The organism is Nodosilinea sp. E11 (assembly GCF_032813545.1).
GTDB lineage: Bacteria > Cyanobacteriota > Cyanobacteriia > Phormidesmidales > Phormidesmidaceae > Nodosilinea.
This window is the reverse complement of the sequence record NZ_CP136514.1, coordinates 230,686-288,356: the sequence shown is the minus strand read 5'-3', so window position 1 is coordinate 288,356 and position 57,671 is coordinate 230,686. Positions and strand designations below refer to the sequence as shown.

Below are 57,671 nucleotides of genomic sequence, written 5' to 3'. Positions count from 1 at the left end.
CAGCCCAGGTGACGAGCGACCTCGGCTAGGGTCGCGGCTTGCTGACCCATGAGCCAGGCCATCAGCTGCCGTTGTTCGGTCGGCAGGACGAGCATATCGGCCATGCTGAGGCTGTCTGCTGCTGATTCGCTGCTAAACCCTGAACTTGTCATCACACCCTTTCCATGGTGAGGGGCATTATAGTCTGAACATTAGGCCTTTAGGGCTGACAGGAGAGGGGCTTAGCTACGGTATAGAGCCTCACTCGGTGGTCGTTACCGCCGCTGACCACCGCCAGGCGATCGCCCCGCCGGGTCACATCCACCGCTGTAATCGCCTGGCGCGATCGCCCCAGTTTTTGCCCCTGCACCATCTCCCCATCGGCCCGCAGCTCCCAAAGCATCGTCTGACCATCGTCGCCGCCGCTGACCAGATAACAGCCATCGTCGCTGAGGGCGATCGCCTTCACTGGCTGCCCACCGTGGCCATCGAGCCAGTCGTCCAGAGGGCGACAAACACCTCCCGTCAGGCAGGGGCGCAGATCCCATAGGCTAATGCGGCCTTGGTTATCCGCTACCGCCAGCCGTTCAGGCAGCCGATCGGTGGTGGCCAGGCTGGTGATATAGTCCTGGTCTCCGCCTTTAGAGGAGTAGGGGATCTGGGTCAGCGTTTGCTGCTGCCAATTCCACAGGGTGAGACGGTTAAAGCGCCCGCCTACGGCCACCTGAGCCATCGGAGTGCCGACTAGGGCCAGGGCCTGTACCGCAAACCCAACGGTTTCGGTCTGAACGGGTTGCAGTACGCCGCTGGGTAGGCCAGACAAATCCCAGCGCCGCACCTCGCCACTGCCATAGGCCGTGAATAGCGATTGGGCATCGGGGGCGAACTGCAGGTCAAACACCCGGTCGTCGAGGGGGTGTTGCAAGACCAGCGGCGGCTGCCGCACCCGTAAACTAATAATTTCAACGGCACCATTTTCGTAGCCTACGGCAACGGCATCGTTGCCCACCGGTCGATAGCGGGCCACTCGTACCGCTTTATCAGCTTGCACAGACCGTTGCAGCAGGCGCAGCCGCCGACCACTGATTGACCAGCGGCGCACGGTCTGGTCTTCCGAGGCGCTCAGCACTTCCGAGGCTCGCCCATCGAAGCGTACGGTATTGACCGTGCTGCGATGCCCGGCAGACTTCAGCACTCCCAGCAGCGCCATTCCGGTCAGCAAGGCCACTGCTGCTAGCTGTAGCCAGATGCTCACCCGGGGCCGCACCCGAACCATCACCGTGTGCCGCTCAGGCTGAAGCGGAATTTGCTCATCGGCGCGCAGGGCTGTGATTTGAAAGCGTTGGGTGCGTACCCAGCCCAGCCAGGCCCGCTGTACTGCAATGGGCAGCACTATCGGCAAGTCTGCGCCGATGGGTAAGTCTAAGGGCCGCTCGGGCAGGGTAATGCGATCGCGCGATCGCATCGGCACAACTTCCTCAATGCCGTCGCCCATAAACTCGACACTGACCCGCTGAACTACCGGCGTAATGACCTGGGGTAGATTGCTCTGGTTGCGCCACTGGAGGGTGATATGAGCGGTGGTCGGCAGAGGAATTGTGGGCTCTGGCACAGTGAGCGCTGGTGACTGGGGCGCTGGTAACGGGTCTGGTAACTGGGTAACTGGCGACGGCGGATACATGACCACCGGAGTGACCAAATCAAAACCCAAATGCCCGGTTGGTAGCACCGTGAGCTGGCTTCGCAGCTGAGTGCCAACCCCGTGACCGCTCTGCGCCACCAGGGTAAAGGGATAAATCTGGCTGGGCGTGGCGATCGGGGCCCCCAGCTGGCCTAGAAAGACAGCCTCTGTCTCGCCCAGTGGAGGTACCTCCAAACGGCGCTCATAGCCATCGCTCAGCCACTCAACGGGCAGCCCTTGAAGGCTCAGGCTAACGCGTAGGGGGCTCCGGTTGGGGTTGTAGAGCCGCACCGGAATTTCTAGTGCCTGCAGAGGTTGCGCCGTCAGGGTAAGCAGCAGCAACTCCAGACGCGGGGGCATAATGCCACTGCCCTCGATTACCAGATTGAGCACCTGCCGGTCTTCCTGCCGCAGCTCTACAGAAAACACCCGCACCGTCAGGGTCATTGCTCCCACAAAACCGCCTGGGACTGGGGGCACATCCAAAATCGCAATGGAAAACTGCGTGCGATCGCCCGGCGGAATTTTGGCGGACAGGTCGGGAGCCTGGCGGTACCAGTGGGTATCGGCCCCGGCGGCGACCCCAGCCGCCAGCACCTCCAGCTGAAAGGTGGCAAAGTCATCGCTGTGGTTGCTCACCTTGACATCAAAGGTCGGCGGCACTTGCCCCGGTTTGAAATGCACAACTGAGGTGGAGAGATGGGTGGCGAGCAATTTGGACATTAATTCAAAGAAGAGGGGTGGAGGAAGGATCGCAGCCTAAATCGGTCGCGATAGATCCAGTCGGTTTTAGATAGACTCCAGGATGGGCGGCGGTGCCAACGGGAGCCGCTGGTCGGTAGCCCATAGGCGGCGTTGCCAGGCGAAGTGCAGCAGGTTAATACCCAGTTCCTGTGCACTACGAATGGTTTCGCGGGGCAGAAAATAGGCCTGCTCGCCGCCCCAGGCACTTATCAGGTCGCCGACCACCACTACGACACCACCCCAGTTAAACAGGGCCAGGGGGCGATCGTAGATCAAAGGCAGCATGCCAAACCGGAAGGGGTGCACCTGGAGAGGATGCTGGGCTGATAGCGTTCCCAACTGTGCCCAGGTGGCTCCGGTGGTGGTGTCGACATCGACTAGACTGGCCAAAGATGGAATCATCTGGGTCAGTTCTAGGGCCATACAGCGTTCTAGCTCGGCTCGTTCTGTGTGCAGCTGAGCGTACTTCGCCTGGTTGGCGACGGTTGGGGTAGAGGCGGCCAGCACCTTCACCACATCGCTCCAGATCTGGAGCAGGTCATCGAGGGGGGTGCCGGTAGCGGGCACTTCCAGCAGCAGCACGCCCCCCTGAGCCAAGTGAGTTTGCAGCGGCGCAAGGCTGGTTTGGGGCAACCGCTGGCTGTCGCCGTAGGCCACATACAACAAGTCGTAGGCAGCTGGGTCGGTCGCTGGGGCCATGGGCCGATCGAGGGGCAGGGGATCGATGGTGGCATGGCCCTGTAGCGCCGGATAGAGGCCGGGCAGTGCATCGACTATGCCCTGGAGAGCCGTGGCGATGGCGGGGCCAGAGACAGGGCCAGAAACAGGGGCCAGATAACCCAGCCGCAGCTGGCCCTGGGGTCGTCGCTGTACCCGAGGGCGCTGGCGTAGATCGAGGTCTTGGGCGACGGGGGCAAAGCTGTTGCGCGGCGATCGCAGTGCCTCATTCCCTGGCCCGAGCAAAATCCGGCACAGCTCAATTTCGCTGGAGTCCGGTGGAGATACCTTTTCCTCAAGCCGAAAGGTTTCCTGCACCACATGGGTACCCGCCTGCCCTTCGAGCTGATCGGGGTCGACAAAGCTCAACACCAGATAGACTTGCAGCGGCTGGGGTCCGGGCTGGGCCGCGATGTGATACTCCACCGGACGCGACACCACAATCGGGTTGCCCTGGCGATCGATGGCCAGCCCCGGCTGCACTTGGATCCAGCGGCCATCTTGGTACTGGTGGCTAACCTGGGGGGGAGCCACCGTGGGCCATACTTCCAGCCCGTGGACAATGCCCGGCTGGTAGAGGGCCTGAAAGTGCAGGTCTTGCCGCTGTCGATGATAGCGGTGAGCCACGCGCCAGCGATCGGCGGTCAGCAGCAGCCCATCAGTAACCTGGAGACGTTCGAGGGGGCGAGTCGGCGGTAGCAGAACCATGGCAGGGAAGGGCAGTGGTAAGGGGAGGCGGGGTCGTGGCGTGATCAGATAGTGGCTGGGGGCTAGCTGGGGGCCAGCTGAGGACGGTGGATTTCCAGCTCGTAGGTGCAAAACGCTGGCTTTTCCTGGTCAACAATGTGGCGCACTAGGGCTTCATCAATGGGATGGTCAGGCCCGGGCCTCAAGCAAATGGTGAAGTGGTAGGGTCGCCCGCCGCCCAGGCGGGCGTCTTCCCCGAGGTGGGTGGCCCCCAGCACCAGACCCTGGCTAAAGGCTTCGTGGATACCAATGGGCTTGGCTGATTCAGCTTCGATATCGTCGCCGAGGGGCAGGCCGGTAGCCAGGTGCAGGTAGAACCGCAGCCCTCGTCGGGTGCCCCGCCAGCGATAGATCTCCAGGGCGTGGCGAATCAAAAACCGCTGGCGCTGGGGATGCAGGGGAGCATTAAAGTCCCACCCGACCCAGTGGGCTAAAAAGGGCAGCAGCGCATTGGGGGCCGTTAGCGGGTCGAGGTAGGCCCAGAGACTATCGAGGGTGTTAACGGCAGGCTCAAAGGTTTGCTCAAACACCTTCAAAAAGCGCCCGATGAAGTCAACCTCGCGGTATAGGTCGGGGAGAAAGTCTAGATAGAGACTGCGGGGTCGCAGATAGATCTGAAAGTCGCGATTTTCGAGGTAGCGGCTGCCGGTGGTGGGGTTGATGCTCAAAACCGTCAGCCGCCCCCGGTAGTCGAGGCGCAGGGGCAAGGCCTCGGCGGGGTAGGTTTGCTCAAGGTAGTCAGGGGCGATCGCAAAGTACAGCACCCCCTCAATTTGCTGCCCCGATCGCAGGTCAGCCCCCTCGGTCCGAAACTGACACCACTCTGGCGGAAAATCACCCTGTACCTGGTACTCAAGCTGTAGCGCAGCGGCCGACTGGTTGCGAATCTGCACCATCAGCTCGCTGGGTTCGCCAGGGTGCAGCACCAGGCTGGGCAGAGTTGGCCCCTTAGCCCCGGTGGTGCGGCTGCCGGTGAGCGCCTGCACCAGCTCAGACTCGCTGGGTACCGCCTCGGGCACCTGCATAGGGGTGAGCACCAAGCTAAAGGCTACGGTAGAGCGGGCCTGGGTCATCGGCCCCTAACCCCCTACCCTGGGTTTCAGCTGATCGGCGCTTAAAGAACCCGTAGTCAAAGTCCTGCTCGCTAATAGAGCGGGATTTGGGGTGGGGGCAGCAGCAACAGGGCTCAACATAAGTTAGACAATACGGGTTTAGAGTGATGAATCAGGAATGGTCAAATCAGACTAATCACGTGGCCGGAGCGCAGAGTCGCGTCTGCCCAAGAGCAAATCAGCCCTAGGGGACCGGGGTAGACGATATTATTGGGGGCCAGCGATCGCATCCAGCCCGCCTCCTGCCGCCGCAGCTCAAACAGCAGCACTGTGCCCAGGTAGCGCACTCCCTCGCTACCCTGCACCAGACTAATAATGTCGGAGGCGTAGAGCGGTGTGTCAAAGGGCCAACCTTGGCCCTCATTGCCACCGGTTAGGGGGTTCAGAAACCGATAGAGCGATCGCCGCAGACGCTGCAGCACGATCTGCTGGGCCTGGGGACTTTGAAACTCTGGGGCTAACCCCACCTCCATTTGCACGGCTACCCCGATATAGTCGGGCTCCCGTAGGGCCACCTGTACGCCCAGCAAACGGCGTTCATCCAAAAAGGCGAGAATTTGCTGCCGCAGGGGTAGTGTAATCGCCACCTCGCTGGGGGCCATGCCCACCTCCCGCTCAATGCCCTGGAGATTAGCCTGGGGCACCACTACGACTTCCACCAGACCAGGAGTGGGGGCCAGGTTGAGCGGGCAGAGGGCACGGGCCACGGCCCCCTGCCCCGCCTGCTGGGTTAGGGCCTCAAAGTCTTCAGGGGTGACAGCGCGATCGCGGGTGCGCAGCAGCCGGGGTACCCGCAGTACCGCGTCATCCAAAGACTCGGCATTGGCCCCGTTGCGCGCTGGCACATGATTGGTTACTTGGGCCACGTAAGGCACCGCCGATTTCACAATCTGCAAGGTGTGGCGCTGCACATTGCCCTGCTGGCCGCCCCCGGTGCGATAGGCCACCATGCGCAGCACCGCTCCCCGAGGGGGCACCGCGCCGTACTGGCGCTCCAGGGCAGTGGCCGTAGTGGTGGGCTCGATGGTCAGAGCAGAGTCGCGGGTTTGGGAGCGCGATCGCCTATAAACCTGCTCCTTCAGCTGGTTAGGTTCACGAATTAACGGCCCCAGCTGAATTCGACCACTGAGGGAATCGAGGGTGTAGTGGTAGTCGGCTGGGCCAGAATCGGCAAAATCGTTGACCTCCTGCCATAGCTGAGGCAAGCCATCGGGGGGCAATACCAGCAGCCGCTCTCCCTCTCGGCGAGGCAGCACCGGCGGGCTATGAACCTGAAAACTCTGCCCCGGTAGGCCGCTGCTTTCCCCCAGCAGCTCTTCGTGAATCACCAGGCACTGGCTGGCATCGATGGTGCCGCCAATGGAGCGTGCCGCCACCCGCACCAGCCGGGGCGAACTACTGTAGCGACTTTGGTAGTGGTGCGGCACGGTGCAGACACAGCGAATCCAGCGGCCCTGGTAGGTGCCAAAGAGGGCCAGCGGAAACTGCTGGGGCAGATGCAAAATTACATCAGCGGTGTGCAGCCTATCGGCCCCACCGCCCAACTCGTGAAAGCTGAACCCCCGAGTCTGGTCGTCCCCTTCTGCCAGCAATACCGGCACCCATTGGTGGCCTGTCCAGGCTTCCCACTGGCGGGGCGGATGATCTGGGTTAATGCCCGTCGAGGTAGCAGCTTCGCCGGAGAGGGAGAGGGCGACGACGTTGCCCTCCAGGGGCTGCTGGCCATCGAACACCAGGTAAAAGCTGTTGCCAGGCTGGGGCTGTTCGTTAAAAATACTCTGCTCTCGCCCTTCCCAGCGACCATCCGAACGCCGTGACCAGAGGTTAGCGAAGGGGTTGGTTAGCACTGTCGGAGTCGACTCGGCCTGATCGGCGGTCAGCAGATGGTTCACCAGGGGCAGCCCAATGGCCAGGGGGCGATCGGTGCTAAAGATCACCGCCTCATCGGTTTCGGTGCGCTCGGTAGCCACCTCGACCCCCGCCGCAATTTGATACACCGTGGGCAGGCTGGCGGCCAGGTAAAAGGTGACCTCGGTGTGGGCCGGGGCGGGGGGCTGTAGGCGAATGCCCAACAATTCTAAAAACGCCACGTAGTTGCGGCGGGGCACCTGGTTAAACCGCATCAGCATTTGGTCGGTGAGCCAGGCAAATAGCTCAACCATGGTTACCCCGGGGTCGCCGGGGTTGTAGTTGGTCCACTCGGGGCAGTAGCGGGGAATGCGCAGCAGACATTCATCGACCAGGTCTTGAAAGGCGCGATCGTCGAGGTCTGAGGTCGGTAGTTTAGACAGAAAGTCAAAGTCCACGGCTACTCCGGCGGCATGAGGTAAAAGGGATAAACCAGGCTGCGGCGCTGGTGGCTGTCTTTAGCCCGGTAGTGGATGATGATATCGACTCGCCCCTGGGCCGGGTCGGGGTCGGTGAGCACCTGCTCTAGCACAATGCGCGGCTCCCAGCGCTCGATCGCCTCCTGCACGTTGAGGCGAATTAGCAGCAGGGTATCGGTGTTCATGGGGGCAAAGGTGAGTTCTGCCAGGCGGCTGCCGTAGTCGGGTCGGTAGACTCGCTCCCCGACTCGGGTGCGCAATAGCACCCGGATCGATTCGGTCAGGTTTTGCCCGGCCGCGCTCAGTTGCAGGCCGCCCTGCACACTGGTGCGGATCGGGAAAGCAAGCCCCTGTCCTAGGTGGGCCTCGGGGTTGAGGTAATTCATCGCCTCTGGCATCGCAGTTTTAGCCTCATGCTGTGGCTACGATACTGGGGCTAGGGCGCGATCGATATTCGCCAAAGGTCGAATTCTGGTTGATCAGAGCGCAATCTATAAATCGATGTAAGCTTTACCGCCATCCGCGACCTGCTCCGCACCACCCCCAGCAACTGGACCATCCCCCAAATCGCTGCCCAATTTACCGGCAAGAATACCAAGAAGAAACTGGATGCGATCGCCGAAAACCTCGAACGCCTGGAATGGTTTGGCCTGGTAATATTCGATCGGCACATCCCCCCCTCCTAGCACTACGCCGAAACCCTCAAAGCCGCCTACCCCCCACCCCCCATGAGCCAGAAGCACCACCTTAGACTCGCCCTGGCGATCGGTAGCGGCCTGATGGCAGGAATGGTTGCGATCGCCCTCGATATTTACCGCTTTGGCCTCACCCGCGACCATGCCCCCGCCGATGCCGCCATCGTCCTAGGTGCCGCAGTCTGGGGCGAAGCCCCCTCCCCCGTGTTTCAAGAACGCATCAACCATGCCATTGATCTCTACCAGACCGGCACAGTTCGCTATCTCATTTTTACCGGCGGGGTAGGTGCCCAAGACCAACTAGCCGAGTCTGTCGTGGCTAGCCGCTATGCGATCGCCCACGGCGTTAGCCCCAACCACACCTGGTGCGAAACCACCTCCCGCATCACCCAGGAAAATTTGCAGGGGGCCAAGCAGATTAGCGATCGCCAGGGGTTCACTCGCGTTTTGATCGTCAGCGATCCCCTCCACATGCGGCGATCGCTGCTGATGGCCCGCGATCTTGGCCTAGTAGCCTACTCCTCGCCCACCCCCACCACCCGATACATCAGCCTAAAAAGCCAAGCCCCCTTTCTGTGGCGAGAACTCTACTTCTACAGCCTGTACCTGCTCCAAAGACCCGTAATGGGCCTCACTCGCCCCGCCCCCGCCATGCAGGTGCAACCCTGCCCAACCCCACAAACCCCCACCAGCGGCCAACCCTAGCCCAGCACAATTTAACCCTCGGAAAGCTAGGTTTGGCCTGACGAGGTGCGATCGGTACACCACCACCACCCTCCTGGCACTACGCCGAAACCCAACCTACAGCGAGGGGCGATCGCACTACCTTTACCTTTACTTAAGGTCCCATCTTTTCAACTTTGCAGCTATTATTTTTTGGATCACGTCGGTCCTGAATGAGTTCAGATGCTCTTTCATCGTCTTCGCATCGTCTTCCCATGCGTCGTCTTTGATTGCTACTCCTTCGCCGTTCGTATCTCCGATGTAGAGATGTTTCTTCGGTGTAGACTCCCGAGTGACATGGACTCGCTTGCTCACAGTTACACTCTCAAAAAGTTTTGAATAGATCAGGTCTGGACTCTTATTAAGGATATTGGCGTCTTCATTTACCAGGGTAGACGGTGCTAACATAGAGTCTCCGCTTACGGTTAAGTGGAGTTTTGTACCTGTGGGACCAGCCTCAACGGTTTTCATTTTCCATTCTAATCCTTGAATTTTCCATCCTAGGAACTCCCAAAATTTTGTCTTTACTGGTATGGAAGACTTATCAATCGGCTTCAATTCTCCTACTTTCTTCCAAGCATGATTTAACCATTCTGTTTGACGCTGTTCGCGTCTTGCTACTATCTCCTCCGTGACACTGGCTTGGTCGATGTGCCATGATGTGCCACACAGAACATCTATCTCTGCTTTGAGGTAATTATCCATCTCCGAATTCCATTTGGTTTTGCCTTGGAGCTGCTTATGGTCGTATAAGCTCTCTGGCATAACTTCGTACAGATACGCCTTCTCTCTGCGTAATGCGTCTTTTGCCACCGCTCTCATTCGGTTCTGCACGATTTGCGCTATGACTTCACGATCCTCCGTGTCCATAATTCGATTTGTATCATTTGATAAGATCGTAAATGCTTCGCTTGCCTTTGTCGCGCCGCTTACATCTGTTTCGAAGTAGCCTGCTATTGTCTGTAGTACTGCCAATACCGTAAGGTGTTCGGCCCCATCAACTTTCTTCTGTGCATCCTCTACGTCTTGTATCAGATCCGCGTCGTTGGTTAGTTTCCGTGCCTGGATTACTTGGTTTAATCCCGGCATCAGCATCATCGGCTGCACTGCTTTCCCGTTCTGCTGCACTACATGCGTCAACTCATGGGCGATCAATTCCTGCCCTCCGCTACTCCCAGGAGTATATTCTCCCTGCCGAAAGAAGATATCTTGCCCGGTGGTGAAAGCCTTTGCTTGAATTGAGCGATTGAGTTGATCCGATCGCCCATCTGTATGAACTTTCACCCCGCTAAAATCAACGCCACCAAACGCCTGTTCCATCGGTTCTCGGATCGAGTCGGCCAGCGGTTGCCCACTACCGCGAGATTGCTGAATGGCGAAGTCAAGGTCGTCACTGGCGGCAACAGCTCCGCTCCCTTGGCGTTGCAATAACGGTTTCATTTGCAACTCGTCTTCTTCATCCGGCTCCACTTCCCGTTGCAGGAAATCGGGTTTCATCTGAAGCTCACCTTCCTCGGTCAGTTCCATGCGCTGAACCTGGTCCGCTTGGGGTTGGTTTGCGGTGGGCGAATTGATATGCTGTACCATCTGAACAGCCACTCGATCGGCCTCTTGCTCATACTTATCGCCCGGTGCGCCGATGGTCAGCTTGGCCTGAATGGGCTGGGGGCAGCTGCCACCCGGCTCCAATACCGAAAACTCTGCCGGTTGACTCTCATGGGCTGGGCTGGCGGGGGTTTGATCCTGGCGCTGTAAGACCGGGGCAAAGGGGCGCGATCGTAGGGCATCCGCATTAGCTTTGGGGGAAGACTTAGGTAACTCTTTCCGATGAGAAGATTGATAGCGCGGCATAGTGTACCTGCGATCGCAGCGGTGGATGCCTTATTTTCCCATAGGATTTTAGAATCCCCTTCAGACTATGGTCGAAATGTGTCTGATCTCCAAATGTCACTAATCTAGGCTCGCTAGTGGCACTGGTAGGTTGAGTTGCGCGCTAGCAAAACCCAACAAAACCATCGGTTAAATTGGCATTACGGTAGAGCCAGAAGGCTTGTGAGTGTTGGGTTTCGTTCCTCAACCCAACCTACTATTTTCCTCATGCTGTGGCTACGATACCGAGGCTGGGGGCCGATCGATATTTGCCAAAGGTCGAGATGTTGGTGGGGTAAATCTACCGTTGAGACCTGCAGGGCCAGAAGGGGGCAGGGGAAAGCTACATTGTGGGCGATCGCTTCGCATGTTTTACAGTGCCGCTACATTCATGGGTAGAGCCGCATTGCGAGTGCGTCCCTGGGCCACGAGGGTTGCCATTTTGTCTTTCATTTGTGGAGATAAGTGATTAGAGGGCACTGCCTGCGGATACATCGGTGCGCCATTTTCATCGGTCATGGGATTACCCAACGGATCGGTCAATTGAGGCATGGTGATGTTGTCAGCTAGGTGCCCTCCCTGCCCGGAATGAGAGCTGACATTAGTAAACGTCCCATGGCCAGTTTGCTCAAGTTGGGTATGGCTCAAGGCCAGCTGATCCCCGGCACCATAGTTTCCCCCCATAAAGTGAATCGGCAAATTGGGATCTCGAGCCGCCAGTTGTTCTAAGTGAGCCTCGGTATCAAAGTTACCGGCACTGCCCTTAGTCCCGAGTCCGGCAATTTGCGCAAGCCCAGGGATACCCGTTTCATCCCTCGCCGCCTTGTAGGCCGATTTGATAGAACTGTGGAGGACTAGACCCCCTAGCTGCACTCCAGGTTGTCCCCCAGGGCCAGGCTTGGCCAGCTTTTTGGCCAAGTGTGACGCCACCGCTCCCCCCAGCGAAAAACCATGGAGCGTAATGTCTGTCGCAGCAAATCCAGCTGTCTGGTTGACGTAGTTGAAAATTTTTCTGGCGTCGTCGTAGAGGCCCTGTTCACTCATAAATGGCGTACTTTCCCCGCCGAATATGCCGACATCGCGGCTGTTGCCATAGCCCCGATAATTGACTCCAAAGGCGACAGCGCCTTGCCGACAATAGAACTCAGCTACGGGTTCCATCATGTCTTCATTAGGGCCACCACTGCCTGAAAAGAGAATCACCGCTTTGCCTGCCGATGGATTGCCGGTATAGGCGGGTTTGGGGTCGTATCGCCGTCCCCTAAGAATATATTTGTTGCCAAAGCCACCCCCAGCGATCGCGATATCTTGAGCGACATAGGATTTGGTGCCCTGATGGTCGAGCTGATTGGTTGGGGTTTGAATCTTTTTGCGATCTTTCTCCCAGCCAAAGGTCATTCTTGCCGCCACCTCTGCGCCGATCGCCCCGACCCCCAACAACGGCAAGAAGGCCAAGTCTGACATGATCCGGCCAACTTTGCCCCTGGCAGGCTGCACGACTGCGTCGGAGGTAGTCTGCGCAATGGCGATCGGCTGACGATTGATCGGAAGATCGCTGCCGATCTGAGTATCCCGATTCTGCTGCACCACATGGGTCAACTCGTGGGCAATCAGCTCTTGGCCGCCCTGGCTTCCCGGCTGGTAAGCCCCCTGGCGGAAAAACACATCCTGTCCGGTGGTAAAGGCTTTGGCCTGAATGGAGCGATTGAGCTGGTCTGCTTGGGTATCGGTATGCACCCGCACGCTGCTAAAGTCGGCCCCCATGGCCTGGCCCATCTGCTGTTGCAGTGAGGGGGCTAGCGGCTGCCCCAGCCCCCTCGCCCGGTGGATAGAGGTCTCCAGGTCTGGGGAAGCTGTTCCTGTAATTGCGTTAGCGTGGCCGGTGGCCCGTTGAATGGGGGGTGGATCAGATTGAGGCGCATGGATGCGCTGCACGACTTGCTTGGCGACGCGATCAGCTTCTTGTTCGTAGGGGTCGTTGGGAGCACCGATAGTGAGCTTGGGTTGCACGGACGGTGGAAACCCGCTATCGGCACTAAAGACAGAAAACTCGACGGTGGGGCTGCCCACCGACTGGGGTTCCGAAACGGCTTCTACGGCGTCTGCTGGCTGTGCAAAAGGGCGAGGTGCCAACGGGTTGGATGATGGTGCGATCGCAGCCTTAGTAGACTCTTGCTTTTGAGGTGAGGTGTGGCGTGTCATAGCATACGTTCCGATCGCAGCGGATGTTCACGATCGTCTCATAGCTGCTCACAATACGCCTTAGACCATGGTCGATGCCTGCAAGTGGGGTGGTGCGATCGCAAAACCCCACAAAACCGTCGGTCAAATTGGCATTACGGTGGGGCTAGAAGGTCTGTGGGTGTTGGGTTTCGTTCCTTAACCTAACCTATGGCGCAGGCGATCGCACTAATGATCTTCTCCTCTTAGAACAATTCCGCTCGCTGCGTCATACCCTGTTTTCCAGTCCCTAGCATAACTGTTAGCTTCTGCAAATGTGGCACAATCTATAAACTTCATGCCGCGCTGCACTTCTTCAAATTTTTCTGTATCAAGGTTTAACCATCGTATTTTTACATTTTGGAAGTTTTTTCGCCACAACTCGTCGTAGGTAACAGTGGGTTCACCCCCTATAAATTGCCCCTGGGTTGGATCAACTACGATCTTTTTCCCATTGACTAGCACAACAATAACAAAATGATTTCGGTTACCATCCCTACGTGTTTTGCCAAAAGCTAAAATTCCACGGTAAAACACAGTAAAATTATTGTTCGCCAGTAATGCGCCTATCTCTTTTGCGGCGGGGGCACAGTCGCCTTCATTTTTAGTATTCCATTTTAAGTATGTTTTGTCCTGTTCTATCCACTTTATAAAATCGCTTGGGTTGTCGTGTTTATCTCGCTGGATTTGATTTTCAGGGCTGATACCTACCACATGCTTCTGAGCACCGTATACCTTCGGTCTGATTTTCTCACTAGCACCTTTCTGCTGCACTACATGGGTCAGTTCATGGGCAATCAATTCCTGCCCACTACGACTCCCCGGCTCATAGGCTCCTTGTCGAAAGTAGATATCCTGCCCGGTTGTAAACGCTTTTGCCTGAATCGAGCGATTGAGTTGATCCGATCGCCCATCCGTATGCACGTTCACCCCACCAAAATCAACGCCACCAAACGCCTGTTCCATCGGTTCTCGGATTGAGTCGGCTAGGGGTTGCCCACTACTGCGAGATTGTTGGATGGCGGCTTCGAGGCCATCACTGGCGGCGACAGCCCCGTTCCCTTGACGTTGCAGTAATGGTTTCATTTGCAACTCGTCCTCTTCGGGCAGATCCATGCGCTGAATCTGCTCGGCCAGGGGTTTCATTTGAAGCTCGTCTTCTTCGTCAGGCAGGGTTTCCCGTTGCAGGGTTCGGTTGGGGTGGGATGGTTGATCGGAATCCTTGCCAGACGATCTACCACCGCTAAAACTCAATCGCTGCACAACTTCTTTGGCGACGCGATCGGCTTCTTGCTCGTATTTGTCGTTGGGTGCGCCGATGGTGAGCTTGGGTTGGATGGGGAGAGTGCGCCCTCCCTCAGCAAAGAGCGTATATCCGGCTTTTGGGGCTGGCTCACTATCGGTTTGAGGGGTGCGCGGTTCTGCCTCGCTTTTTGGTGGGGTAGCAAAGGGACGGGAGGCGAATCCAATCTGGCTGGGCCGTGAGGTGGAGTGGTCGGATTGCTGCAAGCGAGAACGGTGGCGCGGCATGGCAAAGCTCCGATTTTTTCGGCAGGGTATCTTATTTTCGCATTGGAACAGAACAACCACCATTGGCAGATGGTCGAGGATGGGGCGATCGCCCAACCCACAACAGCGAAGGTAATAGTGGGTGTTGGGGATATCGCCGTGGGTTGTGGGTGTTGGGTTACCCTGCGGGAAGCAAGCTACGGTCCTCAACCCAAACTACGGCTACGGCTACAGGAGACGAGATGGCAGAGGCACCGATGAGCAGAACGTAGGTTGGGTTGCGCGTAGCAAAATCCAACAAAGCCATTGGTTAAATTTGCATTGCGGTGAGTAGAAGGATTATGAGCGTTGGGTTTCTAGGGTCAACCCAAGCTATGGTGAGGGGCGATCACACTCACTGCAACTTCTTCTCGTAAGGCAATCTTAGCAGCTTAAACTTGCGATTTTTTCTGCTAAATGCTTGATGCTTATTGGTCTTATGGATGGTGGAGATTAGATCCGTCTTGGTTAACTTACTATTTTTGTCATACCTAGTCTGAATCAGAGCTTTGATAAAAGCTCCTCCTTGATCTGCATTCTTGAAATAGAATTGCCGGACAACAGAGTATGACTTTGAATGTTTTTTGCCAATCCCATCAAGACCTTTTATTAGCGTAGCTGCTTTTGGCTTTCTTTTCTTGAGTCGGCTAGCGATTGATATTGATCCTGATGGACTGGGGGAGCTAGTTGGAGCAGAATAACCAGGTATGATGGCTTGTAGGGTTAGTTGAGGAACGTTATCGTAGATGTCTTCAACCATTTGAGAGAAATCGACGGTGCTAGGGAACGAATCAAAGTTGGGGGTATAAGACGGTAGTGTTGCTGGAGTTTGCCCACCATACGCGCCAGTACTGGGATTATGAACAGGTTGATCCCTTGTATCTTCAGGGATCGGTTGAAACATATAGGCACTAAAGGAAGGCTGATTTCCGACAGTCACCGCATTTAGAATGTTAGTGGGAACTTGGGCCGTTTCGATGAAGCCACCGAGCATCCCTGAGTTTGTGCGTTTCAGCGTTCCCGTGTAAGGTGCTGGCTGGGAATTAAAGACTAAACCTTCTGCTTGCGCTTGACTAGGGACTACAGCATTCCAGTGGGCACCCTTCGTTAAAGTAAGTTGGGGGAGATTATTCATACCGCTAGGATCAGCAACGGTCGCTTTCCATTGGCTGGGAATCCACCGTTCAAAGGTAACCATTTCTGCATCTAAATTGTTTAGTTCAGAGCCTGGTAAAGCTTTATCAATACTTCCGAGTACCCCAGCATCACGAATTTGCTTTCCAGTTCGCTGATAGGTCTGTTGATCATATCCAACCTGAACGGTGTAATTAAACGCAGTATTATAGTTGTGCATATATTTTTCAGGAACATCCTCCCAGCCTCGCATAAGTCCCTGATTAAATTGCTTATTCTGTTGGGGCGCAAGATTCCCCTCTGCATCAGCGTCTTGTCCTTCCATCAGGGTATGTTCAACCAAATGTCCTCCATCGTAAATATTGCCGATGTTCTTGCGATCAAAAATAGCACGCTCCATGACACCAAAGTGTCCATAAGGTTGAATCACGTTATCATTACGATTTTTACTATCTGTTTTACTAGAGGATGCAGGATCAATACTTGCTTCTACTTTTTCTGCTTTTAAGTATTGGTTCTTATAAGCTTTGGAACCATTGTAGGGGGTGGCACCGAGGTAGAACACTTGGAGAGGGTGAAAATTATATGTCTCGTTTACCAAAGCCTTATTAAAGTACTTCCCAAATACATCGTGTAGCGTTTTTAGTGGTGTATCTTTATTGCCCAAATTCGCGTTATTTGTAATTGTAGACTTGCATTGAATGAAGGGGGTATCGACAAGTTGAGCGTTGATAACAGGGGGAGGGGTATAATCCTCTCTATCCTGATGGAATGCCATCGATTGCTGTACGGCATGGGTTAACTCATGAGCAATCAATTCCTGTCCCCCTTGGCTCCCTGGCTGATACTCCCCCCGTCTAAAAAACAAATCCTGCTTTGTTGTAAAGGCCCTAGCTCCCACTGTACGGTTCAACGCGTCTGCTCGCTCATCCGTATGTACCTTCACCCTACTAAAATCAACGCCACCAAACGCCTGTTCCATCGGTTCTCGGATCGAGTCGGCCAGCGGTTGCCCACTCCCGCGAGATTGTTGGATGGCGGATTCGAGGTCATCACTGGCGGCAACAGCCTCGCTCCCTTGTCGTTGCAGTAATGGCTTCATTTGTAACTCGTCTTCTTCGTCAGGCTCCACCTCCCGTTGCAGGGAATCGGGTTTCATCTGAAGTTCGTCTTCTTCGTTCGGCTCCATTTCCCGTTGGAGTAACGGTTTCATTTGGAGTTCGTCTTCTTCGGGCAGTTCCACGCGCTGAATCTGCTCGGTCAGGGGTTTCATCTGAAGCTCGTCTTCTTCGTCGGGCAGGTTTCCCGTTGCAGGGTTTGGTTGGGGTGGGGCGGTTGATCGGGATCCTGGGCTGACGGGCTCCCACCGCTAAAACTCAACCGCTGTACGACCTCTTTGGCAACGCGATCGGCTTCCTGCTCATATTTATCGTTGGGTGCGCCAATGGTGAGCTTGGGTTGAAGGGGGAGCAATCGCCCCCCCTCAGCAAATATGGAAAACGTGGGTAGGCTCCCCTCTAAAGGCTGGGTTTCAGGCGATCGCGCCTCTACCTCTCCCGGTGTTGGGGTAGCGAAGGGTCGAGGGGCTAATGCCTCGGAGCTTGGATGGGTCTTTGCGGAACGGGTTTGCAGCGATCGCTGAGGTTGGCGCGGCATGGCAAAGCTCCGAGTAGTTCGGCGAGATAGCTTATTGTCTCATGCCATAAGAAAAACGGTTTTAGACCTTAGCCGGGGAGAGGCGATCGCTACACCCAGCCCTTCACTTCAGTATCGGTCAGCGGCCGCTCCAGCTTAAGGTATTCGCTGCGGGCCGCTTGCAGCAGGTGGGGCATAGCGATCTCCTGGTCGGCATCCGCCGCCAAAAACGCGGCGTTGAGTGCAATATTGCGAATGTTGCCCCCCGGCACATTCAGTCGGCCCAATTTGCCATAGTCTAGCGTGGCCAGCGGCGTCTGCGCCGGAAACACCTGCCGCCAAATCTCCGCCCGCTGGGCCGCATCGGGAAACGGAAATTGCACCACAAACCGAATCCGGCGCAGAAAGGCCTGGTCGAGCGACGCCTTTAGGTTGGTGGTGAGAATGGCCAATCCCCGGTAGGCCTCCATCCGTTGCAGCAGGTAGCTCACCTCCAGGTTGGCATGGCGATCGTGAGAATCTTTCACCTCAGTGCGTTTGCCAAACAGGGCATCGGCTTCGTCAAACAGCAGCACCACCCCACTGCCCTCAGCCGCATCAAACACCAGGCGTAGGTTTTTCTCCGTTTCGCCAATATACTTGCTCACCACCGCACTTAGGTCAATGCGATAGACATCGAGCTTCAGGGCGTTGCCCAAAATTTCGGCCGCCAGGGTTTTGCCCGTGCCGCTGGCCCCGGCAAACAGGGCGCTAATGCCCAGCCCCCGCTGCCCTTTGCCCGCAAAGCCCCACTGCTCGTAGACCTTGGCCCGCTGGCGCACATGGGCCGCGACCTCCTTCAAAATGCCCATCTCTTTGTCGGGCAAAACCAGATCGTCCCAGGTGGCGGCGGGGGCAATGCGCTGGGCCAGAGCATCGAGCTGGGGCCGGGCCTGGGTGCTACAGGCCTGCCACAGGCTGGGGAAGAGGTCTGCGCCCTGGGCGGTCTGGCCCTGGGCGGTGCAGCAGATGGTCTCGATCGCTGAGCGGCTGAGGTTGAAGTGAGAGACCAAACTGTCGAGGTGGCCATTGAGGGCAGCGACGCTATCGCCCAGGGCGTGGGTCCACACCTGGCGCTGCTCCTGGGGGTTGGGCAGGGGAACCTCATGGGTGATCTGGGGGCGGCGGCTGGGGCGGCGGCGGGTGGCACTCACCAGCAGAGGCGGCGCGGTGAGGGTGTCGCTGAGGTGGGCGATCGCCCAGTCGCGGTCGGGGCTGTGTCCTTCGGCGCGATCGCAGTTCAGCAGCAGCACCCGGCGGTTGAGCTGCCACTCGCGCTCCCACAGGTCGAGCAGGGCCTGTAGCTGAGTCGGGTCGGTAGGTAGGGTTTCGGCGGTCATGGCCCATAGCTCTAGACCTAGCAGATCGCTAGTCGTGGCCGCGATCGCCCGCATGCTCACCTCATCGCGGCCCCAGAGCTGAAGCACGGGCAGCGATCGCTGACTTTGAGACGCCGCTACCCAGGCCTGAGCCATGGCTTCAGCCAGGGTGCAGTGCGACTCGACCAGTGGGCCGCCCGCCGCCCGCTCCGCGCCCAGCCCCAGCAGGCGCTCACTCAGGGGGCAGTGGCCCATCAGGTAATGCATGACCTGTTCATCTAGCCGCAGGGGGCTATCGACCAGGGCGTTGCCAGGGCCAATATCGACTAGCCGCCAGCGCCGCAGGGGGGCATCGGGCTGTAGCGCCGTCCAGTGGGCCTGGGGGCTAATCGCCAGGGCCAGCCCCCAGGTGGGGTAACTGCGCTGGGAGTCGTGCTGGGCGGCGGCGCAGAGCGTTTTCCACTGGGGGTCAAGCTCCATACCTGCGCTCAGCAGCAGCACCTCGCGCTCAAAGGCCGACAAGCCAAACTGTTGACAGAGCTGATCTAGGGCGGGTGGGCGATCGCTAAAGTCCACCGCTAAGTCCTGCTCTTGCTTGGGAGGTGGGTCGGGCGTAGGGGTGGTGGGGTCGGCCTGGTGGCTGAGCCGCTGGTGCAGCTGGGCGATCGCTGCGATCAGGTAGCGATGGTTGGCCTCATACCAGTCCGTAGCAGACGACGATAGGCTCATGGGTTTAGCTAAGGAATTTGCACCGTAAACTGGCCCGGATTGAGAATTGAAATTACCCCCGCCCAGGCACACATGCATTTGCAGCTGTTGTTCAAGGCGGGGAAATTGTTGATTAACACCGCTGGCGAACCGGGGAACCAGGGGGCCATGGTGACGGGAATGCAGGGCATGGGGGTGAGCACACCCAGGGCGGCGGCGGTGGCGGCGGCCACGGTGGGGTTAGCGATCGAGGTACACAGGCCAAAGGGTGGAATATTGGCGATCGGGGCAAAGTCCATAATAGTTGCCGCTAAGGGGCCACCATCCATGACTGGCAGCCCCTTAGGAAGCACGACCAACGTGCTGGGGGCCACCCCAAAGCTGCACTGCAGGGTGGCCCCCAACACCACTTGAATTGCCATCGCTAATGCCTCCGCCCTAATTAATTTTCACCACAGCACCCTGGATCTTGGTGAGGGCACTGCCCTGCACATCGACCGTCATGCCCTGCAATTTGGCCTGAGCTGTGGCCTGGGCTGTGATCTGGATGCCTTTAATTTCAATCCCGGCGTTGCTCAGAGTAATAGAGCTGCTGCCCACTTTCAGAGTGATTTTGGTCGTTCCGGTCAGGGTAATGGTGCCGCCCTTCACGTCAATGGCTCGGCTTGCACCGCTGGTGCCCGATTTCAGGTTGAGGTCGCCTGTGGAGGTCATATCGATCTTGGTGCCGCTGTCGTTGAGGCACACTAGGTGACCGCCTTTACTTTTTAATTCCAGCTTTTTATTTTTGTCGTCGAGCAGGGCCTGGTGGCCGTCTGTGCTTTTAATTTCGATGTGCTTTTCGGTGTCGTTCAAGTCCAGGTGGTGGGAGCCTTTGGTAGTGAGATATACCCCCTGTTTGCTGTCGCCCTTATCTTCTTCGACAAACTGAAGCTGGTGCCCCAGGCGAGTTTTGAAGGTACGCAGCCTTACCTTGCCATCTTGACCAATGCTCTCCTCAACCTTCTCCGGCGGGGCGTCTTTGCCGTTCCACACGCCGCCAAGTACGTAGGGGCGGTGAATATCGCCGTGCTCAAAGGCCACCAGCACCTCATCGTTAATTTCGGGCAAACAGTCGAACCCTCGACTGACCCCGGCCCCAACCGCCACCATCCGCGCCCAGTTGCTCATATGCTCTTCGGTGAGGGTGGGAAATTTGACCCGCACCCGGCCCCAACCCTTGGGGTCTTTGTTATCGGCCACAATGCCGATCAGGCAAGTTTGCCCCGGCATCAGCTGCACGGCGGGCGTCAAAATTTGCAGCAGGTCGCCGCCCCGCAGCCCCCGCACGCTAAATTCGGTGGTATAGACCCGCTCAGAGAACACATGCCGGGTGGCGGTGACGTAGTAGGTGCCGCTGTACTTGTCCATGTTGGTGAGTTCGACCACCTTGCCGGGGCGAATCAACGGGTTGCCGTCGCTGCGGGCATCGGCCTGCACAAACTCGCCCCCCAGTTCGTTGCAGAGGGCGTCGGCCATGGTTTTAGCCTCGGGTGCCTGGGCGGTGACCTGGTCGACGACGATCAGCTTGGGCTGGGAAGGTTTGCCTTGAAAGGTTGTATGCTTGTTGCCTTTGCCCTGGTCGGTAGCGGTCAGGACGGCGCTGGTGCTGGTGCTGGTTTCGACGATCGCCTTTTTTTGGCTGTAGTCCCAGCCGCGCACTTCTACACTGCTGACCTGCTCGGCGCTGGTCACCTGCACCCTAAAGCTTTGGAGTTCTTTTAGCCAGGCTAGCTTGAGGGTGCCATCTTTTTTGGGCTTGCGAAAGTGAAGTGTGCCATCCTGCACAAACAACTCGTAGCCGTGACGGGCAGCGCGCGATCGCAAAAACTCCATATTGGTCTGGTTTTCTTGGAAGATGTAGCCGCTGGCCCCGCCGATATCGCCGTAGCCGTAGGGCCCGCCGGTGGCGTCTACGGCGCCGGTGGGAATGCCCACCTCTGAGGCAATCTGCCTAACGATATCGGCGTCAGTTTTGTTTTGAAACGACCGGCTGTGTCGCCCCCGGTGCAATCGGTGCGACACATCGTAGCCCCGCACCAAAATGGGGGCCTGGGCATCGTGGGTAAAGTGGGTTTCAATCGCCGTGATTTCTCCCTTTAAAAGCAGCCCTTCTGCCGCCTGGTCAAATTCATCGGCCTCAATGGCGCTAGAAATAAACCCCAGTTCTACGGATTTACCAATGGCCAGCAGTGACTGATGCTTCCAAGCTTTATCCTGCGCTGCTCCCGGCAGATAGTCATTGCGCAGCATCAGGGTAAACATCCCCGGCAAATGCAGGCTCTCTTCCACCGAAATCTGCAAAATATCCTCCAGGAAGGCTGCCCCGACGGCTGCTCCATCGATTTTGATAATCGGTTTGGCAATGTAAGAAATGGCGGGCATGGGGTCAGCAGGAGAGGGACTTGGACGCCAAAAAACGCAACCGTACTCAATATCCTCAGTTCAATGGCAAGGAGGTCGGAGCCAATAGCATGGGCCAATCCTAACGACTCCCCCACCCCAGGGATATTCCACTAAAGTCGAGTTTGTCGGGGACGGCTAGCTCTCGGGCGCGTTGTCGAGGTGAATGCGAGGTCGGTTGTACCACTGAAAGGTGGGGCTGTTAGGGTCTTCGTCACTATCTAAGGGGCTTTCGGCCCCATCGACGATCAGGCGCACCAGGTAATCACCGGGTTTGACGGCGGCGATCGCAACGGTCAGGCGATCGCTGTCCTGGGGCCGAGGGGGCACCTCGATCAGGTAGGTGGCGGGCTGCTGGGTCGACCATTCGTAGAGTGACAGCAGCACACCCTGGGTCGCGCCGATGCGAGGGTTGACCTCCATCTCCACCGTGGCAGAGCAGTGATCTTCATCCCCGACGTCTAGATCCCTCACCTGCACCGATTTGAGCACCGGGCACAGGGTAAAGGGCATCGGGTTAGAACTCATCCCCGCCTGCGGTGCGATGGGTCCGTCGTTGGGGTGCACCTGACGGTGCACAATTTGCAGGCTTTGCACCCCAGCCCGCAGCGCCTCGGGGGGCACGGTGGTTAGCGACAGCATGACCTGGGTGGGGCTAGGATCGAGGGAGGCGACATCGCAGTTACCCAGACGAATGTAGGTGTGCTGCCCTTGCAGGTGTTGACCCTGAATTTGCAGACAACTGCTGGGCAGAATGGGCTGAAGAGGACCTTCCAGAGCCAGCACCTGCTCAATCAGGGGGCGAATGGGGAAGGCCGACACCCCCTGGATTGGCCGCTCGCGTACCGGTAAGGCCCGCTCGGCCGAGTCTTCGCCGTCGATCACCACGGCCATGACCTTATAGGCGATGGAGAGCGAGTAAGGGGTTTGAAAGAATACCGACCAGATTTTGCCCAGATCTTCTAGGGTCAGATCTTCGGCCGTAATTTGAAGTTCTTGCACCTGGTTCGCCAGATCGGAGTTGGCCAAAAAGGCAAAGCTGGAGTCGCGCAGGGTGTCTTGAACCAGCTGGCTCGACAGGGTGGTGCGGTCGTTGAAGGTGCGCACCACGCTGCCCAGCAGGCGCTGGGGTTCGAGTTCGACCTCGTTGCCGTAAAAGCTCAGCAGGTAGTGGAGTTCCAGGGCGGTCTGTCGCCAGGGGGTGCGCTTATTGCGCGATCGCTGGGGCAGGGCATCAGAGTTTTTCAGGGCGTTGTTGCGGGTGACCTGGTAGAGAAATAGGTTAATGCCGGTTTCAGGGGTGCCCTGGCCAATGCGATGGGGGGCCACCGTTGAAATTCGCACGGCCTCGATATGGCGCTGGACGCTGGCCTGGAGCGTTCGCTGCAAAACTGCCGTCACGGTAGCGACGGCCAGGTGGTTGCTCATACAGTCACTAGGCCTGCTTTAAGGGCTTTGACAATGGCCTGGGTGCGACTGGTGACGCCGAGTTTTTCAAAAATACCGGTCAGGTGTGCTTTAACCGTGGCTACGGTGACATGCAGGTGCTCAGCAATGGCGTTGTTAGAGGATCCCTGCACCAGCCAGTGCAGTACTTCCTGTTCGCGCTCGGTTAAATGCAGGTCTTGGCTTCCCTGGAGCGACTGTCCACCGTAGAACCGAAACAGGCGAAAAAAGCTGGCTGCGATTTCAGGCGAAAGGTAAACTTCGTCTCGCAATACCGTGGCGATCGCCTCCACCAGCTGATCGGCCACCCGATCTTTGCAGACATAGCCCTGGGCACCGGCCTGCATGGCCCGAAACACCGACTCGTCTTCCCGATGAGCCGACAGCACCAGCACCCGCGGCGGATGTGCCACCCCCCGCAGCTCCTCCATCACCGATAGCCCACTGCCCTGGGCCAGTTCCATATCGAGCAGCATGAGATTGGGGTGCTGGGTTTGGGTGAGCTTCAGGGCCTGATCTTCGGTTACCGCCTCCCCCACAATGGCCAGGGGGGTAGCCCCACTGGCATTATAAAAATTGAGCAGGGTGCGCAGGCCCTGACGAAACAGCTGAGAGTCTTCAACCAGCAAGAGAGAAACCGGAGCAGCATGGTTCATAGGTGTGCTGAGAAAAGTGGGCTGAGTAAGGTGAGCTAAACATTTCTGACCATGGGGGGCATCCGCCGGGATCTAGAGCTAGGCGTCACGCACCCCCAATGGTGGGTGGCGAGGTAACACCAGGGAAAACTGCGCGCCCCCGGTCGGCAAATTGTCGGCCCAAATCTTGCCGCCGTGGTCTTGCACGATTTGCCGGGCGATGGTCAACCCCAACCCGCTGCCCTGGGGCCGATTGGAGTAGTAGGGCCGAAACATATGCTGCATGTCGGCAGGGGTCAGCCCCGGTCCCTGGTCAGCAATAGTAATCAGCACTTCCTGCCGGAATAGCTGCCATTGGACGTTAACGTTCCCCTGGGGAGGGCTAAAACTCAGAGCATTGCTCAACAGGTTTTCAAACCCCTGGAGTAGTTGGGCCCGATCGGCCATAATGTGCAGGGGCTGAGACGGTAGAGTTAGGTGCACCTGTTTAGCCTGGGCGGACAACTGCAACCCCTGCCAAACCTCCGCAAACAAGTCCTGTACGTCACACCGTTCTACGCTCACCTGGATACGTTGGCAACCCGCGATCAGCTCAGTTAGATGATCGCTCAGGTGCTGGACCGCCGTTTGAATGGCGTCAGCCTGAAGGCGATCTTGCTCGCTCTGAAGGCTTTCGTGCAGGTTGGCGGCATAGAGATGAATCACCGCCAGGGGGTTGCGTAGCTGATGCTCGATGCGCCGCAGAATTTGCTGGCACTGCTCGGCTTGCTGACGGTGCCGGGCCTGCTGTTGGTCTAAGACAAGAGACCGTCTGACAATATCTAGTCCCAGCAATAGCGGCTGAGGTTGGACAAGAGGTCGTTCGACCCAGAGCAGTAGATAGGCCCACTCTGGACTAAGCCCATCTTGAAACTTGAGGCCATAAATAGTAGCCGGAACCGTCGGAGATTGATAAGAAAACTCCCAAACGTTGGGCTGCACTTCTCGGGCTTGGTGGGTGAGGCGGTGTAGAAATTCTTCTGATTCAACCTTGACTTGACTGGCAAACTGATGATGCTCGGAGGTCGGCAAAGCTGTGCGGAAATACTGACGCTGCTTAGCTAGGGGATTGTAATAGGTCAACCAACCGGCAATTGCCGAAAACTGACGTACCAACTGCATTAACTGTAGCTGACCAGCTGAAGCACAATCATCTACCTCAGTAGAAAGTAGCCCTGTAAGCGTTGGCGCAGCTTGATTCATTACTCGTAAATCTTAAGGACCTCAAGAGTAAAAATGCCCTGTATGCCTATTTGATTAACCGCTAGATTCTAAAGAAAATCTAAAGCTTTATACCGCAAAGCCATAAATTTCTAGCTCAATAATACCCCAAAATAATCCCGATTCAACTATTGATATTCAAGCATTAAATCCTTCTGTGGCAACTATCTTGGCCTAATGTAAATTAAATTTACGGTGACAAACGGGCCAGCAATTATTTGAAAACCGAATTAAAACCAGCTGCTTAGGTTAATTAATGTTGAGAAAGTTGGAGTAGCTACAGAATTCAAGTAAAGCTCTTGACATGAAATATTTGCTCTTTAACAAGAGTGAAGGTGATAAGGTTCAAGCTTCTCAGTAGAGTGTCACAACTAAATGGGTTTAAAAACGTCTGAAACCCTTGTTCTGCGGTAAAACCTAGCTCAGTTTAATTAAGCCGCTCTACTTAGACCATAGATCTAGCTGTTAGCTGCAAAGTTTCGACCTAAGTCTAATCGTGTCGCAACCTGTCCGCCCTTAAGCTAAATCTGCGAACCTCATCGGTCTAGGTCTATGATCTCTGCGATCGCTCAGGCGGTAGCTAATATTCTCGCTTCAGGCACATGTCTAACGAGTACCGAGCAGATTGACTTTGGTTATCCGGGGCGCTTGGGCCGCGACCATAAGCCCTGCCTGAATCTTTATCACTACGAGATCCAGTCCGCCCAGGGCCACTACTCTGAGACTAGCCATGAGGTTAATGCAGACGGCCGGAGCCAGGCCCGATCACCGCTCTGGTTTGATCTGTTCTTTGCGTTGATGGTGCAGGACCATACTGCACTAGGGGAACAGCACATGCTGTCGGAGAGCCTTACCCTGCTGCTGCAATACCCCTACATTCCGGCTCGATTTCTCTCTCCACCCCTGCAGGCTTACGAAGCACTACCCCTAAGCGTTGTGCCGATGACGCTAATGGCCCAGCCCACCTTTTGGAGCGCGATCGGCATTCCCTTGCGGCCGGCCCTGCAAATTATGGTAACCACACCCTTTGAAATTCCTAGCCTCGAGCGGGGATCGCTGCTCGAAACGCCCCCGCCCCATGCTCCGCCCTATGGCGATAGGCGATCGTTGGTTGATCGGCGATCGCAGGGGTAGCTGGCGATCGCTCCCCATAGCTCAATAACTCAATCTCTATATTCTTACGGTAAGGATGGCGTCCAATGGCCCTTGATTATTTTGCTCCAGGTGTTTACGTCGAAGAAGTGGATCGGGGCAGTCGCCCCATTGAAGGCGTCAGCCTCAGCGTGGGTGGCTTTATCGGCTTCACCGAAGACGTGCGCGGCGATGCCGAACTCTTTAAACCCATGCTGGTGACCACGTGGGATCAGTATTTAGAGGCCTTCGGCAAACCGGGTTCCGACGGCTTTACCGACTTCAATGCCTACCTACCCTTTGCTGTCAACGGCTGGTTTCTCAACGGTGGTGGCCGCTGCTGGGTAACCAGCATTGGTACCCGTCTGCCCGGTTCCCCCATGCCTCCCCCCGAGGATACTGGCCACAAATTGCCCACCTCCAGCGGTAAGCCCTCCCTGCGGTTTAACCTTCAGGCTGCCGACGATACGCCAGCTCTACCGGCAGCGGGTAGCGGGGGCCGAATTCGGGTGGTGATCCGCGATGGTGAACCCAAACCCCTGGCCGATGACGCCCCCGACGACGCCGAACCACCGATGAATACAGGCGAGTTCTTCACTGTTTTTGTCACCCAAGACGGCGAAGAAGTGGAGCGCTATCCCCACCTGACCATGAACCCCGAACCCCAGGCGGCGGTGGCTGACTATGCGATCGCCGCCCTGGCTGAGTCCCAATACGTGTCGCTCGCCGATATTTCTCTTGCTGGGCAGCCTCTCTCCCGTCGTCCAGCCAACGGAGTCTACGAGCTATCGCCACCGCCCTACATTTCTCCTGAAGACCGCTTTTCGCGCGATGTCCAGGGTCAACGGGACGATCGCACCGGCATGCAGGGCATGTTTGAAGTGGACGAAGCCGCCATGATCGCCTTCCCCGACCTGATGCGGGTCTACCAGGAAGGGTTAATGGATATCGATCAGGTGCACGGCGTCATGGAATCGATGCTGAGCATGTGTGAAAACTCCTTCCCCGGGCCAGCCTACCGCATGGCGGTGATCGACACCCCACCGATCAAACCCGGCAAAGGCATGGAAGCCGTAGCACCCGAGCAGCAAAAACCCCAGGACGTGGCTCAGTGGCTGAGCCTATTCAACCGCCGCTCAATGTTTGGCGCACTCTACTATCCCTGGATTAAAGTTGCTAACCCCCGCAATGCCGGTCGACCGATTATGGTGCCCCCCTGTGGCCACATGATGGGCATTTGGTGCCGTACCGACGAATCGCGCGGTGTGTTTAAAGCCCCCGCCAACGAAACCCCTCGCGGTGTTATCGGCCTCTCCTATGAGACTAATATGCGCGAACAGGAGTTACTCAACCCCATGGGCATCAACTGCATCCGCAACTTCGCCAATTACAATCGCGGCCTCAAGGTGTGGGGCGCGCGCACCCTGGTAGAACCCGACAATGTGCAGTGGCGTTATATTAGCGTTCGTCGTCTGCTCAGCTACATCGAAAAATCGATTGAAATTGGCACTCAGTGGGTTGTCTTTGAGCCTAACGATCAAGACCTTTGGGCTAGAGTCACGCGCACCGTCAGCAATTTTCTAGAACGACTCTGGAGAGAAGGAGCGCTCTTTGGCTCATCCCCAGCAGAAGCCTTTTTTGTGAAGTGCGATGGTGAGCTCAACACCCACGAAACGATGATGCTAGGGCGTCTCTATGTAGAAGTTGGCGTCTGTCCGGTACGCCCGGCAGAATTTGTCATCTTCCGCATTAGCCAATGGGCTCCTAATCAATAAGTAAGTGTTCTAAGCACATCAGAGGTTAGGCAAAACGCTGAGGACTGTTAACCCAGTCTATTGTGGTCAAACTCCATCGGCGCTTTGCCTAACTGCATCAATCTAGCCCATTCATTCTATTCGCTAAAACCTGACAATGTTGAGGAAATAATGCCATGGCCGATCTGAATAAACCCCTAGCCCCTAGTAGTTTCTATTTAGAAATCAAAGGCATTGCTGAAGGGGAAGAATCTATTTTTAAAAGCGTCAGCCTACCCCAATACAAACCCAAGGTGCAGGGCGGCCAGAAAGCTATAGGCACCACCAAGGGTGGCAAGTCCATTATGCAGGTAAACTCTGCTGGTTTTGAGGGGCTCTTTACCATTGACTGTGTTTGTATTGCCAGCGGCGATAGCAAAAGCACTAGCGTCAAAATGTATAAGTGGTTTGAAGAGTGTCTGCCTGCTTCCAATGGCGGTAAAGGGAAGTGGCGCAGCAATACCAAGGAGGGCGCTATCACCGCCTACGACAGTGACGGTAAAGAAATTGCCCGTTGGGATTTTTTAGAGGCCTGGCCTTCCAAATACAAATGTGCAGACCTCGATGTTACTGCCGATGCTTACATTGAAGAAACTTATACCCTCACCTGTGAAAAATTTAACCGTACCAAGTAGGAATAATCCACAATGGTTCAGTATCTAACCAGTTCCAAATTCTACTTTGAAATTGATGGCGTTACGGCCCTCTTGGTCAAGACCGTCTCTGGGCCTTCAATTTCGATGACCGTTGCCGGAGGCGACTCTGCCATTGGCGTTACTAAAGGTGCCAAGACCCAGACTCAGGCCATCATTGGCGGAGTAGAGTACGATTCAGCCATTACCCTCACCTATGTGGGGGGCAATGAAGGCGATCAGGAAAAGTTATTTGATTGGTACAATAAGTGCCACCCAGATGCCTATTCTGGGGGAGGAGCCGAAGCTATAGCAAGCCGTAAGACAGGCTCCCTAGTAATCTACGATCCAGATGGTAAAGAAGCGATGCGGTTTAACTTTACCGATCTGTATCCAGGCTCTATAACCCAGATTAGTTCTCTCTCCGTAGACAGCGGTGGTCAGCTGGCTGAAGACACCCTTGAACTCTACTTTACTCAGGTTATTCGCAAGCTATAACCTATGACTGGCTTTCCTGAACTACTCAGCAATGCTCGCTTCTATTTAGAGCTCAAATTAGAAGGCAGCAACGATAGCGTTGACGGCATTTTTATGGACTGTAGTGGCTTTCAACAATCCCAAGATGTGATTGAGATCAGTGAGGTAACACCCCAGTTATGGGGTAAAAAAGGTGACACTAAGGGACGCGTGGTTCGAACTAAGTTGCCGGGGAATGTGACTTATACTAATTTGTCCTTGCGCCGGGGGTTAACTTCTTCCATGACCTTGTGGAACTGGCTGCAACAAATTCAGCAGGGCCACTGGGCCGAGCAGCGTCGGGATGGTGCTTTAGTGATCTACAACCAAGCTGCGGAGGAACAGTTTCGGTTTGAGTTTCAGGGAGCCTGGCCTGTGCGCTATAAAATTTCTGATTTAGACGTTAATAGCGGCGATTTTAATGTTGAAGAAATGGAGGTAGTGGTGGAATATCTCAATCGGGTCGAGCCTAAATAAATATCGATGGAGCAGGGCTAGGGGCGCATTACTATTGTCTTGTGTAACGCAATCAAAATCAAATATTAGGGCTAGAGGGAATGGTGAGCTATGTCGATGCAGTTTAGTAATGAGCTTGGGTTACCACCAATCGTAAAACAGTCTGGAGTTGCGATCGCACCAACACCCGAAGGCGACCGAGGACCCATAGTTGCTAACAGGTTGCAAATGGAATTTGCCTTTGAGTTGCCCAAGGGCTATCTCGATAGCGACGGCAATCTCCATCGCAAAGGCATCATGCGGTTAGCCAAGGCGATTGATGAAATTGTGCCTATGCGAGACCCCCGAGTGCAGTCCAACCCGGCCTATGCCACGGTAATTATTTTATCGCGGGTGATTACCCAATTGGGAGCCCTCGGTGCGGTTTCGCCTCTGGTAATCGAAGGACTATTTGCCTGTGACCTAGACTATTTGCAAAAGTTTTACCGCCACATCAACGAGCTAGACAGCCCAGAGCCCGCGATCGCCTAATACCGTTTACCCACCCGCGCCCATGACTGCGTTACTTCCCCCTACCGAATTTGCCTTTACCCTGCCTCGGGGCTTGCTGGGCAGCGACGGAACTGTGCACCGTCATGGAGTCATGCGGTTGGCCACCGCGCGGGACGAGTTGACGGTGGAGCGCGATCGCGCCGCCCAGGCCCAACCGGGCTACGCCGACCTGGTCATGTTCGCCCGCGTGATTACCCGCTTAGGAGAATGGTCTACCCTGACACCCACGCTGCTCGAAGAGCTATTTACCGTAGACTTGGCCTATTTGCGGGAGTTTTATAACCGCATTAACCAATCTAACCAGGCCCATATTCCGGCGGAGTGTCCCCAATGCTGCCATGCCTTCGTCGTGGAGCTTGCCCTGGCGGGGGAGTTTTGACCTACCCCGCCGATGACCTGCAGGCGGAGGTAGCGTTTTTGTCGATGCAGGTGCACTGGACCCTAGACGAAATTTTGAGCCTAGAGCACCGCGATCGCAACCGCTGGATTGACCAGATTAACCGCCTTACCGAGTAACCCCATGGCCGATCTGTCTGATCTTACTGATGCTTCGCCACCGCTGGTTCAGGCCTTGGACAGCAGGGCTCTCGGCTCCCAAGACATCGCCGACCTCAGTCGCTTAGCCGACAAAATTTTTGAAGATCCTGTAGCCCTGAGACATCTATGCGATCGAGTTTATGCCCTGATGCAGCAAGACCTCCAGCGCCAGCGCGAACGCACCCGCCCCCGATAGACGTCCCTATTCCCCAGATTCTGCTGCTATGAGCAAAAACGGCAACGTTACCCACGGACTCAACTACGTCACCACCAATCGCTTCTATGTCGAAATCGACAGCCAGATTACAGCATCGTTTACCGAATGCGCTGGACTAGGGGTGCAGATTAAAAAAGAGGTTTTGATGGAAGGGGGCGTTAACGAACAGCAGCGCATTCTCCTCGGGCAGGCCGAGTTTTCTGATGTTACCCTACGCCGTGGTCTCAGTGACGACCCCGCCTTTTGGAACTGGATTGCGCCGCTGCTGGCCCAGCACTCTGCCGGGAAGCCACCCAAAAACCATCGCCGCAATCTCAACATTTTGGTGTTTAACCAAGCTGGCGAAACCATGCAGTGCTGGACGCTAATCGGCGCGGTACCCGTAGGCTGGAAAGCCCCCGATCTGCAGGCTGATGGCGCAACGGTGGCCATTGAAGAACTGACCCTGGCCTATGAGGGAGTTAAAGTCGCCTTTAAGAGCAACGGCGGTGGGGCATCGACTAATTTGCGCCGCGACCAATCAGGCTACTTTTCCAGCAACTAACCCCTCGCCCCGGATGCGCCCATGGCTCAACTCCCTACCAATGCCGCCGATCGACCCCTGGGACACCACCATCCCCTCGGGGCAAATCATTGGCGGCAGCCGTTAGGAGCACGCTCCCTGGGCATTCTTGATTTGACAATTTTTTTTCCCACCGGTTTTCCCGATGGTGCTGACCAGCAGCCCGAGTTGACTAACCAGCGCCAAAGTACCGCGATCGCCGATCCGGCAGTTTTGCCTTTAGCTAGGCCGGTTCAACGATCCGTTAACCTTAACCAGTTACCTCCAACCACCGCTTTCTCCGCCCCCTTTACTGATCGCAATGAGCGATCGCTGGACGTAGCCCCAGGCACTATGCCACCAGCGTCACTGCTGCCTCTGTCAGGGGCGACCCCTGCTGATGTAGCACGAAACGATAACCTTCCCTTATCTCCCCAACCCCTAAGGCTTCAGCCAGATATTGCAATATCTGGGCCATTGCAAGGCGACTCGATTCAGCGGGGGAGAGAGTCCAGTCAGACTGGCTCAAGGTCGCAACCAATGCCCCTGGACCTTTCCGTATCGCCAATTCAATCAGATTCAGGCCAGCTTCAGGGCAACCCGAGTCAGCGGACATCGGATCTTAGCCAGTCTGAGTCGACTTCACAGCCAACCTCCCTGGCCTCTTCTGTATCCCCAGTTCAATCAGACTTAGGACAGACTCAGGGCGACTCGATTCAGCGGACCGTGGATCTTAGCCAGGCTCAAGGTGATTTAGTTCAACGGGTACTAGAGCCCAATCAGGCTAGCTCAACGTCGCAATCAGCGTCCCTGGCCCCTTCTGTATCCTTAATTCAATCAGGCTCAGGTCAGTTTCAGGGCAACCCGATTCAGCGGACAGTGGCTCTTAGCCAGTCTGGATCGACTTCACAGCCAACCTTCCTAGACTCTTCTGTATCCCCCATTCAATCAGGCTTAGGTCAGCTTCAGGGCAACCCGAGTCAGCGAACATCGGATCTTGGCCAGTCTGGCTCAACGGCACAGCCGATAGATCTGGACCTTTCCATATCCCCAGTTCAATCAGGCCAGCTTCAGGACGACTCGATTCAGCGGACAGCGGATCTTAGCCAGGCTCAAGGTGATTCAGTTCAACGGGTATTAGAGCCCAATCAGGCTGGTTCAACATCGCAACCAATGCCCCTGAGCCCTTCCGTATCGCCAATTCAATCAGATTCAGGCCAGCTTCAGGGCAACCCGAGTCAGCGGACAGTGGATCTTAGCCAGTCTGGCTCAACGGCACAGCCGATGGATCTGGATCCTTCCATATCCCCAGTTCAATCAGGCCAGCTTCAGGACGACTCGATTCAGCGGACAGCGGATCTTAGCCAGGCTCAAGGCGATTCAGTTCAACGGGTATTAGAGCCCAATCAGGCTGGTTCAACGTCGCAACCAATGCCCCTGGACCTTTCCGTATTGCCAATTCAATCAGATTCAGGCCAGTTTCAGGGCAACCCGAGTCAGCGGACAGTGGATCTTAGCCAGTCTGGCTCAATGGCACAGCCGATGGATCTGGATCCTTCCATATCCCCAGTTCAATCAGGCCAGCTTCAGGACGACTCGATTCAGCGGACAGCGGATCTTAGCCAGGCTCAAGGTGATTCAGTTCAACGGGTATTAGAGCCCAATCAGGCTGGTTTAACGTCGCAACCAGTGCCCCTGGACCTTTCCGTATCGCCAATTCAATCAGACTTAGGACAGACCCAGGGCGACTCGATTCAGCGAACAGTGGATCTTAGCCAGTCTAGAGCGACTTCACAGCCAACCTCCCTGGCCTCTTCTGTATCCCCAGTTCAATCAGACTTAGGACAGACTCAGGGCGACTCGATTCAGCGGACCGTGGATCTTAGCCAGGCTCAAGGTGATTTAGTTCAACGGGTACTAGAGCCTAATCAGGCTAGCTCAACGTCGCAATCAGTGTCCCTGGCCCCCTCTGTATCCTCAATTCAATCAGGCTCAGGTCAGTTTCAGGGCAACCCGAGTCAGCGGACATCGGATCTTAGCCAGTCTGAGTCGACTTCACAGCCAACCTCCCTGGCCTCTTCTGTATCCCCAGCTCAATCAGACTTAGGACAGACTCAGGGCGACTCGATTCAGCGGACCGTGGATCTTAGCCAGGCTCAAGGTGATTTAGTTCAACGGGTATTAGAGCCCAATCGGGCTGGTTTAACGTCGCAACCAGTGCCCCTGGACCTTTCCGTATCGCCAATTCAATCAGATTCAGGTCAGTTTCAGGGCAACCCGAGTCAGCGGACAGCGGATCTTAGCCAGTCTGGGTCGACTTCACAGCCAACCTCTCTGGCCCCTTCTGTATCCCCAGCTCAATCAGACTTAGGACAGACTCAGGGCGACTCGATTCAGCGGACCGTGGATCTTAGCCAGGCTCAAGGTGATTTAGCTCAACGGGTACTAGAGCCCAATCAGGCTAGCTCAACGTCGCAACCAGCGTCCCTGGCCCCTTCTGTATCCTCAATTCAATCAGGCTCAGGTCAGCTTCAGGGCAACCTGATTCAGCGGACATCGGATCTTGGCCAGTCTGGCTCAACGGCACAGCCGATGGATCTGGACCTTTCCGTATCCCCAGTTCAATCAGACTCAGGTTATCAGGGCGACTCGATTCAGCGGACAGCAGATCTTAGTCGGTCGTCAACTGCACAGCCAACCTTCTCGAACCCTTCTGTACTTCCAATTCAATTAGACTCAGGCCAGCGTCAGGGCGACTCGATTCAGCAGACAGCGGATCCTAGCCAGGCTCAAGGTGATTCAGTTCAACGGGTATTAGAGCTCAATCAGTTTGGCTCAACGTCGCAACTAGCATCCCTGGCCCCTTCTGTATCCCCAGTTCAATCAGACTTAGGACAGACCCAGGGCGACTTGGTTCAGCGAACAGCGGATCTTAGCCAGTCTGGATCGACTGCACAGCCAACCTCTCTGGCCTCTTCTGTATCCCCAGTTCAATCAGACTCAGGCAAGCGTCAGGGTGACTCGATTCAGCGGTCAATAGACCTAGGCCAGCCTCAAGGTGATTCAGTTCAACGGGTATTAGAGCCCAATCAGGCTAGCTCAACATCGCAACCAGCGTCCCTGGCCCCTTCTGTATCCTCAATTCAATCAGGCTCAGGTCAGCTTCAGGGCAACCTGATTCAGCGGACATCGGATCTTGGCCAGTCTGGCTCAACGGCACAACCGATTGAACTGGACCTTTCCGTATCCCCAGTTCAATCAGACTCAGGTCAGCTTCAGGGCGACTCGATTCAGCGAACAGCGGATCTTAGCCAGTCTGGATCGACTTCACCGACAACCTCCCTGGCCCCTTCTGGGTACCCAGTTCAATCAGACTTAGGACAGACCCAGTGCGACTTGGTTCAGCGAACAGTGGATCTTGGCCAATCTGGATCGACTGTACAGCCAACCTCCCTGGACTCTTCTGTATCCCCTATTCAATCAGACTCAGGTCAGCTTCAGGGCGACTCGATTCAGCGAACAGCGGCTCTTAACCAGTCTGGATCGACTTCATCGACAATCTCCCTGGACTCTTCTGTATCCCCTATTCAATTAGACTCAGGCCAGCGTCAGGGTGACTCGATTCAGCGGTCAATAGACCTAGGCCAGCCTCAAGGTGATTCAGTTCAACGGGTATTAGAGCTCAATCAGGCTAGCTCAACGTCGCAACCAGCATCCCTGGCCCCTTCTGTATCCTCAATTCAATCAGGCTCAGGTCAGTTTCAGGGCAACCCGATTCAGCGGTCCGAGGCTCTTAGCCAATCTGGATCGACTGTACAGCCAACCTCCCTGAACCCTTCTGTATCCCCAGTTCAATCAGACTCAGGTCAGCTTCAGGGTGACTCGATTCAACGGGTATTAGAGCCCGAACAGTCTGAAGTGACTTCGCAGTCAACCTCCCTCGCCCCTTCTGTGTCTCCAGTTCAATCAAGCTCAGGCCAGATCCAGGGCAACCCAATTCAGCGAACAGCGGATCTTAGCCAGGCTGGCTCAACGGTACAGCCGATGGATCTGGCCCCTTCTGTATCCCCAGTTCAATCAGACTCAGATCAGTTTCAGGGCGACTCGATTCAACGGGTATTAGAGTCCGAACAGTCTGGATCGACTTCACCGACAACCTCCCTGTACCCTTCTGGCTACCCAGTTCAATTGGGCTCAGGTCAGCTTCAGGACGACTCGATCCAGCGAACAGTAGACCCAGGCCAGCCTCAAGGTGATTCAGTTCAACGGGTATTAGAGCCTAATCAGGCTGGCTCGTCGTTGCAACCAACGCCCTTGGACCCTTCTGTATCTCCCATTCCATCAGACTCAGGGCAGCTTCAGGGCGACTCGATTCAGCGGGCCGAGGATCTTAGCCAGTCTGGAGCAACTGTACAGCTGACCTCATCGTATTTTTCGACTGACTTGCGGTCTACATCACTACAACCATCGCCAGATATTGCCCCGGCCATAACCCATTTAATGAGGGCTAGCGATCTATCCACCGCCTCGACCAATTCGGGCACAGGAATTTTGCGGCCGATGGGTATTCTACAACCATTGATCACAACTTTACCGCGCCATACCGTAGCCCGTTCACCCGCCGAGCCTGACCGGCAGGCAGCAAAGGATATAGGCATGAAATCAGAATTGGCACAGCCGCCCCTGCCCACTGAGTGGACCACCTTGACCGATTTAGTAACGTCTCAGCGATCGGGTTCATCTGCGGCCACCCCACTGCCGCACCTCCAGCGCAGCGCAGCTCCATCGTTCTCTTCTCCGGTCCAGCTGCCGCCAACTTTATCCGGCACGATTCAGTCGTCTTCCCCGCACCGAAAACTCTCTGTGCCCCACAAAAAAGTCTCCTCCAGTAGGGGAAATCACCCTAGTCATTTCCAGACAAAATCAGTAGGTTCAACAGGCACAGACCTACTCATTCAATCCAGCCCCGATACTCCATTCATCACAGTTTCTGCCACATCCGATCCTGAGCTAGGCTCTCATGTCCTCAACGCCGAAACCCTAGAGCGGTTAGCCCAGGAAATTTACCAACTTCTGCGTCAGCGTTTAGCTGTTGAGCAAGAACGCCATGGACGAGTTTATACCAAACGTTTTAGATAAAGGACGCCGGCATGACTAACCCCATCAAAGCCAAGCTCATTGCGCGGGAGGACAACCGAATCCTCGAGACGATCGAGTTTATGTTCAACCCCACCGAGCTAATTTTTGACCGTAGCCTCAACCTCAATCGTTCGACGGGCTCTCGGACCGATACGGGACTGCCAAAAATTAGCTTTGGCTCCTCCGAGCCCTGGCGTCTTAGCCTGACCAATATCGTCTTCGATACCTACGAAACTGGTCAAAATGTCTATACCGAATACATCAGTAAATTTCGAAAATCGGTGGATTTTTTACAGAATAAAGGACGGCCTCCCATCTATCTTTTCACTTGGGGCAGCCAAGAATACCTCCGCTGTTTTGTTCAATCCATCAGCTACAAGCTCACCTTGTTTTTACCCGATGGCACCCCCGTCAGAAGCGTGGTCAACCTCACTCTAGTAGAAGTCGCCCCATGATTCATCCAGCAACCGTCTTAACTTATACAGAAACAGGAATACATTAGATGAGGTGGGGAGATGTTGCAGAAACAGATTGGAATGACTGGCACTGGCAGCTTAAAAATCGAGTTAGCTCCGCAGAAGAATTAGCTCAAATCATCCAGCTCACCCCCGAAGAACGTGCTGGGCTCAACGCTCAAGATCTCTTTCGTGTAGATATCACACCTTACTTTGCTCGTCTGATCGATCCAGTTAATCCCAACTGCCCCATTAGACGCCAAGTCATTCCTTTAGGAAGAGAACTACAAAGCTTCACAGGCATGATGGCTGATAGCCTAGCTGAAGATGAGCAAAGCCCTGTCCTTGGTCTTGTCCATCGCTATCCAGATCGGGTATTGATGTTAGTCACAACCCAATGTGCTAGCTACTGCCGATATTGCACCCGCAGCCGCATGGTAGGCGACTGGAATAAAACTCCTAATATCGCCGATTTCGAACGTCAGCTTGACTATTTAAGACGAAATAGCTGCATTCGCGATGTGCTCATCAGCGGCGGTGATCCGTTGACACTTTCAGACACGGTAATACACTACCTGCTGAGTCAGCTCAGAAGCATCAAGCACATCGAAATCATTCGCATCGGCACTAGGATACCAATTTTTCTGCCTCAGAGGATCACACCTGAACTATGCAGTCTTTTACAACAGTTTCATCCCCTATGGATCAATATTCATACCAACCATCCTCAGGAAATTACGACTGAAGTTAGCCAAGCATTAGAGCGCTTGGCCAATGCAGGTATCCCCCTTGGAAATCAAAGTGTTTTACTAGCAGGTATCAACGACAGTGCCGAGGTTCAGCGTAAGCTTGTTCATAAACTAGTTAAAAACCGAGTTCGTCCTTATTATCTGTACCAATGTGATCTGGTACAAGGAGCAGGGCACTTTCGCACTTCTATCGATAGAGGCCTTGATATCATGAAAAGCCTTCAGGGGTATACCAGTGGATATGCTGTCCCAAAATATGTTGTCGATGCTCCTGGCGGGGGTGGAAAAGTTGTCATCTCGCCCCAAAATATGCTCAGCAAAGAGCCAGGAAATCAGGTTTTTCTCCGGACGTATAAAGGAGATATTTCTATGTACCAAGAGCCTCCTGACTATGTAGCCGAGGATTTTACAAATTTAGCCTAGAATGCTCTAGATCAACTTAGATGCCGCCAGGCATAACTATTCCTGCCACCATTAATCCCGATTTATGCCACCAGATTTTACAGATCGATCACGAGAAGCTAGTGCTGTCATCTGGCTAGGCTTAATTTTGTTTGGCAATGCCTTTGCTCAAAAATTATCAGAAATTATTGCTGTCAGCAGTTTTCTCAGTGATGTTGGCGTCAATCAAATTATTTGGGTTTGGATGATAGATGGGTTCCTTATGCTATTGGTGACTGGGCTACAGTCTCTAATTATTGATCACCATAGTCGTCGCAAAATAATGGAATATATAGTCTTGGCATTAACTTTCTCTTTTATATTACTGCAGGCCATTCGTTCTGTAGATGGTCCTAATTGGCTAAGTCAATCACTACTTTTCTTGCTGTCCCAGCAGCAATGGCTAACATTTACCCTAGTGTTTTGGGTCTTTGCTAATGACATGCTTGGCATTGCCCAATCCAAAAAGTTTATGCCTAAAATTTCAAGCTTTGGCTTTGCTGGGTATGCTCTAGGAATCATCGCTGTAGGCATCACATCATTATCTATGCAAAGATTAAGCATTCCCCATGATGTGATGCTCAACCTCTGCTTAGCTGTTAACGCTGGGATCTATAGCTGTATTTTTTTAGTTCTTCGATTCAAATTATCGCAGTTTAAAGTTCGTCCAACTCTCTTGGTATCAGAGCCCTTTCAAAAAAACTTGATAGAAGGGTGGAATTTTATTCGAGAAATTGATCTTTTTCGATATTTGGCAACCGCGGTGTTGGCTATTGTTATTTGCGAAACAATATTAGATTTTTGCTTCTTCCAAACATCTTTTTCTGCATTTCCTGACTTTTACCAGTATCAAGTTTTCCAAAGTATTTATCTAATAATTAGAGCTATTCTTGAGGGTGTCATAAGTCAATTTATAGCTCAAATCGTTATCACAGACTACGGACTCAAATCTGTGTTCATGATTCAGCCAGTTTTTTCTTTTTTGGCCTCAGGTATTATGTATTTTATCCCTACTTTTTTGGGTGGTTTGGTGGGTATCTTTCTTCAAAAGAGCATTCAGTATGGCATTGATGAACCCGCAAGAAAAGCATTAGAAGGAATAGTTCCCCAGGAAAAACGTGGACGAGTTAGCAACTTTATTGATGGCTATATGATTGGCTTGGGTGGAATCCTAGGATCGCTTATCATTGCTCTATTTATGGTCCTGGGATGGGCTGTAGGCTTTGATATCATTAAGAGCAACTTATATCTATCTGGCGCTTTAATATCCTCATTGATTGCTATCTTTGCAACTCGAAAAATGAGTAAAACCTATAATACTAGCTTGTTAGACTGGAGATTGCATCGCCGAAATCGAGGGAATAGCGTTTTAGATAACCTTGATCTCTAAAATCTTTCTATCCCATACTCATTAGGTTTAAACTATGGCATACAAATCGCTAGATAAGCCTGCTGCATTCATCAGCATTAGGGCGAAATTACTCATTATCTCCACGCTTTTGTTTACTGGAGCATTCGGCCTGCTCTTTTATCTGTTCTACAACTTTGCCGTAGATATTGCTGTGCAACGGATGCGAAAAAATCTAGATGATGCTCTTAATGCAGCTGCCCAAGAGATTGATGTCAAAGATGTTCTAGCTCTTTACCGCGAGGGCACCCCCAATGCTCAAGGATTTTCTGACCATCCTCTCTATCGTCAGCAAATGGAGTTGTTTCAAAAGATTCATGATATTAATCCAGATGTATGGCCTTATTCTTTCGTACGAGGTAACCAAGCAGATACTCGGCGCGCTGGGGAACCGGTATTAACCAATAATGAAGTTGTCTTTCTGGTTGATCTTTGGTCTGCTTACGATTCCTCTAAAGCAGCCAAGTTTCTAGAGCCTTATGCAGCCAGGCCTCAAATGATCGAGTCTTTAGAAAAAGGTATTTTAGTATATCGACCTGAAATACCTTTTAAGGATAAATGGGGAGGATGGATTACGGCCTATGGCCCTCTGCGTGACGATAAAGGACAGGTTGTTTTAGGTGTTGGTATTGGTGCAGATTTAACTGCAGAATACCTTAGCGACATTAAACGTGGCATCTTGCAACGAATGATCTGGACTTTTATTATTTGCTATATCATCCTGTTTACTCTCATTTATATAATGTCAGATGGATTTACTCGTCGTGCTATTAATCTTGCCCAGGCTGCCAATAAAATTAGTGAAGGAAATTATGAGCAAGATTTATTGGGAAACTCAAAAGTTGTGATCGAGGATGAGATCACTCAACTAGCCGATATATTTAAGGTCATGCTCGACAAGGTTCGGACTAGAGAATTCAAGCTGAAGCAGCAGGTTTCGGATCTGAAGATAGAGATTGATGGGAAAAAACGTCTAGAAGCAGTCAAAGAGATCACAGACAATGATTTCTTTAAAGAGCTAACCGAAAAAGCAAAGGCAATTCGAGAGCAATATCAAGAAGATTAGGTGTTGCTAAATAGCATTATGAATTTATGAAATTCTAAGTGAGACATCAAAGAGTTTATCTTTTGCTGTGCAGTCTGAATTGGAAATGATGAAAATTAAAAGCATCACTTTCCATAATCTTCTTTACATCAGTTGCAAAACATCTAAATGAATTTACCCTCAACAATTTGTCATGACTAATCAACCTAATTATCCCCAACAAACTGGTGATCTTTCTTTTAGTGACATAGATCATTTGATTGACAATGCACCAAACTGTGGTCCTGGGACGAGCCAGATTCATGGTTATGGGTTGATCGCTGTTACAACCATTGAGAAGGGAAATGTAATTATAGACTTTAGCGATCGCAAACTTTACGTCGAAAAAAGATTTTCAGAGCTAGAACAATGGCGTCTCAAAAGCGGAAAGTATACTGGAATTAGCGAAGAAAAATGCGTTATTTCGGAAAAGTTCACCAAATATTCTTTGCTTAATCATTCGAGACAGCCAAATGCTATTACTGATTTTGAAGCCCGAAAAGTTATTGCCCTGAGAGATATCCTTCCCGGGGAGGAAGTAACTGTTGACTACAGACTAGAGCCAGTATCCTCCCAGGCCAAATCTTATATTCAACATTTTATCTAGGTTGCTATAGTGGTTCTCGATCGAATGAGGTACAGCATAAGCTTTATTGGATAAGGGTTGTAGGTCTTTTCGCGTACCTCATGCCAACGAGAACCGCTATGTATATTAATTGGCATCACTAGCAGATTATATTGTGTACTATTTCCTCTAAAATTTTAGTAATGGGGTGGCTAGGATTGCTTAGTGCAAATATACTACTGCTGCCGAGGATCATCATGTCATCAGAATGTGGGATTATTCCGGCTACAGGAGCATCATAAATTGCTTCTATTTTTTTCTTAAGATCATGGAAGTCAAATATTTCTGGTGTCTTATTGACTACTAAAAATAGCTTCTCTACATTTAGCTTTCGGGCGATGTCTACGGTGACCGCAGTTCCCTGATAATCTTGTTGATCAGGTCGTAAAATAATGCACAAAATATTTGAAACTGTAATCGAAAGAAGCGTTTCTTCATTCAAGCCCGGATGGGTATCAATGATTAAGTAGTCGAGCTGAAAGTCTTTAATTAACTTTCTGTATCCATCATTTAGTCGATCAACATCGTATCCTTCTCTCAGGACCCTGGCAATATCGCCCATTTTGATGCTTGACGGTATTAAAAATAGGCTTCCTGCTTTTTTGTTAGATTCAAGTAAACGGTCTGAGACATTGTAAACAGCATCTTCAATGTTGATTTTCCCCCAAAGATAATCATTTAATGAGGAATTTATATTGTCTTTCCTAAAGCCAAATAGGACATGGATTCCAGGGGATTGAATATCAGTATCAATAACTGCAACTCGATTGCCCTGCTGAGCTAAAATCACTGCCAAGTTAGAGGCTGTGTTAGATTTGCCTGTACCACCTCTATAGGAATGTACTGAAATAATTTTTGGCATACTGATTATCCCTAATCCTATAATCACTATTCCCTAAATCTAATGCTTGATGAAGATTCGGCCATTGTTTGGCTTAGCAGTAAGCTGGAGGTGCGCGATCGCACCCAGGCCGTCATCCTGGCGATGCAATTGGGCCTAGTTTCGCCATAACATTTTGTTATGGCGAAACGTAATTGCTCAACTAGGTTGACGGGTACCTGTGAATGAGGGAGGGTGGTAGACTTTTGGCATGAAAGACCTGCCGCCCTTAGAAGGCCTCAGTTCCGAGGAGAAAGATGCTCTAATCCGAGAGCTGTGGCAGATGGTGCAAGCGTTGCAGGCAGACGTCGAGCGGCTAAAAGGCAAACGCCCCAAGAAAACGTCGCGCAATTCGAGTTTGCCACCGGCGAAAGGATTTCAGCCTAATTCAGAGGGTTCTAAGCCAAGCCAAAGCGAGCGAACGGCGAGTGTGGGTCGAGCGGGAGGTGGGCGAGACCTGAGCGCATCGCCCGACCCAGTGGTGGTAGCGCGAGTGAACCGTTGCCCTCACTGCGGCAGCGCGGTAGAACGTGCTCATCAACAGCTCAAAGCGGTCTATGAGCGGATTGAACTGCCCCCGGTTCAGCCTCAGGTGACCCGAGTAGAACGGTATGGGGGAGACTGTCCGTGCTGTCAGCAGAGCTATGAGGCTCCCGTACCGGTAGGGTTAGAGCCCGGTTCGCCGTTTGGACAGAGTATTGCCAGCGTGGTGACGTATCTGAGATACGGTCATGCCGTGAGCTATCAGCGGCTGAGCCAACTGATGGGAGACCTGTACGGGGTGGCCATATCAGAAGGGGCAATTGCTAACCTCCTAAAACGGGTTCAAACCCAACTGGCCGCACCAGTGGCGCAAATTGTCGCACGTCTGCGCCGTGTGCGTCTGGTATGCAGCGATGAGACGAGTGCCCGCCTCAATGGTCGTAATCAGTGGGAGTGGGTGTTCCAGAATGAGCAGGTGTGCCTGCATGTGATTCGCCCCAGTCGGGGGAAAGCCGTGATTGATGAGACGATGGCCGGGCACCGCCCCCAGGTCTGGGTCTCCGATTTATTCAGTGCGCAAAAGGCCCACCCCGCCGAGCAGTGGCAAGTCTGTCTGGCCCATCAACTCAGGGATTGCCAGTATGCCATTGATGCGGGCGATGACCTGTTTGCCCCTCGGATGAAGCGGTTGTTACTGCGCGCGATTGCCGTGAATCGACGACGACATCAGTTGGCTGAATCCACGCTTGGGCAGTATCGGTCTCGATTAAGAGGCAGCCTACGGGAGATCTTTAACTTGAAGCCCAAGTCCCCGGAGGGTCAGCAATTGCTCAAACGTTACTTGAAGATTCGGGAGCATCTGCTGCTGTTCCTTGATGATGAGACAGTGCCGCCGACTAATAACTCTAGTGAACAAGCGCTGCGATGGAGTGTGGTCTTTCGCAAGGTCACCCATGGCTTTCGCTCCGACTGGGGCGCAGAGTTGTTCGCCCAGGTGCGCTCGCTGGTGAACACCGCTCGCCGTCAGGGTATCTCTGCCTTCGACGCTATTTCTCGTGCCCTTACCTCACAGCAGTCTGATTGGCTACTGAGTTGAGCAATTACTGTAGAGTTATTCAGCAAGCCCTATGTAATATCAAGTCCGCTTAATGAACCACACTTAGCATTGAAACGCCTTCCACCAGTGGAACTGAGTCAAGCCCGAGATGAAATCGGTGAGGTTTAGGAGTTGTACACAGCGCTGCTCCACCCGTTCCAAGAGGTCATCTAAGGTCTCAAACACCCGGTTCGCTAAAGCTTCATTGAGGATAGGCCAGAGTCGCTCTGCCGGTTGCATATGCGGGGAGTACGGTGGCAGAAAGGCCAGGTGTAGACCTTCGGGTACGACCACCTGCTCTGAGGTGTGCCACCCAGCTTGATCCATGACCAGCACGACTCGGTGCTTGGGGCCAATGCCAAAGTGTTCGGCAAAATCAGCCAAGGCCCGATTAAACAGGTCGATAGTGACTCGAGGCAACAGCCACCAGTAGGTTTGTCCGCTGCGAGGATGGACAAAGCCATAGAGCCAAAACCAGTCATAGCGACAGTGGACGGGAGCACTGAGCGATCCAAGCCAGTTATCGACCCACACCCGACGCAGGATGGGATGGAGCCCCAAGCGATGTTCGTCCATGGCCCATAGCTGCACGTCGGCGTCGGGATGGGCCATTTTGATTTCCGTCAGTTGAGCGTGCAGATTTTTTTTCCCACACCCACTGCTCCTCTTCGGTGGCGGCGTGCTGATGCTCAGGTCGAGGTACCTTGAGAGAGAACTCCATCTGTTTGAGAATCTCCCACCCCCGTTGGCGATGAACCGAACGGCCTAGGTGCTCACTGAGCCAGTCGGCCACCTTGCGTCCATTCCAAAAGCCGCCATCCGGAGGCTCCTCTTGCAAGGCTTGGTACAGTAAGGCTTGCATTTCATCTTCAAGAATGACTTGCCCATTGCCCTGATTGTGCTGCCGTTGGTCGCCAAGCGCCGCCGGGCCTTGACGGTTATAGCTTCTAACGATTTCATAAATCCAGGCTCGGCTGTAGCCGGTCATCTCAGAGACCTCAGCGGTACTCTTGCCCGATTGCAATAGCCAGATCAGCTGATAATGCCCTCGTTCAATCCCGCTCTTAGCCGATTTATAACGCTGTTCGAGTTCCTCGGTGCTCAAATATGATGCCAGGGTAAGACGACGTCCCATCACCCTTATCCTCGTCTTTCAACCCTACTATTCTAAGGTCGATTAGCCGGACTTGATATAAGCCCTAATAGATGAGAAACAGCATAACCGCCCCGCTTATGCTTTTATCGCTCTTCAATGATTCTCGAATTTAAAGTGCCGAAACTTCGAGAATTGGTTGGGCACCGAGCATGACTATTCGCGTATCTGCGTTGTTTCACCTATTCTTTGTCCAGAGCCAATGAAGAGCGATAACCTTTGAGTAGCTAGTCTGATGGGGACGATCACCCCATCAGACTAGCTATACGAGTACTCCCAAGGCTCTCAACGTCATTTTCTGCACCCTGAACTGTCGCTAAACTCTAGCGTCAGAGCTAGCCAGCCCACGAGTAATGGTAGTGCCATTGGTGGCCCTGGCAAATAGGTAGCCCTGGCCAAACTCACAGCCCAAGTCTTGTAAAATGTCTCGCTGCTGAGGGGTTGCGATGCCCTCGGCAGTCACAGCCATATCCAGAGTATGGCAAAGGCCCACCATGGCCCGCACAATTTCTAGCTTTTCAGCATCGGTGTCGATGTCTTGAATGAAGGAGCGATCGATTTTGACAATGTCAATGGGGAACTGATGCAGATAGCTAAAGGACGAATAGCCGGTGCCAAAGTCATCTAGGCAAATTTGCACGTTGAGCTGCTTGAGCTGCTTGAGTATAGCTGCTGCTTCTTTGGCATTTTTAATAAATATGCTTTCGGTAACCTCTAGCTTTAATTGGTGACCGCCCATGCCGGTGTCTTGCAGAATGCTGACAAACGTATCTAACAAATTTTTTTGGGCAAAGTGATGGCTGGACAGGTTGACATTAATCGATATGCTTGGGGGAGGATCGGTGCTGTCGATTTGTCTGGTGAGATGCTCATTGGCCAAAACCCAGGCCCCTTTCCCCATCTGCTGCCAGGCTTGTAACTGTTGGCAGGCTTCTCGCAGCACCCACTGATCAATGCTTGTGATGATTCCCATCTCTTCGGCCAAGGCGATGAACTGGTCTGGATAAATCAGTTCGCCATTGGGCTTTTGCCAGCGCACCAAGGCTTCGAGGCTGGTCACCTCGTAGGTAGCTAACGAGACAATAGGCTGGTAGTGAACCTGGAGTTCGTTGTGGGCGATCGCATGGCGCAGCGCGTGCTCCCGCTGCATGAGTTGCCGTGCCTGCCTGTGCATAGCTAGATCGAATAGTTCGTAATCGCTGCCTCCGCGAGCCTTGGCACGATACATGGCAATATCGGCATCGCGCAGGAGATCGGTAGTCTGCTCGTAAGGGATCGAACTCATCACAATGCCAATGCTGGCAGTGATCAACAGCTCATGGTTGCCAACCATAAACGGGGGAGCGAGATCATCTACAATGCGCTCGGCGGTGCGGCAGGCAACTGCCACGTCGGTAATGTCTTCTAGAAGGACGGCAAATTCGTCGCCGCCTAAGCGAGCCACAGTATCGATACTGCGTAGGTGAGTTTGTAGGCGAGGGGCAATCGCCACCAATAACTGATCGCCAAGCAGGTGCCCAAGAGTGTCGTTGATGCTTTTGAATCGATCGAGATCGAGCAGCATAATGGCAAAGCCAAATTCAGGCGATCGCCGCGACCGATCAATCGCCTGCTGTAGACGATCTAAAAACAGGGCGCGATTGGGCAGATGGGTCAGGGCATCGTGTAGGGCGTTATGCTCTAGCTGGGCCTCCATGCGGCGCTGTTCGGTGCTGTCGCGCACCACCATTACTGCTCCCTCAAGCTGACCTCGATCGCTGTAAATGGGGGCCGCACTGTCGGCAACCGGAATTTCATCTCCCTGCTTGGTAAGCAGCAGCGTGTTTTCTGGCAAGTACACAGTATGGTTTTCGTGCAGCGACCTCAGCAGGGGACTGTCGATCAGGGTGCGCGTCACCTCGTCCATAAAGCGAAAGACTTCCGCAGGCGATCGCCCAATGGCTTCGGTTTGAGACCAGCCGGTCAGGACTTCGGCCACCGGGTTCATAAACTTGATCAGCCCGCTGGGGTCGCTGGCGGCGACACCTTCGCTAATACTGTTTAAGACGGCTAGTAGCCACTGACGGTGTTCTTTAATTGTTTTTTCAAGGCTGTGTTTGTAAAAGGCAATTTCAAGATTGGCGCGCAGTTCTTTGGCCTCAAAAGGTTTAAGAATATAGCCAAAGGGAGCGGTAAGGCTAGCCCGCTGGAGGGTTTTTTCGTCAGCGTAGGCGGTTAAGTAAATCACCGGAATGTCTAAGGCTTTAACAATAGCCGCCGCGGCATCAATTCCATCTAGAGCAGCGCTGAGGTGAATATCCATCAAAACGAGATCGGGGTGCAGCTCCAAGGCTGTTTGAATGGCCGCCTCGCCGGAGATCACAATTTCAGGAACCTCATGGCCTAACTCAATCAGCATCGCCTGCAGGTCCATGGCGATTACGACTTCATCTTCAACGACCAGAATGATCTTCTTGTCCATAGAGTTCTTAGGCTGGAAAAACAATCTGAAAGGCAGAACCGCCAACCTGGGGGGCGATCGCCACCTCTCCCCCAATCTGTTGAGTCAGGTTTCGCACCAGGCTTAGGCCCAAGGAAGATACCCGCCGTAGGTCAAAATTGCTGGGTAGGCCGATACCATTGTCTCCCACTCTGAGGTAAACCTGTTGATTGGAACCCAGGGATGAAGAAATCGTAATTTCACCAGGCCGGCCGTCCGGAAAAGCATATTTCAGAGAATTAGACATGAGCTCGGTAAGCAATAGACCGCAGGGTAGGGCGGTTTCAATGTCTAAACTGTAGGGCTCGATTGCTAGATGTAGGGAGATGTGATTGCTGCTTGAATGATAGGTTTCGAGCAGGCTGTAGGCCAGACTGTGAATATAGTCCGCCAAATCGATGCGGGTCAGGTCGGAAGATTTGTAGAGCTTTTCATGAACAAGCGCCATGGCTCGGATGCGGCTTTGGCTATCTCGCAGTACCGATAGGGCCACCGGGTCAGGTACATTACGAGACTGAAGATTGAGCAGACTGTAAACCACCTGAAGGTTGTTCTTAACCCGGTGGTAAATTTCTTTAAGGAGTAGCTCTTTCTCTTGCAAAGATGCCTGGAGTTTTTCCTGGGATTCTTTGCGATCGCTGATGTCTTGTTGCACGGCGACCAAAACCATACCGTATTCAGGGTGCTCAAACACTGAGGTGGTGGCACTGCACCAAAACGGCGTACCGTCTTTTTTGACGTTATGCACCTCGTAGGTGGCCTCTAGGTTGTCTAAAACTGCCTGGCGAATGGCTTGGTTGACCGACTCGGCACTCACCTCCTTGGTGGCATAGTTAACAATCGACACATGCTGCCCGTCTAGTTCACCAGAGTCGTAGCCAAACATCTGCTCAAACTTGCGGTTGGCGTAGCAAATCATGCCATTGTCAGCCCTGACCACACAGATACCTTCGGCCATGTTGCGGGTAATCACCGCCTGAAATTCTTGCATTTGCTCAGCCCGTTCGCGTTCGGCTTCGCCACGTTTACGCTCGCTAATGTCAAGCACTACCCCCAGCATGCGAATTGGTTGTTGGTCTGCGTTATACAGGCCTCGCCCCCGGCCCACCAGCCACCGCATGGTGCCATCGGGATAAAACACCCGGTACTCGGTTTCGTAATCAGTGTGCTGGTGCAGGGCATCCTGCAGGGCCTGCTCAACCCGGTCTAAATCGTTGGGGTGAATAGCACGCCGCCAGCTCTGGTAGGGGTCGTCGGTGGCGTTGGGGTCGAGCCCTAGCAGCCTAAAGTGGTTGTCATTCCAGATAACGGTGTCCTGCCGCACATCCCAGTCCCAGGTGCCGATGTGGGTAAATTCGAAGGTAAGCCGTAGCTGCTCTTCGCGGCGAGCCAGAGTCTCTTCGGCCTGCTTGCGATCGGTAATGTCTTCAAGAATGTATGAAAAGCGGGGGAGCCCATCAGGGCTACCTGCAACGGCGCACACGCTGCCAGCTAGCCAGCGTCCCCGGCCAGGGCCAGTGTCCGGGCAGTATTCAAACCGCACCGGAGCCTGGATGCGCGCGGCCTCGCGGTAGTACGCCAGCCAGCGCTCAAGGGTAGCCGGGGGTACCCCCAGCTCACTGGCAAATCGATTTTCTATCTCCTGGGGAGTGGTACCCAAAAACTCGGCAGTGGCCCAGTTGTCAGAAAGGTGGAGAATATCGTTATCATGCAGCTCTACAATGCCCATGAGCATGGCTGCGCTGTTAAAGAAGCTGCGCAGAATCGATTTTCGCTGGCGCAGGTCGGCGTTGATCTTAGAGAGTTCGGCGGTGCGGTCCGCCACCCGCTGCTCTAGCTCGATTTTAGCCTGGTGCAGGTCGTCTAGGGCCTGCTGGCGCTCGGCCTCAATGCGTTTGCGATCGGTCACCTCTTCACACACAATACTGATGCCGATGATGCAATCGCCGTCCTTGAGCGGCCAAAAGCTCTCGACCCAAGCCCGCGGCACACCGGGCTTGGCCGGAGTCTCGCCGCTAACTTCTACCTTGAGCAGCGGTTTGCCCGTTGCGAGAATGGGGCGCAGCATGGCCTCAGCCTGGTCAGCCAAATTAGGCAGCAGTTCCTGGACAGTACGGCCTAGGTGAGCCTCAACTGAGAACCCATTCATCTCTGCTAGCCGCTCGTTGACCCGTACAAAACGCAGATCGCGATCGAGCACTCCCAGTCCAATGGGGGCCGATTGATAAATGGTTTCAATTTCGGCTAGCTGCTGCTGTGCCTGCTTTTGGTAGGAAAAACTGGCTGAACTACTGGCCTGGCCCATGGTTATTTCCCTAGCGATCGCCAAAAATCGCGTTCCTGAAACATTTTGCACCGTAGTTAGCCCAGCTGGCTAGGCCATTGCTCTGAAGCATTTTGATTGATCACTCAGTTGACTGCTCTTTAGATTGAGCCAGGTTTTACGTATAATTCCTAAGAAAACAAAAAGCTATATTCTTCCTGGTAAGCATTAATAATAGTCCATATTGCTTTAAGGCAAGATTATAGAGCGCAAAATTTTGAAGCGAGGTAGTTTAGCTCAATATGCGGTCCAGGCCTCTTGCACACCGAGCATATTTCATATTTGCAGTCATCCAATTCATAGTTTGCCTCTTGGCAGCTTATTTATACCAATCAAAAACGCCCTTTATGAAAACAGCAAGCATGGAATTACCTCAAAAAATGAATTCACCTGTGCAGCTTGAAAACAGCTATTATCACGGCACGATTTCTATTTCGGATCGGCGTTGTTGCATAAATGAGGTGTTACGGACACCCAAAATCTGACGTCGATGCAGTACCGAGTCCATAACATCCTATTTATGTAACAACGCCTCAGGCACTAAAAACTTTGTCCCTGTACTGAGGGAGGTTGCGATCCCTCTCTAATCTCAGTTCGATTCGTAAGGGGGCGTTGGATGGCTGTCTCGACCTCAATAGGCAGCTTTCAGCTTACCTCTACTGCTATTTTTAATCCATTTATCCACTTATTCTTACTTTCGACTGTGTCGTTGGGTATTGGTATTAGTCAACTAGGTGAATAAGCAGTCTTAGCTCATCCCCTCATGCCTTGAAAATTATCATGACGGCATTTAGAACCTGTTTTTACAAATCGGACACCCGAGTTAGCGTATTGAGATTTTAGCTCGACTTTACCCAATCAAGCAGTATAGCAAAATAACTCCATTTAGGTGTCGAGAGTAGTGTTAAATATTTTAACATATTCAAGGGCATTTCGTGATGCCTGAAGAAGTTAATAAGCCCACAAAGAGCGACTATAAAAAATATGAGTCCAATCATTTTAATAAGATAAAGCTTCTAAACAAGCTTTTCATTTTCTGATTTATTCTCATTCTTATAGCCGATTGGCATAAGCAGGATTGTATAGCTATAGCCGACATCATTAGAACCTTTGCTTGCAACGATCCCTGTCTGTCATTCCCGTGAAAATGGGAATCCATTTGAGATCAGTGACGAGCTAGTGGATTCCCGCCCCACGCCTTCGCGGAGGCAGGCTCTGCTCGGAAATGACGGCTTTTTCCTAACCTGAGTGGCTATAGCTGTAGTAACGCTTCGTGCAATCTGGTCTTAGTTTGCAATCTGCCTCTAAGGGGATCATAAAAGGCTTTTATCGCTCTTGCGTACGTCGCACACCTTCTTGGAAGCCTTCGTCATAATAAGTAGTTGTACGAAAATTGTCGTAGGGCAGACCATTCAGGGCATTCTGAAGTCCGCGAAAGAACTCCTCTTCAGAGGATACGGGTTGCTGACGCTCAGCCTCTGTAGCTCGTCGCTCTGCTTCAGTTGCTCTGCGATTGGAATTGATGACTGCACTTGTCCCTGCGGCTGCGCCCACCCCCAGCATAAAGTTGCCAAAGCTCGCCTGAGCAACGGTGGCAGTGGGGGCTAAAGATGCGAACGCGGTAAAAACAGATAAACCAAGAGCTATCGATCGTTTCATAGTATTGTCCTCGTCATTTCACACTTGAAAGTTCAAACCATTACCAGCCTTGAAACCCTGCTTGGTGATCAGTTCTGGGAAGGACGGGCCGCAATCCAGCCATCGACGGTCGCGGATGTGACCAGCACCTGGCCATCGACTCGGCCCAAGCGCAGCACGGTCTGGCTGGCCGCTATCCAGGCTTCCCCTTCTGAGGTTTCAAAGTTTTCCATCTGATAAATTTTGGCGATGCCAAAATTATCGTCAATGATGTCAATCGTCACGTAATTCCTCAGGCTTTCCCGAGTCTGAACCTGATTGAAGGATTGTTCCAGCATTTGGCGGTGGGCATCCACCCCTTCCAGGTGAGTGGTAATCGTTGAGAGACCATTTCCGGCCTCGACCGTTACGACCGTTACCGCAAAGGGTGCCATCAACTCAAGTGTCCCCTCTACATCTCGGTTGTTGCGTGCAGCTTGTAGCAGGTTAATGACAGCCTGAATATTCGCTTCTGTCAGAGGGGCCGTAGCCTGTGCAACTTCTGTTGGGAGGGCAACTGGCATCGCCTTTACAGAAACAGGAATTGCTGTCGCCAGACAAAAAGCCAAAGCAGGATAGACAAGAAACTTTGACTTCATACTTATGATCTCCATCAGTGAAACAAAACTTACTAAAATCTGAACTTAACCCCGATGTTGGGGCCGTGGGTAAACAGGTCAAGGCCAGAATTGTTGCTGCTGTAATCTATGTAGGTGAACCCATAGGAGGCTAGCAGTGAGGTATTTCCTGAAAACAACCAGTCGATGCCGGCATAGCCCGCAACGGAAAAGGTTAAGTTTCCGAGGCTGAAGCCAGACATGCTGGTGCCGACTAACGCCGCCAGGTTGGGGGATAGATTCCAGCGAGCCCGCCCACCAATCATGGGTTCGACCACAGTCTGTGACTGGCCAAACTCAAACCGATTGCCCAGATCGCCGGTCAGCACCAGCTTGTTGTTGAAGCTATAGAGCCGCACTCCGGCCAGGGCATCAAAGATAAACGGCCCCAGGTCAAACTCGGTGTCGGCGGTTCTGAGGGCCACAGGCAAATTACCATCCCCAAACCGGTAGGCACCCCCTAGATCAAGCTGAACAAAAGACGCACCAGCCGCCGCCGCAATAGAGACCTGAGGGGGCAACCCAGCTTGCTGCAGGACCGGAGGCAGCGGGATGTTTGCCGATCGCCCCGTGCCCATGTTCACGTAGGCTCCACTAAAAAACATGCCCCAGGTGCCTTTCCAGGCTTCAACCCGACCAAAGGCGGCAAAGTTGAGGTCATTGACAATGGAACTGAAAATATCTCCAATACCGGCATTAATAGGTGCGGTGATACTCCTGACGGTGACATTACCGTTGGCGCTAAAGGGTAGGTAGACAAACGGTTCAAAGCTAAACCGCCAGGGAATGTCATCGGTTGAACCGGCAGTTTGGGTGATCAGATCTGCCTGGGCAACAGCACCAGAGAACCTGTCGGCAGCGGCTCCTTCCCCTAGAGACAGAGCTGCCGGATCTACGCCCAAGAACCCTTCCCCCTGGGCAGAACCAGGGAAGCCAAGCTCTATCTCTGAACCTGTAGCATCTGTAGACAGGGCAGGGCTTGTCGGTGAATCGGAGACTGAAACCTCAAAGGTTTCAAGCCTTAAATCAGCTGCATCTGTCCTCAGGTTTTCGTTTTGTAATGGATGGGCTTCAGGCGGCACCGCTGGAGATTCTGCACCAGAGTTTAAGGTTGGCTGCTGAATCTGAGACTCCTCTAGCCCCTCAGCCGTCAATGCCGGAAAATTGGCGGGGTAAGGCTTTGGTGTTTTGGGAATCTCCGTTTTTACCAAACCCATGGCATTGGGTTTACCCCTGTCTTCACTGAGGGAAGGAGCCGCATTAGCCACTGGAGAACTGGCCAAACTCAGAACCAGCGCCGCCAGCCAGTAACTTGATCTCAAAATAGAATGGGCTTTACCGCCAAGAATTGGGTTTTGCCTACCAGGAAATTCCTTCGAAGCATCAGGGGTCATTGAGACTTGTTTGTTTAGATAAACGATAGAGCCAGACAGCATGGGGAGTTGACTCCATAAGCAACTAATCAGGCAACTTCTGAAAAACAGTTTCCCAAACGGTGGGCAGTGCCCACTACAGCAGCTACAGTCGCTGGGTTGAAGCTGGTCATCTTCTTTCCTGGAAGTATCTTAAGTGGATGTTGACAAAGGAAACTAATTTGGGCAAACAAGGTGAACCAGAGCGCTATATTGATGAACGTAGTACTGATATTAAGGCAAGACCGGCAAAATAGATGCCAGAAAAACAGAGCAAAGCAAAACTTGCACTTTTTGAATAGTGGCCTTGGAATCTTTGATTTATATTGGGATCGTGGAGCAAGGAGCATATATTCTAGTGGTTCATGCACCGTCAATTTTGTCATCGAAAGAACCCTTATCCTTGGCAAGGAAAGCAACTTAATTGTTAATAGGATGCGTTAGCGCCCGCATAACGTATCAACGTCTGGTGCAATAGTGCTTTACCGTCGCTGTAACGTTTGAGACGGCGATTCGCCAAATAACTGTTTGTAATTTCTAGAAAAGTGGCCCAGGCTAAAGAACCCCCACTGGTGAGCAATGTGAGCAACGGTTTCGGGTTTGGGGTCGGCGTAGAGCAAGGCGCGGCGGATACCGTGGAGGCGTTGCACTTTGACAAAGGCCATTGGCCCCATTCCCAGCATTTCTTGGAACCCATAGTGGAGCGATCGCTCACTGGCATAAACCGCTTGGCAAATCTCTGCCAGGGTCAAGGGTTGGTCGAGATGGACCATGATGTAGGCTTTGGCCGCAGCTACGAGGGCTGCACGGCGATAGGGGCGGGGGGCATCGGCTTGATTGGGAGGAGGCAAGGCGTCAATCAGCAGCGGCATCAAGTCCTGCTCCAACAGGGTTGTGGCCTTTGGGGTATGGCACCAGACCCGATCTGCTCCGGCTTGGAAGAGTTGGTGGAGATAGGCGCAGAGGGGGGAGAAGCGATCAATGGTGGGAACCACCATATTGAGTTGAAAGAAGGCCTTGTCTAAATCATAGCGATGGGCGAGGGTGGCATAGTGCTGAAACAGCGCCTTGGAAACGTCGATTTGACACTGATCTTGACCGGTTGGGGAGGTAATCAGGTGGATAGGGCGTTCAATATCAAAGCCAAAAATTGCGTTGGCCACCAGCGGCCGATCGCGGGCAAAAGCTGGCAGCGACGGTGTTTTTAGGGGCAATACAAAAACGAGGTGATCGGGGCGCTGGTCGCTTATTACTTGAAGTGATTGGCTGGCCTGCTGCCGGGTCACATTTAGGCCTGGGCTCACTGCCCAGGAGGCCAAATGACCCTGGAACGCGCCCTGACTTAGCTGGGTCAGCTGTAGCCCGCTGGCGGCGAGCACCTCGCCAAAGTGATCGACATCGTTGAAGGTGAGCTCTAAGTATTTGGGGCTTTCAGCCACCGATTGATTAGAGGTGGGGTGTTTAACAGTATTTCGGTTTAAAGCCTGTGCGTTCATCCCTTACCTTACCTTGCCATGGTAATGGCTATAGTCTTACTGGCGACAACATCCCTGTTAGCTGGAGCGAAATTATTGAGCTAGTTAGGTTGGCTAGTTAATAGAGTCATGTCTTTGACTTAGCACGAAACCATAGGATGAATGTATGAGAAAACGAAATTGGCGTCTCAATTCAGCAAGTCCTAGTGCCGAAGCTATCGCCTTAAAACCGTTGCCGTGGTGTCAATTGGCAGCATTTTGGCTAAAAAAACGATAAGATTTGTGTTTTCTAAACGTAAATACATTGCTGTTTGTATTGCTTTATTCTTATGAGTAGAGACTGCGCAGTCTAGGTTGAGTGTATGATCTTAGGAGCTTAAAAGTCAAGATTTTAAATAGTAGGGTGCTGCCCTGCTAAGTCATCGTATCCTACTTAATTCATCTAAGGGATTTTGCCGTGTTTTTTACCCGACACCTGTCCAAGATGCTCTTCGTTATGGGATCGGCTACGGCGTCTTGCTTTATCTATGCGATCGCACCAAGCTGGGCGATCGTGAACATATTGAGACTCCCCTACGACGAAACCTTTGCAACGAACTATTTCGATCAAGGGCACTATTTCTTTTACTACCACTGGGGCGTCATGGTCGGCTTTATGGGGGTAGTCATGGTCGTGGCCGCCTTCAAAAAATCCTGGCGTGCACCAGTTGTCTTTTACTCCTTTGTAGAGAAAGCCTGGATGGTGGTGCTCTATGGGGCCTCGCGTGGGTTTGCTAACCCCAGCACCTACGGCTACTTTCCGGTGTTGATCGTGGATTCCTTCGTTTCGCTATGGACGATTGGCTACTGGATCGAGCAGCGATCTATGTTTCCTGATCCAGAGATTGCGTTCCCGTCCATTCTCTCTGAGCCAGAGAGTAACTCGTAGGCCATTTTGCCTGATCCTGAAAAGACGAGGATCTGAAGGAAACTGTCCGCCCTCCCGAGGGCGGACGGAGGCCGGGGTGAGTTCAAATCGGTTTTATTCAATGCTGATTCCTTAAGCCGCTCGTGTAGCTGCGGGCAACGCGACGAGATCGGCCAACTCGGCTAGAAGCTGTGGCGAAAGGCCGGACTGGGTGGGTTGCAATTGGATGGCTGGGACACCGCCCATGAGTTCAAAGGCACGTTGCAGGGTACGATCGCGCCAGATATCCGGTCGCTTTGAATGCTCCATACCCTCGGCACTGAAGCCCCACTTCCAACCGCCCAACATACCGGCTACCACGCGGTTGGCCAGATTGGCGACGATTTTGTTGCTGCTGGGGTCGCTCAACGCTAGTTTGTTGCGCCAAGGGACCTGACGCCAATGCCCAATCAGCCAGGCCAGGGAGACCATGTCATGGGCGACCACGGAACGGGAGGCAATGACCAACCCTCGGGGTGGTGCAATCACATGACCCAGGTCTGGGCCAAAGGTGGCCAGCACTTTGTCGGCGGCGGTGATGACCAGGCGCTGCTTTTGTAAAAGGGTAGGAACGGTGTTGGCCTCGGCAGTTTTTTCTTGGATGGACTTGGCCGCGTGATGGTACTCCAGGCGAGTGTCGTAGCGCATGTAGCCCACCACAGACTTGAGCCCGAGGGTATTGCCCAGCAGGGCGTGGCGGCTACAGCGGGGCATAGACACAATGTGATCTACCTCCCGCAGCACGTTGGGGAGCGTGATGCCTTCTCGCCAGTGGGAGCCGGGGGCGGGCTGTTCGGTATAGAAGCTGTCCCAGCCTGCCTCTTCGAAGAAAGCCCACTCCGCCCCGGCCTCTAGAACGATATCCAGTAGCCCTGCACTCTTAGCCAGCTCGCGGCTGCTGCCTTTACACCCCTCCGGGCGCTGATCGAGGTGGCCAACTCCGCTCATGTCGCCCACAATCACCCGCCCTGCACCCTTTTCTCTCAGTAGACGAACCATACTGGCGATGGCTAGAGGGCTAGTCGTAGACGGGTAGGGCTTGCCTGAGTTCAGCACCGGCTTGATGAATACGGTGTCACGGGGTTGAAGCCAGTCAAGGGCGTCAGCAGCAAAGGTGGCTTCGCGAATCGCTTGATCCATCTCTTGAGGTGAGGGATCGCGGTGCACGGAGGTCAAGCTCACGGTTTCGCGCTGTCCAAGTTTGAGATTCATCAGGCCTCCCATAGAATCGCGCATTAATATTCATCCAGGACATTTAAGGCCAATTGCCTAGTAAAAGAAGGCAGAAGTATAAAGGCAGAAGACAGAAAGGAAAGCTAAGGATTCTGCTTTTTAGGAATAGCAAACTTATTTCCACCTTCGAGTAATAGGCCATAAAAGTTCCTGGGACCTGAGTGGATCGACACACGGATGCCGTTCACCAATACAGCACTCCAGGCATCTTTTAGAGAAAGGGTTGAGAGAAAAGCCATCCGTTTAGTACGCAATCGCACTCAAAGCACGGCGCAGTAAGGGATGGCCCCAGAGTGGTGTGTAGTTAGACATGCTCACTCAACGTATAAAGCACCACCGAAGGAAAGTAAAGTAGGGACCCAAAAAAATTGCGTTTTTTGAATAGCGGCGCTAAAAACTTAATCCGCAGACTACCTAAACTTGCATTTTTTGAATAGTGGTACTGAGGCATCAAACCTACGATCAATAGGATTTCGTACTGGGGTGTTGTTGAGTCTTGCCCTAGGGAAATAACATCATCGCTCTAGCTGTTTTCTCTGTACGTTGTCTGTACTAGTGAAGTGAGTCATGCTTTCTTGGATTAGACCGTTTATCCTAACTTGGACGATAATCGTCGCCCTTGTCTTCCAAGTCGCTGTGCC

45 protein-coding genes and 1 pseudogene (2 of these 46 only partly in view) are annotated in these 57,671 nt (G+C 53.5%); 19 read left to right on the top strand and 27 right to left on the bottom strand.

Going from position 1 to position 57,671, the window contains the following annotated elements; translation table 11 throughout:
• From RRF56_RS01145 to RRF56_RS01115, 7 genes are all read right to left on the bottom strand, one after another.
• Positions 1-152, bottom strand: the beginning of a protein-coding gene (locus tag RRF56_RS01145) for a hypothetical protein (RefSeq protein ID WP_317033571.1). 2,551 nt of this gene lie to the left of the window's left edge; only the first 152 of its 2,703 coding nucleotides appear in the window; the start codon lies at positions 150-152; the stop codon falls past the left edge of the window.
• A gap of 47 nt (positions 153-199) precedes the next feature.
• Positions 200-2,383: a WD40 repeat domain-containing protein gene (locus RRF56_RS01140; protein ID WP_317033570.1), complete on the bottom strand. Its 2,184-nt coding sequence runs from the start codon at positions 2,381-2,383 to the stop codon at positions 200-202.
• A 66-nt stretch (positions 2,384-2,449) separates the two neighbouring features.
• Positions 2,450-3,829 carry a hypothetical protein gene (locus RRF56_RS01135; protein WP_317033569.1) on the bottom strand — a complete coding sequence of 460 codons (1,380 nt, stop codon included), beginning with the start codon at positions 3,827-3,829 and terminating at the stop codon, positions 2,450-2,452.
• Positions 3,830-3,891: 62 nt separating this feature from the next.
• Positions 3,892-4,941: a phage tail protein gene (locus RRF56_RS01130; protein ID WP_317033568.1), complete on the bottom strand. Its 1,050-nt coding sequence runs from the start codon at positions 4,939-4,941 to the stop codon at positions 3,892-3,894.
• A 161-nt stretch (positions 4,942-5,102) separates the two neighbouring features.
• The gene (locus RRF56_RS01125; RefSeq protein WP_317033567.1) at positions 5,103-7,286 is read right to left on the bottom strand and encodes a putative baseplate assembly protein; all 2,184 of its coding nucleotides are present in this window, start codon (positions 7,284-7,286) and stop codon (positions 5,103-5,105) included.
• A 2-nt stretch (positions 7,287-7,288) separates the two neighbouring features.
• On the bottom strand, positions 7,289-7,705 hold the full coding sequence (locus RRF56_RS01120; RefSeq protein ID WP_317033566.1) for a GPW/gp25 family protein: 417 nt from the start codon (positions 7,703-7,705) through the stop codon (positions 7,289-7,291).
• Between the two features lie 93 nt (positions 7,706-7,798).
• Complete coding sequence (locus tag RRF56_RS01115) at positions 7,799-7,978, bottom strand: hypothetical protein (protein WP_317033565.1); 180 nt, start codon at positions 7,976-7,978, stop codon at positions 7,799-7,801.
• 57 nt (positions 7,979-8,035) lie between these two features.
• Between RRF56_RS01115 and RRF56_RS01110 the strand changes: the two genes are divergently transcribed.
• Entirely contained in the window at positions 8,036-8,707 is a 672-nt protein-coding gene (locus RRF56_RS01110; protein ID WP_317033564.1) for a YdcF family protein, read from the top strand.
• A gap of 129 nt (positions 8,708-8,836) precedes the next feature.
• Here RRF56_RS01110 and RRF56_RS01105 read toward each other — a convergent pair whose 3' ends face one another.
• From RRF56_RS01105 to RRF56_RS01055, 11 genes are all read right to left on the bottom strand, one after another.
• Complete coding sequence (locus tag RRF56_RS01105) at positions 8,837-10,576, bottom strand: DUF4157 domain-containing protein (protein WP_317033563.1); 1,740 nt, start codon at positions 10,574-10,576, stop codon at positions 8,837-8,839.
• Between the two features lie 390 nt (positions 10,577-10,966).
• Positions 10,967-12,796 (bottom strand): DUF4157 domain-containing protein, encoded by a 1,830-nt coding sequence (locus RRF56_RS01100; RefSeq protein WP_317033562.1) that lies wholly within the window; start codon positions 12,794-12,796, stop codon positions 10,967-10,969.
• A gap of 207 nt (positions 12,797-13,003) precedes the next feature.
• On the bottom strand, positions 13,004-14,344 hold the full coding sequence (locus RRF56_RS01095) for a DUF4157 domain-containing protein (protein ID WP_317033561.1): 1,341 nt from the start codon (positions 14,342-14,344) through the stop codon (positions 13,004-13,006).
• Positions 14,345-14,717: 373 nt separating this feature from the next.
• Positions 14,718-16,769: a DUF4157 domain-containing protein gene (locus tag RRF56_RS01090; RefSeq protein ID WP_317033560.1), complete on the bottom strand. Its 2,052-nt coding sequence runs from the start codon at positions 16,767-16,769 to the stop codon at positions 14,718-14,720.
• Positions 16,766-17,152 carry a hypothetical protein gene (locus RRF56_RS01085; RefSeq protein WP_317033559.1) on the bottom strand — a complete coding sequence of 129 codons (387 nt, stop codon included), beginning with the start codon at positions 17,150-17,152 and terminating at the stop codon, positions 16,766-16,768. Before RRF56_RS01085 ends, RRF56_RS01090 begins: the two co-directional genes overlap by 4 nt.
• An 89-nt stretch (positions 17,153-17,241) precedes the next feature.
• Entirely contained in the window at positions 17,242-19,218 is a 1,977-nt protein-coding gene (locus RRF56_RS01080) for an ATP-binding protein (RefSeq protein ID WP_317033558.1), read from the bottom strand.
• A gap of 8 nt (positions 19,219-19,226) precedes the next feature.
• Positions 19,227-19,619: a DUF4280 domain-containing protein gene (locus RRF56_RS01075; RefSeq protein ID WP_317033557.1), complete on the bottom strand. Its 393-nt coding sequence runs from the start codon at positions 19,617-19,619 to the stop codon at positions 19,227-19,229.
• 16 nt (positions 19,620-19,635) lie between these two features.
• On the bottom strand, positions 19,636-21,621 hold the full coding sequence (locus RRF56_RS01070; RefSeq protein WP_317033556.1) for a VgrG-related protein: 1,986 nt from the start codon (positions 21,619-21,621) through the stop codon (positions 19,636-19,638).
• 156 nt (positions 21,622-21,777) lie between these two features.
• Positions 21,778-23,067: a DUF4255 domain-containing protein gene (locus RRF56_RS01065; protein ID WP_317033555.1), complete on the bottom strand. Its 1,290-nt coding sequence runs from the start codon at positions 23,065-23,067 to the stop codon at positions 21,778-21,780.
• Positions 23,064-23,741: a response regulator transcription factor gene (locus tag RRF56_RS01060; RefSeq protein ID WP_317033554.1), complete on the bottom strand. Its 678-nt coding sequence runs from the start codon at positions 23,739-23,741 to the stop codon at positions 23,064-23,066. Before RRF56_RS01060 ends, RRF56_RS01065 begins: the two co-directional genes overlap by 4 nt.
• A gap of 78 nt (positions 23,742-23,819) precedes the next feature.
• Positions 23,820-24,875 carry a HAMP domain-containing sensor histidine kinase gene (locus RRF56_RS01055; protein WP_317033553.1) on the bottom strand — a complete coding sequence of 352 codons (1,056 nt, stop codon included), beginning with the start codon at positions 24,873-24,875 and terminating at the stop codon, positions 23,820-23,822.
• A gap of 657 nt (positions 24,876-25,532) precedes the next feature.
• On the opposite strand from RRF56_RS01055, the gene RRF56_RS01050 reads away from it, so the two are divergent.
• The 15 genes from RRF56_RS01050 to RRF56_RS00980 all read left to right on the top strand — a co-directional run bounded on the left by RRF56_RS01050 (position 25,533) and on the right by RRF56_RS00980 (position 41,238).
• On the top strand, positions 25,533-26,114 hold the full coding sequence (locus RRF56_RS01050) for a Pvc16 family protein (protein ID WP_317033552.1): 582 nt from the start codon (positions 25,533-25,535) through the stop codon (positions 26,112-26,114).
• A gap of 65 nt (positions 26,115-26,179) precedes the next feature.
• The gene (locus RRF56_RS01045; protein ID WP_317033551.1) at positions 26,180-27,886 is read left to right on the top strand and encodes a phage tail sheath family protein; all 1,707 of its coding nucleotides are present in this window, start codon (positions 26,180-26,182) and stop codon (positions 27,884-27,886) included.
• 155 nt (positions 27,887-28,041) lie between these two features.
• Positions 28,042-28,539, top strand: a complete 498-nt coding sequence (locus RRF56_RS01040) for a phage tail protein (protein ID WP_317033550.1) — start codon at positions 28,042-28,044, stop codon at positions 28,537-28,539.
• Between the two features lie 12 nt (positions 28,540-28,551).
• A complete protein-coding gene (locus tag RRF56_RS01035; protein WP_317033549.1) occupies positions 28,552-29,034 on the top strand; it encodes a phage tail protein in 483 nt (160 codons plus the stop codon).
• A 3-nt stretch (positions 29,035-29,037) separates the two neighbouring features.
• Complete coding sequence (locus RRF56_RS01030) at positions 29,038-29,529, top strand: phage tail protein (protein ID WP_317033548.1); 492 nt, start codon at positions 29,038-29,040, stop codon at positions 29,527-29,529.
• A 207-nt stretch (positions 29,530-29,736) separates the two neighbouring features.
• Complete coding sequence (locus tag RRF56_RS01025; RefSeq protein WP_317033547.1) at positions 29,737-30,039, top strand: hypothetical protein; 303 nt, start codon at positions 29,737-29,739, stop codon at positions 30,037-30,039.
• Between the two features lie 22 nt (positions 30,040-30,061).
• Positions 30,062-30,439, top strand: a complete 378-nt coding sequence (locus RRF56_RS01020) for a hypothetical protein (RefSeq protein WP_317033546.1) — start codon at positions 30,062-30,064, stop codon at positions 30,437-30,439.
• On the top strand, positions 30,436-30,576 hold the full coding sequence (locus RRF56_RS01015; RefSeq protein WP_317033545.1) for a DUF6760 family protein: 141 nt from the start codon (positions 30,436-30,438) through the stop codon (positions 30,574-30,576). Before RRF56_RS01020 ends, RRF56_RS01015 begins: the two co-directional genes overlap by 4 nt.
• A 4-nt stretch (positions 30,577-30,580) precedes the next feature.
• Entirely contained in the window at positions 30,581-30,793 is a 213-nt protein-coding gene (locus RRF56_RS01010; RefSeq protein WP_317033544.1) for a hypothetical protein, read from the top strand.
• Between the two features lie 28 nt (positions 30,794-30,821).
• Positions 30,822-31,358, top strand: a complete 537-nt coding sequence (locus tag RRF56_RS01005) for a phage tail protein (protein ID WP_317033543.1) — start codon at positions 30,822-30,824, stop codon at positions 31,356-31,358.
• A gap of 5,147 nt (positions 31,359-36,505) precedes the next feature.
• Positions 36,506-36,949 carry a hypothetical protein gene (locus RRF56_RS01000; RefSeq protein WP_317033542.1) on the top strand — a complete coding sequence of 148 codons (444 nt, stop codon included), beginning with the start codon at positions 36,506-36,508 and terminating at the stop codon, positions 36,947-36,949.
• A 47-nt stretch (positions 36,950-36,996) separates the two neighbouring features.
• On the top strand, positions 36,997-38,121 hold the full coding sequence (locus RRF56_RS00995; protein WP_317033541.1) for a KamA family radical SAM protein: 1,125 nt from the start codon (positions 36,997-36,999) through the stop codon (positions 38,119-38,121).
• A gap of 64 nt (positions 38,122-38,185) precedes the next feature.
• Positions 38,186-39,529, top strand: coding sequence for a hypothetical protein (locus tag RRF56_RS00990; protein WP_317033540.1), 1,344 nt, complete (start codon positions 38,186-38,188; stop codon positions 39,527-39,529).
• Between the two features lie 34 nt (positions 39,530-39,563).
• A complete protein-coding gene (locus RRF56_RS00985) occupies positions 39,564-40,613 on the top strand; it encodes a hypothetical protein (RefSeq protein ID WP_317033539.1) in 1,050 nt (349 codons plus the stop codon).
• Positions 40,614-40,785: 172 nt separating this feature from the next.
• Complete coding sequence (locus tag RRF56_RS00980; RefSeq protein ID WP_317033538.1) at positions 40,786-41,238, top strand: SET domain-containing protein; 453 nt, start codon at positions 40,786-40,788, stop codon at positions 41,236-41,238.
• Positions 41,239-41,356: 118 nt separating this feature from the next.
• On the opposite strand, the gene RRF56_RS00975 is transcribed toward RRF56_RS00980, so the two are convergent.
• Positions 41,357-42,118 (bottom strand): MinD/ParA family protein, encoded by a 762-nt coding sequence (locus RRF56_RS00975; RefSeq protein WP_317033537.1) that lies wholly within the window; start codon positions 42,116-42,118, stop codon positions 41,357-41,359.
• A 229-nt stretch (positions 42,119-42,347) separates the two neighbouring features.
• On the opposite strand from RRF56_RS00975, the gene tnpC reads away from it, so the two are divergent.
• Positions 42,348-43,715: an IS66 family transposase gene (gene tnpC / locus RRF56_RS00970; RefSeq protein WP_317033536.1), complete on the top strand. Its 1,368-nt coding sequence runs from the start codon at positions 42,348-42,350 to the stop codon at positions 43,713-43,715.
• 63 nt (positions 43,716-43,778) lie between these two features.
• Here the strand turns inward: tnpC and RRF56_RS00965 are convergent.
• From RRF56_RS00965 to RRF56_RS00935, 7 genes and pseudogenes are all read right to left on the bottom strand, one after another.
• Positions 43,779-44,850, bottom strand: a pseudogene (locus RRF56_RS00965) (IS630 family transposase).
• Between the two features lie 334 nt (positions 44,851-45,184).
• Positions 45,185-47,329, bottom strand: a complete 2,145-nt coding sequence (locus RRF56_RS00960; RefSeq protein WP_317033535.1) for a putative bifunctional diguanylate cyclase/phosphodiesterase — start codon at positions 47,327-47,329, stop codon at positions 45,185-45,187.
• Between the two features lie 7 nt (positions 47,330-47,336).
• The gene (locus RRF56_RS00955; RefSeq protein WP_317033534.1) at positions 47,337-49,652 is read right to left on the bottom strand and encodes a PAS domain S-box protein; all 2,316 of its coding nucleotides are present in this window, start codon (positions 49,650-49,652) and stop codon (positions 47,337-47,339) included.
• 1,344 nt (positions 49,653-50,996) lie between these two features.
• Complete coding sequence (locus RRF56_RS00950) at positions 50,997-51,329, bottom strand: hypothetical protein (RefSeq protein WP_317033533.1); 333 nt, start codon at positions 51,327-51,329, stop codon at positions 50,997-50,999.
• Positions 51,330-51,397: 68 nt separating this feature from the next.
• A complete protein-coding gene (locus tag RRF56_RS00945; protein ID WP_317033532.1) occupies positions 51,398-51,946 on the bottom strand; it encodes a hypothetical protein in 549 nt (182 codons plus the stop codon).
• Positions 51,947-51,978: 32 nt separating this feature from the next.
• On the bottom strand, positions 51,979-53,358 hold the full coding sequence (locus RRF56_RS00940; RefSeq protein ID WP_317033531.1) for a hypothetical protein: 1,380 nt from the start codon (positions 53,356-53,358) through the stop codon (positions 51,979-51,981).
• 500 nt (positions 53,359-53,858) lie between these two features.
• Positions 53,859-54,815, bottom strand: coding sequence for a helix-turn-helix transcriptional regulator (locus RRF56_RS00935; protein WP_317033530.1), 957 nt, complete (start codon positions 54,813-54,815; stop codon positions 53,859-53,861).
• A gap of 532 nt (positions 54,816-55,347) precedes the next feature.
• Here RRF56_RS00935 and RRF56_RS00930 point away from each other — a divergent pair.
• Positions 55,348-55,779, top strand: a complete 432-nt coding sequence (locus RRF56_RS00930) for a hypothetical protein (protein ID WP_317033529.1) — start codon at positions 55,348-55,350, stop codon at positions 55,777-55,779.
• Between the two features lie 111 nt (positions 55,780-55,890).
• Here the strand turns inward: RRF56_RS00930 and RRF56_RS00925 are convergent, their stop codons facing one another.
• The gene (locus RRF56_RS00925) at positions 55,891-57,009 is read right to left on the bottom strand and encodes a DUF362 domain-containing protein (protein WP_317033528.1); all 1,119 of its coding nucleotides are present in this window, start codon (positions 57,007-57,009) and stop codon (positions 55,891-55,893) included.
• A gap of 657 nt (positions 57,010-57,666) precedes the next feature.
• On the opposite strand from RRF56_RS00925, the gene RRF56_RS00920 reads away from it, so the two are divergent.
• Positions 57,667-57,671, top strand: partial view of an arylsulfatase gene (locus RRF56_RS00920; protein ID WP_317033527.1) — the start only. Its footprint extends 2,281 nt past the window's final position; 5 of the gene's 2,286 nt are visible here — the first part of the coding sequence; its start codon is at positions 57,667-57,669; its stop codon lies beyond the right edge, outside the window.

What these genes read in the sequence shown, in the direction of transcription:
- RRF56_RS00985 (WP_317033539.1), top strand. Translation starts at nt 39,564, where the DNA reads ATGGCATACAAATCGCTAGATAAGCCTGCTGCATTCATCAGCATTAGG.
- RRF56_RS01100 (WP_317033562.1), bottom strand. Translation starts at nt 12,796, where the DNA reads ATGACACGCCACACCTCACCTCAAAAGCAAGAGTCTACTAAGGCTGCG.
- RRF56_RS01035 (WP_317033549.1), top strand. Translation starts at nt 28,552, where the DNA reads ATGGTTCAGTATCTAACCAGTTCCAAATTCTACTTTGAAATTGATGGC.
- RRF56_RS01010 (WP_317033544.1), top strand. Translation starts at nt 30,581, where the DNA reads ATGGCCGATCTGTCTGATCTTACTGATGCTTCGCCACCGCTGGTTCAG.
- RRF56_RS01040 (WP_317033550.1), top strand. Translation starts at nt 28,042, where the DNA reads ATGGCCGATCTGAATAAACCCCTAGCCCCTAGTAGTTTCTATTTAGAA.
- RRF56_RS01120 (WP_317033566.1), bottom strand. Translation starts at nt 7,705, where the DNA reads ATGCCAGAGGCGATGAATTACCTCAACCCCGAGGCCCACCTAGGACAG.
- tnpC (WP_317033536.1), top strand. Translation starts at nt 42,348, where the DNA reads ATGAAAGACCTGCCGCCCTTAGAAGGCCTCAGTTCCGAGGAGAAAGAT.
- RRF56_RS01130 (WP_317033568.1), bottom strand. Translation starts at nt 4,941, where the DNA reads ATGACCCAGGCCCGCTCTACCGTAGCCTTTAGCTTGGTGCTCACCCCT.
- RRF56_RS01060 (WP_317033554.1), bottom strand. Translation starts at nt 23,741, where the DNA reads ATGAACCATGCTGCTCCGGTTTCTCTCTTGCTGGTTGAAGACTCTCAG.
- RRF56_RS00925 (WP_317033528.1), bottom strand. Translation starts at nt 57,009, where the DNA reads ATGAATCTCAAACTTGGACAGCGCGAAACCGTGAGCTTGACCTCCGTG.
- RRF56_RS01005 (WP_317033543.1), top strand. Translation starts at nt 30,822, where the DNA reads ATGAGCAAAAACGGCAACGTTACCCACGGACTCAACTACGTCACCACC.
- RRF56_RS00930 (WP_317033529.1), top strand. Translation starts at nt 55,348, where the DNA reads ATGGGATCGGCTACGGCGTCTTGCTTTATCTATGCGATCGCACCAAGC.
- RRF56_RS01080 (WP_317033558.1), bottom strand. Translation starts at nt 19,218, where the DNA reads ATGAGCCTATCGTCGTCTGCTACGGACTGGTATGAGGCCAACCATCGC.
- RRF56_RS00995 (WP_317033541.1), top strand. Translation starts at nt 36,997, where the DNA reads ATGAGGTGGGGAGATGTTGCAGAAACAGATTGGAATGACTGGCACTGG.
- RRF56_RS01045 (WP_317033551.1), top strand. Translation starts at nt 26,180, where the DNA reads ATGGCCCTTGATTATTTTGCTCCAGGTGTTTACGTCGAAGAAGTGGAT.
- RRF56_RS01065 (WP_317033555.1), bottom strand. Translation starts at nt 23,067, where the DNA reads ATGAGCAACCACCTGGCCGTCGCTACCGTGACGGCAGTTTTGCAGCGA.
- RRF56_RS00950 (WP_317033533.1), bottom strand. Translation starts at nt 51,329, where the DNA reads ATGAAACGATCGATAGCTCTTGGTTTATCTGTTTTTACCGCGTTCGCA.
- RRF56_RS01020 (WP_317033546.1), top strand. Translation starts at nt 30,062, where the DNA reads ATGACTGCGTTACTTCCCCCTACCGAATTTGCCTTTACCCTGCCTCGG.
- RRF56_RS00990 (WP_317033540.1), top strand. Translation starts at nt 38,186, where the DNA reads ATGCCACCAGATTTTACAGATCGATCACGAGAAGCTAGTGCTGTCATC.
- RRF56_RS01050 (WP_317033552.1), top strand. Translation starts at nt 25,533, where the DNA reads ATGATCTCTGCGATCGCTCAGGCGGTAGCTAATATTCTCGCTTCAGGC.
- RRF56_RS01025 (WP_317033547.1), top strand. Translation starts at nt 29,737, where the DNA reads ATGGAATTTGCCTTTGAGTTGCCCAAGGGCTATCTCGATAGCGACGGC.
- RRF56_RS01140 (WP_317033570.1), bottom strand. Translation starts at nt 2,383, where the DNA reads ATGTCCAAATTGCTCGCCACCCATCTCTCCACCTCAGTTGTGCATTTC.
- RRF56_RS00980 (WP_317033538.1), top strand. Translation starts at nt 40,786, where the DNA reads ATGACTAATCAACCTAATTATCCCCAACAAACTGGTGATCTTTCTTTT.
- RRF56_RS01135 (WP_317033569.1), bottom strand. Translation starts at nt 3,829, where the DNA reads ATGGTTCTGCTACCGCCGACTCGCCCCCTCGAACGTCTCCAGGTTACT.
- RRF56_RS00975 (WP_317033537.1), bottom strand. Translation starts at nt 42,118, where the DNA reads ATGCCAAAAATTATTTCAGTACATTCCTATAGAGGTGGTACAGGCAAA.
- RRF56_RS01070 (WP_317033556.1), bottom strand. Translation starts at nt 21,621, where the DNA reads ATGCCCGCCATTTCTTACATTGCCAAACCGATTATCAAAATCGATGGA.
- RRF56_RS01030 (WP_317033548.1), top strand. Translation starts at nt 29,038, where the DNA reads ATGACTGGCTTTCCTGAACTACTCAGCAATGCTCGCTTCTATTTAGAG.
- RRF56_RS00960 (WP_317033535.1), bottom strand. Translation starts at nt 47,329, where the DNA reads ATGGACAAGAAGATCATTCTGGTCGTTGAAGATGAAGTCGTAATCGCC.
- RRF56_RS01090 (WP_317033560.1), bottom strand. Translation starts at nt 16,769, where the DNA reads ATGAAACCCCTGACCGAGCAGATTCAGCGCGTGGAACTGCCCGAAGAA.
- RRF56_RS01085 (WP_317033559.1), bottom strand. Translation starts at nt 17,152, where the DNA reads ATGCCGCGCCAACCTCAGCGATCGCTGCAAACCCGTTCCGCAAAGACC.
- RRF56_RS01105 (WP_317033563.1), bottom strand. Translation starts at nt 10,576, where the DNA reads ATGCCGCGCTATCAATCTTCTCATCGGAAAGAGTTACCTAAGTCTTCC.
- RRF56_RS01075 (WP_317033557.1), bottom strand. Translation starts at nt 19,619, where the DNA reads ATGGCAATTCAAGTGGTGTTGGGGGCCACCCTGCAGTGCAGCTTTGGG.
- RRF56_RS01000 (WP_317033542.1), top strand. Translation starts at nt 36,506, where the DNA reads ATGACTAACCCCATCAAAGCCAAGCTCATTGCGCGGGAGGACAACCGA.
- RRF56_RS01095 (WP_317033561.1), bottom strand. Translation starts at nt 14,344, where the DNA reads ATGCCGCGCCACCGTTCTCGCTTGCAGCAATCCGACCACTCCACCTCA.
- RRF56_RS01110 (WP_317033564.1), top strand. Translation starts at nt 8,036, where the DNA reads ATGAGCCAGAAGCACCACCTTAGACTCGCCCTGGCGATCGGTAGCGGC.
- RRF56_RS00955 (WP_317033534.1), bottom strand. Translation starts at nt 49,652, where the DNA reads ATGGGCCAGGCCAGTAGTTCAGCCAGTTTTTCCTACCAAAAGCAGGCA.
- RRF56_RS00940 (WP_317033531.1), bottom strand. Translation starts at nt 53,358, where the DNA reads ATGACCCCTGATGCTTCGAAGGAATTTCCTGGTAGGCAAAACCCAATT.
- RRF56_RS00945 (WP_317033532.1), bottom strand. Translation starts at nt 51,946, where the DNA reads ATGAAGTCAAAGTTTCTTGTCTATCCTGCTTTGGCTTTTTGTCTGGCG.